Genomic DNA, 57,671 nt, shown 5'->3' on the forward strand with positions numbered 1-57,671 from the left:
AGGCGTTCGTCACCGCGCTGGCGGCGGACCGGACCCCGGCCGGGCCGGCCGGGACCCGGGAAGGAGCGGCACGATGACGTCCTTCGGACGGTTCGTGGCCGCCGCCCGCAGCCGGGGCGCCCTCGTGGTGCAGCCCCGCATGGGCTTCTCGCAGCCCGCCCGGATGCGGGCCGGGCTGCTCGCCACCAAGCACGCGGCGGACGCGGTCGCCGGCACCCTCACCATCGACAGCTACACCCGCGTCGGCGACGAACCGGCCGCCGTACGGGCCCTCGACGCGGACGTACCGCTCAACGGCTACCCCATCACCTCCTACAGCCCGGGCACCTCCCACTGGGTCCTGGACGGCATCCCCGGCCCGGCCTTCCCCGTCCAGGTCCGGCACGGCTCGGCGAGCCCGCAGCGGATCGTCGCCGCGCTCGCCCGGCTCGGCCTGACCGCCACCGAGGGCGGCCCGGTCTCCTACTGCCTGCCCTACGGCCGCACCCCGTTGGTCGACTCGGTCCGCAACTGGCGGGAAGCCTGCGAACAGTTGGCCGCGCTCCGCGCCGACGGTGCCGAACCGCACCTGGAGAGCTTCGGCGGCTGCATGCTCGGCCAACTCTGCCCGCCCGGACTGCTGGTCGCGATCAGCGCCCTCGAAGGCGTCTTCTTCCACCAGGCCGGACTGCGCTCCATCTCCCTCAGCTACACCCAGCAGACCAGCCCCGCACAGGACCGGCAGGCGGTGCGCGCGCTGCGCCGCCTCGCGGCCGAACTCCTCCCCGACACCGACTGGCACGTCGTCGTCTACACCTACATGGGCGTCTACCCCCGCTCCCCGCACGGCGCCCGCGCCCTGCTGGAGCGCTCCGCCGAACTCGCCGTCCGCGCCGGCGCCGACCGGCTCATCGTGAAGACCGCCGCCGAGGCCCACCGCATCCCGACCGTCACCGAGAACGTCGAGGCCCTGCGCGTCGCCGCCCACGCCGCCGCCCGCACCACGGCAGCGGCCACCGCGGACGCCCTCGACACCGCCGACAACCCCGTCTACGCCGAGGCCCGCGCCCTCGTGGAAGCCGTACTCGACCTGGACGCCGACCTCGGCAGCGCGCTGCTCAAGGCGTTCGAGCGCGGCTACCTCGACGTCCCCTTCTGCCTGCACCCCGACAACGCCGGCCGCACCCGCAGCCACATCGACGCGGCCGGCCGGCTCACCTGGTCGGACATCGGGGCGCTGCCCATCGGCCGGGTCACCGCACAGCGCGGCGCCCGGCTCACCGCCGCCGGACTGTACGACGCCCTCACCTACGTTCAGCGCCGCTACGACGAGGCCCCCGACCCCCGCACAGCTCCCGGCCCGCGGCACACCGCCGCCGCCGACGAGCACGCCCACGACCTCCTGGAGGTATGACCATGACCGTGACCACCCCCGAGGCCGTGGACGAGGCACCGGCACCGTTCCCGGCCTCGCCCGACGCCCACCTCACCGACCCCCGCACCCGGGCCACCCTGCGCGTGCAGAGCCGGATGCTCGCCGCCACCCGCGCCTTCCTGACCGCGCACGGCTTCCAGGAACTGCTGCCGCCGCTCATCGGCCCGGTGACCGATCCCGGCATCCGCGGCTCCAAGCAGGTCGACGTCGACTTCTACGGCCACAAGTACAAGCTGATGACGAGCGCGATCCTCTACAAGCAGGCTTCGCTGCTCGCCTTCGACAAGATCTTCTACATCGCGCCCAACGTCCGCCTGGAGCCCGTTGAGACGGCCGTCACCCACCGCCACCTCGCCGAGTTCCACCAGATCGACGTGGAGATACGCGACGCACGGCGCGAGGACGCGATGCACCTCGCCGAGCAGCTCGTCACCCACGTCGTCACCGACGTCGTCGCCGCGATGCCCGCCGAACTCGACGTGCTCGGCCGCGACACCGACACCCTGCGCCAGGCCGTCACCGACGCCTTCGGCCGCGTCGGCCACGCCCAGGCCACCGCCGACCTGATCGCCGCCGGGCACCCGCAGGACCCGGCCGCCGAGATCGACTGGCAGGGCGAGGAGATCGTCTCCGCCGGCGCCAACCGCCCCTTCTTCATCACCGACTACCCCAAGGGCTCGCGCGGCTTCTACGACAAGGAGAACCCCGAACAGCCCGGCGTCCTGCGCAACTTCGACCTCATCGCCCCCGAGGGCTACGGCGAACTCGCCAGCGGCAGCGAGCGCGAGCACGACTACGCCACCCTCGTCACCCGGATGCGCGAGACAGGCGAGAACCCCGCCAAGTACGGCTGGTACCTGGACCTGGCCCGCCGCGGCATCCCCGGCAGCTCCGGCTTCGGCATCGGCCTGGAGCGCTTCACCCGGTACGTCACCGGACGGCAGGCCGCCTGGCAGGCCAGCGCCTACCCGAAGCTCCCCGGGGTGGTGTCGGCGTGAGCACCGCACTCGTCGCGCACGGCTTCCCCGAGGACCAGGTCCGCTCCCGCGCCCGGCACGGCGCCGCCGCCGTCTTCCCCGCCGAGTCCGGCTACGGCAGCGGACTGCTCGGCGCCGGCCCGGCACCGTACACCCCGGACCCCGACGACGACCTGGAGCGCGTCCGGATCGCCCCGCCGGTCTTCATGCCCGAGCGCCTGAAGAAACTCATCGACCTCGGCCGCGAACCCCTCTACAGCGACGTCGAACTCGAAACGGTCATCGGCGGGTTCACCAGCCGGCTGCCGCTGTACGTCTCCGCGTTCGGCTCCACACAGGTCGCCAGCCACGACCTCGGCGAGGCCGCCGGCCGGCAGGCAGCCCAGCTCGGCGTCCCCCTGGTCATCGGCGAGAACGTGGTCCCCGTCAACGGCTACCGCAGCGCCGACGACGCCGGGGTCACCCCGCTCCTCGGCCGGATCGCCGCCTACGCCGAGGCCGCCGACGAGGAGTACGGCGGTGTCGCCGTCCAGCAGTCCACCGAGGACGCCGACGCCGAGGTGTGGAACCTCGTCTACAGCGACCCCGTCAGCGAACCCCTGCTCGCCACCGGCCGGCTCGCCTTCGAGCTGAAGGTCGGCCAGGGCGCCAAGCCCGGTCTCGGCGGCCTCACCGTCCTCGGCCGGGACACCGCGGGCCGCGTCGCCGAACAGTACGCCACCGACGAGGTGTTCGGCGCCGACAGCGACCGGGTGCTGCGGGTCAGCAGCCCCGGCACCTTCACCGAGGAGATCCTGCGCCAGCAGATCCGGCTCATGCGCAACAACTTCCCCCGCGTGAAGGTATGGGTGAAACTGCACCCGGGCCGGGACGTCGCCCTCGCCGCGGCCACCGCCTGGGCGGCCGGCGCCGACGCCGTCACCGTCGACGGAGCCGAGGGCGGCACCGCCTGGGCGCCCACCGGCTTCCTCTCCCACGTCGGACTGCCACTCGCCGACTGCCTGCGCCGCGTCGGCCGCACGGACCGCTGCCTCCTCGCCAGCGGCCGCATGTGGGAGGGCACCCGGGCCGTCAAGGCCCTCGCCCTCGGCGCCCGCGCCGTCGGCCTCGGCCGCGCCGCACTGCTCGCCGTCGACGAGGACCGCGAGTCCGGCCTGCGCCGCCTCGCCGAGGCCTTCGCCCTGGAGACCCGGATGCTCACCAGCGCGGTCGGCAAGTACCACGTCAACGCCCTCGACCCCGAGGACCTGCTCCTCCCTGCCGGCTGGCCCACCCGGCCGACGGCACCCGGCGCCGCCTGACCGGCGCCCGCGCCTTTTCCACACCGCACACGCGCTTCCTCAGTCGTGGCCGCACCGGTTTCCGGCACGCCGCGAGACCCGTGCAGACCCCGAACTTTCGAGAATGGTGTCGAGAAGATGTCTCACCAGCACCCCGCCCAGGCCACCGATCCCGTCGACCTCGACGCCTACAACGACACCGCCGTACGGCTGCCGGAGGGCGCGCTGCACGTGCTGTTCGCCGCCCAGGCCGCGCGCACCCCGGACGCGGTGGCGCTGGTGTGCGGGGAACGCGAGCTGTCGTACCGCGCGCTCGACCGCGCTTCCGACGCCTTCGCCCGTCGTCTGGCCGGCGTCGGCGTCCTTCCCGGCACCGCTGTGGGCCTCTTCCTGGACCGGTCACCGGAGTATGTGGTCGCTGTCCTCGGGGTTCTCAAGGCGGGTGGCGCCTATGTACCGCTGGACGCCCGTCAGCCTCGTGAGCGGCTGGCGTTCATCCTGGCCGACACCAAAGCCACCCTTCTCGTCACCGACCGGGACGCCCCCGCCGAGGGCCTGACCGTGCTGGCCCCGCCGGACGTCCCGGCGTTGCTTGCCGAGGCCGATGCCGAACCCCTCCAAGTCGTCGTGTATCCGGACCAGTTGGCGTACGTGATGTACACGTCCGGGTCGAGTGGGACGCCGAAGGGTGTGGCCAACACGCACCGTAATGTCGTGGAGCTGGCGTTGGACCCGTGGTGGGGTGTGGGGGAGCGGCACCGGCGGGTGCTGGCGTACTCGCCGCTGGCGTTCGACTCCTCCACGTACGAGCTGTGGGTACCCCTGCTCAGCGGCGGCACCGCGATCGTGCTGCGCGCCCCGAAGCTGGACATCGCCGAACTGGCCGACGCGATCACCGAACACCGGGCAACCGCCGTGTACTTCACGACGGCGCTGTTCGACGCGATGGCGTCGGAGGCGGTGGGGGCGCTGGCCGGTCTGGAGGAGATCTGGACCGGTGGTGATGTGCTGTCGGCGCCGGCGTTGCAGCGGGTGTTGGACGAGTGCCCGGACACGACGGTGGTGCACGCGTACGGGCCGACCGAGTCCACGGTGTTCTGTAGTTATCAGGTGTTCGGGTCCGGTGAGCGGGTGGTGGAGCGGCTGCACCTGGGTGTGCCGATGGCGAACACGCGGATGTATGTGCTGGACGAGGGGCTGCGTCCGGTGGTGCCGGGTGTGGTGGGTGAGCTGTACGTGGCGGGCAGTCACCTGGCGTGGGGCTACATCGGGCGGCCGGGCCTTTCCTCGGAACGGTTCGTCGCGGACCCCTTCGGTCCCGTCGGTGAGCGGATGTACCGCACGGGTGACCTGGCGCGCTGGAACGAGTTCGGTGAGGTCGTCTTCGAGGGCCGCGCCGATCAGCAGGTGAAGCTGCGCGGCTTCCGGATCGAACTCGGCGAGATCGAGACCGTGTTGGTGGCGCACGAGTCGGTGTCGCAGGCCGCGGTGATCGTCCGCGAGGACCGCCCCGGCGACAAGCGCCTCGTCGCCTACGTCGTCGGGGAGGCCGACGCCGACACCCTGCACGGACACTGCGCGGACCGCCTCGCCGAGTACCTGGTGCCCTCCGCCTTCGTCACCGTCCCCGAGCTGCCGCTGACCGCCAACGGCAAGCTGGACCGGCGTGCCCTGCCCGCACCGCAGGCGGCCGGCGCCACGGGCCGGGCCCCGCGCACACCCGCCGAAGAGGTGCTGTGCGGACTGTTCGCCGACATCCTCGGCGTGCCCGCGGTCTCCGTCGACGACGACTTCTTCCGCCTCGGCGGCCACTCCCTGCTCGCCACCCGGCTGGTCGGCCGCGTGCGCAGCGCCCTCGCGACCGAGCTGTCCCTGCGGGACTTCTTCCGGTACCCGACCGTCGCCCGCCTCGCCGAGCACATCGCCGGCGGCGCCGGCACGGCCCCGCGCCCCCGGCTCGCCGTCGCCGCACGCCAGGACGATCACCTACCGCTGTCCGCCGCGCAACGGCGGCTGTGGTTCCTGGACCAGATGGAGGGTCCCTCCGCCACCTACAACATCCCGCTCGCCGTCACCCTCACCGGCGCCGTCGATCCCGAGCTGCTGCGGCAGGCCCTCGGTGACGTGCTCGCCCGCCACGAGGTGCTGCGCACCAGCTACCCCGTGCACGACGGCGAGCCCCGGCAGCACATCACCCACCCCGACGAGGTGACCGCCCCGCTGACCGTAGCCGACGTCACCGAGACCGAACTGCCCGACCGGATCAGCGAGGAGTCAGCGCACCTCTTCGACCTCGCGACCGAACTGCCTCTGCACGCGGCCCTGTTGACGGTCTCCCCGGCCCGGAGCGTCCTCGTGCTGGTCGTGCACCACATCGCCTCCGACGGCTGGTCCACCACCCCGCTGATGCGGGACCTCGGCACCGCCTACACGGCCCGCGCCGAGGGCTCGGCACCGAGCTGGGAGCCACTGCCGGTGCAGTACGCGGACTACGCGCTGTGGCAGCGGGACCTGCTCGCCGAGCACGAGGAGACGCAGCTCGACCACTGGCGCATGGCGCTCGCCGGACTGCCCGCCGAGTCGACCCTGCCCGCCGACCGGCCCCGCCCCGCCGTCGCCTCCTACCGGGGCGCCACGCACACCGTGCACTGCCCGGCCGAGACCCACCAGGCGCTCACCGCGCTCGCCCGGGAGTCCGGCGCCACGCTCTTCATGGTGGCGCAGGCCGCCACGACCGCCCTGCTCGCCCGCTCCGGTGCCGGCGCGGACATCCCGGTCGGCTCCCTGGTCGCGGGACGCACCGACGAGGCGCTGGAGGACCTGGTCGGCTTCTTCGTCAACACGCTGGTCCTGCGCGCCGACGCGGGCGGCGACCCCACCTTCCGGGAACTCCTCGACCGGGTACGGGAGACCGACCTCGCCGCCTGGGCGCACCAGGACCTCCCCTTCGACCGGCTCGTGGAGGCCCTCAACCCGGAGCGCTCCGCCGCCCGGCACCCGCTCTTCCAGGTCATGCTCACCCTGGCCGAGGCCGCCGAACCCGCCCCCGCACTGCCCGGCGTCCGCGCCGAGACCGGCCAACCCGGCATGGGCACAGCCAAGTTCGACCTCACCGTCAACTTCTACGAGCACCGCGACCGGACAGGCCGCCCGAACGGCCTGGACATCGTCCTGGAGTACGCCACCGACCTGTACGACCCCGCCACGATCGCGACCGCCGCCGACCGGCTGGCCCGGGTCCTGGACGCCGTCATCACCGACCCCGACGTCCGCGTGGCCGACATCGAGCTGCTCACCCGCGACCAGCGCCGGGCCCTGCTCACCGACTACAACGACACCGCCGTACGGCTGCCGGAGGACGCGCTGCACGAGCTGTTCGCCGCCCAGGCCGCGCGCACCCCGGACGCGGTGGCGCTGGTGTGCGAGGAACGCGAGCTGTCGTACCGCGCGCTCGACCGCGCTTCCGACGCCTTCGCCCGTCGTCTGGCCGGCGTCGGCGTCCTCCCCGGCACCGCTGTGGGCCTCTTCCTGGACCGGTCACCGGAGTACGTGGTCGCTGTCCTCGGGGTTCTCAAGGCGGGTGGCGCCTATGTACCGCTGGACGCCCGTCAGCCTCGTGAGCGGCTGGCGTTCATCCTGGCCGACACCAAAGCCACCCTCCTCGTCACCGACCGGGACGCCCCCGCCGAGGGCCTGACCCTACTGGCCCCGCCGGACGTCCCGGCCCTGCTAGCCGAGGCCGACACCACGCCCGCCCAAACCGTCGTTCACCCGGACCAGTTGGCGTACGTGATGTACACCTCGGGGTCGAGCGGGACGCCGAAGGGCGTGGCCAACACGCACCGCAATGTCGTGGAGCTGGCGTTGGACCCGTGGTGGGGTGCGGGGGAGCGGCACCGGCGGGTGCTGGCGTACTCGCCGCTGGCGTTCGACTCCTCGACATACGAACTGTGGGTACCCCTGCTCAGCGGCGGCACCGCCGTGATCCTGCCGGTGACCCAGGTCGACGTGGCCGAACTCGGAGACGCCCTGACCCGGCACGACATCACCGCCGCGTACTTCACGACGGCGCTGTTCGACGCGATGGCGTCGGAGGCGGTGGGGGCGCTGGCCGGTCTGGAGGAGATCTGGACCGGTGGTGATGTGCTGTCGGCGCCGGCGTTGCAGCGGGTGTTGGACGAGTGCCCGGACACGACGGTGGTGCACGCGTACGGGCCCACGGAGTCGACGGTGTTCTGTAGTTACCAGGTGTTCGGGTCCGGTGAGCGGGTGGTGGAGCGGCTGCACCTGGGTGTGCCGATGGCGAACACGCGGATGTATGTGCTGGACGAGGGGCTGCGTCCGGTGGTGCCGGGGGTGGTGGGTGAGCTGTACGTGGCGGGCAGTCACCTGGCGTGGGGCTACATCGGGCGGCCGGGCCTGTCCTCCGAGCGCTTCGTCGCGGACCCCTTCGGTCCCGCGGGTGAGCGGATGTACCGCACGGGTGACCTGGCGCGCTGGAACGAGTTCGGTGAGGTCGTCTTCGAGGGCCGTGCCGATCAGCAGGTGAAGCTGCGTGGCTTCCGGATCGAACTCGGCGAGATCGAGACCGTGTTGGTCGCGCACGAGCCGGTGTCGCAGGCCGCGGTGATCGTCCGTGAGGACCGCCCCGGCGACAAGCGCCTCGTCGCCTACGTCGTGGCCGCCGGGGACGGTCGCCTCGACACCGACGCCCTCCGCCGGCACGCCGCCGCCGCGCTGCCCGAGTACATGGTCCCGGCCGCCTTCGTGGAGCTGGACCTGCTGCCGCTGACCGCCAACGGCAAACTCGACCGGCGTGCGCTGCCCGAACCCCGGCTCGGCAGCGGGCCCGGTGGCCGGCAGGGCCGTACGCCCGTCGAAGAGGTGCTGTGCGGGCTGTTCGCGGACGCGCTGGGGCTGCCCGCCGTCTCCATCGACGACGACTTCTTCCGCCTCGGCGGGCACTCCCTGCTCGCCACCCGGCTGGTCAGCCGCATCCGGCGCACCCTGGGCGCGCGGGTGTCCGTCCGGGACCTGTTCCGGGAGCCCACCGCGGCCCGGCTCGCGGCGTTCATCGCCGAGGGCACGGACACGGAGCGGCGCCCGGCGCTGGTGGCGGGGGAGCGACCGGAGCGGGTGCCGCTGTCCGCGGCCCAGCGGCGGCTGTGGTTCCTGGACCAGATGGAGGGGCCCTCCGCCACCTACAACATCCCGCTCGCCGTACGGCTGACCGGCACGCTCGACGCCGACGCGCTGCACCTCGCCCTGGGCGACGTCGTGGCCCGGCACGAGGCGCTGCGGACCGTCTTCCCGGCCGAGCAGGGCACCCCGTACCAGCGGGTCCTGCCCGCCGAGGAGGCCCGGCCCGCGCTCGCGCTGATCCCGACGGCCAGGGAGGCGCTTCCGGCGGTGCTGCGCGACTTGTCCGCCACCACCTTCGACCTGGCCCGGGAACTGCCGTTGCGCGCGGACCTGTTGCAGGTCGAGGACGACGAGCACGTGCTGCTCCTCGTCGCCCACCACATCGCCTCCGACGGCTGGTCCACCACCCCGCTGATGCGGGACCTGGCCGCCGCCTACACCGCCCGGGTCGACGGCACGGCGCCCGGCTGGCAGCCGCTGCCGGTGCAGTACGCCGACTACGCGCTGTGGCAGCAGGCGCTGCTCGCGGCGGACGAGGAACGGCAACTCGACCACTGGCGGCGGGTGCTGGAAGGGCTGCCGGAGGAGGTGACACTGCCCGCTGACCGGGCCCGGCCCGCCACCGCCTCGTACCGGGGCGCCTCGCTGACCGTGCGCTGCCCCGCCGGACTGCACGCCTCGCTCACCCGGCTGGCCCGGGAGAGCGGCACCACCCTGTTCATGGTCGCGCAGGCGGCCACGGCGGCCCTGCTGGCACGCTCCGGCGCCGGCAGTGACATCCCGATCGGTTCCCCGGTCGCGGGCCGGGGCGAGGAGGCGCTGGAGGACCTGGTCGGGTTCTTCGTCAACACGCTCGTGCTGCGCACCGACGTCAGCGGCGACCCGACCTTCCGCGAACTCCTCGACCGGGTGCGGACGACCGACCTCGCGGCCTGGGCGCACCAGGACGTGCCGTTCGACCGGCTGGTGGAGGCGCTCAACCCGGAGCGGTCCGCCGCCCGGCACCCGCTGTTCCAGGTCATGCTGTCGGTCACGGACGCGGCCAACCCCGTGCCCCGACTGCCGGACCTGCACGGCGAGTCCGAGTTCACCACCCTGGACATCGCCAAGTTCGACCTCACCTTCACCTTCCACGAGCACCGCGCCCCCGACGGCGGCCCGGCCGGACTCGGCATCACCGTCGAGTACGCCACCGACCTGTACGAGCCGGCGACCGTCTCCGCCGTCACCGCCCGCCTGGTGCGGCTCCTCCAGGCCGCCGCCGACACCCCGGACACCCGGATCGGAGCCCTCGATGTCCTGGCCCACGACGAGCGGGAGCGGCTGCTCGACACCTGGCACGGCACCCGGCGGGTCCGCCCCGCCGCCGCGCTGCCGGAGCTGTTCGCCGGGCAGGCCGCCCGCACACCCGACGCCATCGCCCTCTCGCACGGCGAACAGCAGCTGACCTACGCCGAGTTGGACCGGCACGCGAACCGGCTCGCCCACCGGCTGATCGCCGAGGGGGTGCGGCCCGGCGCCCGGGTGGCGCTCTTCCAGGAGCGCTCTGCGGAGGCGGTCGTCGCGATCCTCGCCGTCGTCAAGGCCGGCGCGGTGTACGTACCGCTGGACACCCGCTACCCGAAGGACCGCGTCGACCTCATCGTGCGCATGTCCGGCGCGGAGGTGTTCCTCACCGACCGCGAACTGGGCGGCTGCGACCTCCCGGAGGGCGCCCGTGCCCTGCCGGCGACCGATCCCGGCTCGTACCCGGACACGGCCCCCGAGGTCACCGTCCACCCCGACCAGCTCGCCTACGTCATGTTCACCTCGGGCTCGACGGGCGTGCCGAAGGGCGTCGCCGTCACCCACCGCAACGTCACCGAGCTGGCCGCCGACGACCGCTTCACCGGCGGCGCCCACCGCCGGGTGCTGCTGCACTCGCCGCTCGCCTTCGACGCGACGACGTATGAGCTGTGGGTGCCGCTGCTGTCCGGCGGAACCCTGGTGGTGGCCCTGCCCGGCCTGCTGGACACCGCCGCCCTCACCCGTATTCTCACCGCGGAGTCCATCACCGGGCTGTGGCTGACGGTCGGTCTGTTCCGGCTGGTCGCCGAGGAGGACCCGGCCGCCTTCGCCGGGCTGCGCGAGGTGTGGACCGGCGGTGACGTGGTGCCTCCGGAGGCGGTACGGCGGGTCATGGACGCCTGCCCGGACCTCCAGGTCGTCAACGGCTACGGCCCCACCGAGACCACCACCTTCGCCACCTCCCACCTCCTGCACCGCCCCTTCGACTACCCGGGCGCCCTGCCCATCGGCCGCCCCCTCGACAACACCCGGCTCTACGTCCTCGACGAGCACCTGGAACTGGTCGCCCCCGGCGTCCCCGGCGAGCTGTACATCGCCGGCACCGGACTCGCCCAGGGCTATCTGGACCGGCCCGGCCTCACCGCCGACCGGTTCGTGGCCGACCTGTACGGGCCGCCGGGCGCGCGCATGTACCGCACCGGAGACCTGGCCCGCTGGACCCGGGACGGCGAGATCGAGTACCTGGGCCGCGCCGACCAGCAGGTCAAACTCCGCGGCTTCCGCATCGAGCCCGGCGAGATCGAGTCGGCCCTCACCGCCCACCCGTCGGTCGCCCAGGCCGCGGTGGTCGTCCGCGAGGACCGCCCCGGCGACAAGCGCCTCGTCGCCTACGTCGTCGGGGAGGCCGTCGACCTCGACGCCCTGCGCACCCACGCCGATGAGGCGTTGCCCGACTACATGGTCCCGGCCGCCTTCATGGCCCTGGACGCCCTGCCGCTGACCGCCAACGGCAAGATCGACAAGCGCGCGCTGCCCCAGCCCCCGGTCTCGGCCGGCAGCGGCGGCCGGGCACCGCGCAACCCCCGCGAGGAAGTCCTGTGCGGCCTGTTCGCCGAGGTCCTGGGCCTGCCGTCCGTCTCCGTGGACGACGACTTCTTCCGCCTCGGCGGACACTCGCTGCTCGCCACCCGGCTGGTCAGCCGGATCCGCACCGTCCTCGGGGCCGAACTCCCGGTCCCCGCCCTCTTCGAGAACCCGAACGTGGCCAGGCTGGCCGAGCGGCTCGACCGCGCCGAGAGCGCGCGCCCCAAGCTGCGGCCGATGCGCCGGATGGGAGCCTCCCAGTGATCCCCTTGTCGTACGCCCAGCAGCGCCTGTGGTTCCTCGCCCAACTGGAGGGCCCCTCGGCGACCTACAACATCCCGCTCGCCCTGCGCCTTTCCGGCGACCTCGACACCGGGGCGCTCACCCTGGCCCTCGCGGACGTCGTCGCCCGGCACGAGAGCCTGCGCACCGTCTACCCCGAGCACGAGGGCACCCCGTACCAGCACATCCTGCCCGCCGAGGACGCCCGGCCCGCCCTGCCCGTCCTGGCGGCCGGCGAGGACACCCTCGCGGACGTCCTCGCCGCCGAGTCCGCGCACGTCTTCGACCTCGCCGCCGACCTGCCCCTCCAGGCCCGCCTGATCCGGCTCGGCGACCGGGAGCACGTCCTGCTCGTCGTCATGCACCACATCGCCTCCGACGGCTGGTCCATCGCCCCGCTGCTGCGCGATCTCGCCCACGCCTACCGGGCCCGCGCGGCAGGGCACGCGCCCGAGCGGGAGCCGCTGGAGATCCAGTACGCCGACTACACCCTCTGGCAGCAGGAGGTGCTCGGCGAACCGGACGCCGAGGACAGCCTCATGAACCGCCAACTCGCCTACTGGCAAGAGCGGTTGTCCGGTCTCCCGGAGGAGGCGACACTGCCCGCCGACCGGCCGCGCCCGGCCGTCGCCTCCTACCGCGGCGACACCGTCACCGTGCACTGCCCGCCCCAGACGCACACCGCGCTCGCCGACCTGGCCCGCGAGGGCGGTGCCACCCTCTTCATGGCCGCGCAGGCCGCCCTCGCCACCGTGCTCGCCGCCTCCGGCGCCGGCCCCGACGTCCCGATCGGCTCCCCGGTCGCCGGCCGCACCGACGAAGCGCTGGACGACCTCGTCGGCTTCTTCGTCAACACCCTCGTCCTGCGCACCGACGTCGCCGGCGACCCGACCTTCCGGCAACTGCTGGAGCGGGTACGGGCGACCGACCTCGCCGCCTGGGCGCACCAGGACCTCCCCTTCGACCGGCTCGTGGAAGCCCTCAACCCCGAGCGCAGCGGCGCCCGCCACCCCCTCTTCCAGGTCATGCTCACCCTGGTCAAGGCCGGCTCCACCGACCCCGGCACCGACATCCCCGGACTGCGGGCCCGCGCCGAGTACTCGGCCACCCGCACCGCCAAGTTCGACCTCACCATCGGCTTCGACGAGCACCTCACCGCCGCCGGCCGCCCCGCCGGCCTCGACATCACCGCCGAGTACGCCACCGACCTCTACGACCCCGAGACCGTCCAAGCCCTGCTCGGCCGGCTGCTGCGGCTGCTCGGCGAGGCGTCCGCCCACCCCGACACCCCGCTCTCCGGCCTCGACCTCCTCGACCCCGCCGACCGCGCCCTCCTGCTCGACACCTGGACCGGCCGCGCCACCCCCGTACCGGACGCCTCCCTCGCCACCCACTTCGCCGAGCAGGCCGCCCGTACCCCCGACGCGGTCGCCCTCACCCACGCCGGCCGCTCCTGGACGTACGCCGAGGCCGACGCCGTCTCCAGCAGGTTCGCGCACCGCCTCGCCGGTCTCGGCGTCGGCCCGGAGACCGTCGTCGCCGTCCTGATGGAACGCTCCGCCGACCTGGTCCTCGCCCTGCTGGCCATCGTCAAGGCGGGCGGCGTCTACGCCCCCCTCAACGCCGTCGACCCAGCCTCCCGGCTCACCCGCATCCTCGCCGACACGGCCGCCCCCCTCCTCCTGGTCGACCCGCACCTCGCCGACCACGAGATCGTCACCGAGGCCGGCGACACCCGGGTCCTCCTGGTCGACGACCTGACCGCCGACCCGGAGACCGCCGCGTACCCGGCGACCGCCCCCGAGGTCCCCGCGCACCCCGACCAGTGGCTGTACGTCATGTTCACCTCGGGCTCGACGGGCGTGCCGAAGGGCGTCGCCGTCACCCACCGCAACGTGGCCGAACTCGCCCTGGATCACCGCTGGAGGCGCCCCGCGCACCGCCGCGTCCTCTTCCACTCCCCGCACACCTTCGACGCCTCCACCTTCGAACTGTGGGTGCCCTGGCTGACCGGCGGCACCGTCGCCGTCGCACCGGCCGGCGTCCTCGACACCGCCGCCCTGGCCGCCGTACTCGCCGAGGAGTCCGTCACCGGGCTGTGGCTGACCGCCGGACTGTTCCGGCTGGTCGCCGAGGAGGACCCGGCCGCCTTCACCGGCCTGGGCGAGGTGTGGACCGGCGGCGACGTGGTCCCGCCCGAGGCGGTACGACGCGTCATGGACGCCTGCCCGGACCTCCAGGTCGTCAACGGCTACGGCCCCACGGAGACCACCACCTTCGCCACCTCCCACCCGGTCCGCCGCCCCTACGACTACCCGGCCGCCCTGCCCATCGGCCGCCCCCTGGACAACACCCGCCTCTACGTCCTCGACGACCACCTCGGCCTGGTCGCCCCCGGTGTCCCGGGCGAGCTGTACATCGCGGGCGCCGGACTGGCCCGCGGCTACCTGCGCCGCCCCGCCCAGACCGCCGAACGTTTCGTCGCCGACCCGCACGGCCCGGCCGGCGCGCGCATGTACCGCACCGGCGACCTGGTGCGCTGGTCCCGGGACGGCGAGGTCGAGTACCTGGGCCGCGCCGACCAGCAGGTCAAACTGCGGGGCTTCCGCATCGAGCCCGGCGAGATCGAGTCGGCCCTCGTGGCGCACGCGTCCGTCGCCCAGGCCGCGGTGGTCGTCCGCGAGGACCGCCCCGGCGACAAGCGCCTCGTCGCCTACGTCGTCGGCGACGCCGTCGACACCGCCGCCCTGCGCCGCCACGCGAGCGAGGCCCTGCCCGACTACATGGTCCCGGCCGCCTTCGTCCCCCTCGACACCCTGCCCCTGACCGGCAACGGCAAGCTCGACCGGCGCGCCCTGCCCGCACCCGACCTCGGCGCCGACAGCACCGGCCGCGCCCCCCGCGACCCCGCCGAAGAGGTGCTGTGCGGCCTGTTCGCCGACGTCCTCGGCCGCCCCTCCGTCACCATCGACGACCACTTCCTGCGCCTCGGCGGCCACTCCCTGCTCGCCACCCGCCTCGTCAGCCGCATCCGCACCGCCTTCGGGGTCCGGATCACCGTCCGCGACATGTTCCAGCACCCCACCGTCGCCCAGCTCGCCGACCTGATCCAGACGAGCAACGGCGACCAGCCCCGCCCGGCACTCATCGCGGGCGAACGCCCCGAACGCCTCCCTCTGTCCTCCGCCCAGCAACGGCTTTGGTTCCTCGACCAGTTGGAGGGACCCTCACCGACGTACAACATCCCCCTGGCCCTCCGCCTCACCGGCACCCTCGACACCACGGCCCTGCGCGACGCCCTCACCGACGTCGTCGGGCGGCACGAGGCACTGCGTACCGTCTTCCGGGTCGCGGACGGCGAGGCGTACCAACTCGTCCTGCCGGCCGCCGAGATCGCCGTACCCCTGCCGGTCGTCCCGGCCGACGAGGACACCCTGCCCGCGCTGCTCGCCGAGGAGAGCGCCAAGATCTTCGACCTGACGGCCGGACTCCCGTTGCGCGCGGCCCTGTTGCGGCTGACCGACCAGGACCACGTGCTGGTCGTCGTCACCCACCACATCGCCTCCGACGGCTGGTCGAACGCCCCCTTCTTCACCGACCTCGACCGCGCCTACACGGCCCGCACGCGGGGCGCGGCCCCCGAGTGGGCACCGCTGCCGGTCCAGTACGCCGACTACACCCTCTGGCAGCAGAAGCTGCTGGCGGACGAGCAGTCTCCCCAACTTGACTTCTGGAGCCAGGCGTTGGCGAACCTGCCGGAGGAGGTGACGCTGCCGGCCGACCGGCTGCGTCCCGCCGTCGCCTCGTACCAGGGCGCGACCCTGACCCTGTCCTGCCCGGCCGCCACGCACGCCGCGCTGACCGGGCTGGCGCGGGAGACCGGAACCACCCTGTTCATGGTCGCCCAGGCGGCTGTGGCGACCGTGCTGGCGCGGTGTGGTGGCGGGGTGGATGTCCCGATCGGTTCGCCGGTCGCGGGCCGTACGGACGAGGCTCTCGATGATCTCGTGGGTTTCTTCGTCAACACGTTGGTCCTGCGTACGGATGTGGGTGGTGATCCCACCTTCCGTGAGCTGTTGGCCCGGGTGCGGGAAACGGATCTTGCCGCGTGGGCTCATCAGGATCTTCCGTTCGACCGGCTCGTCGAGGTGCTCAACCCCGAGCGTTCGGCGTCCCGGCATCCGCTGTTCCAGGTCATGCTCACCGTCGGCGACACGACGGTGAGCCAACCTGAACTCGGGGGCCTGACCGCGCGGTTCGTCACCCCCGAGATCCGTGTCGCCAAGTTCGACCTCACCTTCGCGTTCGGTGAGCGGCGGGCGGCCGACGGCAGCCCGGACGGGCTCGACATCACCGTCGAGTACGCCACCGACCTCTACGACCCCGCCACCGCCGAGTCCGTCGCCGGCCGCCTGGTGCGCCTCCTCACCGCTGCCGTCGCCACACCCGACCAGCCGGTCTCCAGCCTGCCCCTCCTCACCGACGACGAGCACGCCCGCCTCGCCCACTGGTCCGGCCCCGCCACTCAGGCACCCCGACTCGGCCTGGACGGCCTGTTCACCGGCCAGGCGGCCCGCTCACCGGAGGCCCTGGCGCTGGTCTTCGAGGACCAGGAGGTGACCTACGGCGAGCTGGAGGTGTGGTCGAACCGCCTGGCCCGGTACCTGACGGGCAAGGGGGTGCGGCCGGGTGATCTGGTCGCCGTGCATGTGGAACGTTCGCCGCACATGGTGGCGTCGATTCTCGCGGTGCTGAAGGCGGGCGCGGGCTACACGATGCTGGACCCGCAGTTCCCGGAGGAGCGGCTGAACGGTGTGCTGGAGCAGGTGCGTCCGGCCGTGCTCGTCACGCAGTCCCACCTTCCGGTGCTGCGGACGGAGGCGGCACCGGTCGATCTGACGCGTGAGGTGGCGGAGATCAGTGCCGTCTCGGGTGCGGGGGTGGATACGGGCGGTTACCCGGAGTCGGTGGCGTGTGTGATGTTCACGTCCGGTTCGACGGGTGTGCCGAAGGGGGTGGCGGCGTCGCACCGGGCGCTGGCGGCGACTTTCGTGGGCCCGGATTATCTGGCCTTCGGTCCGCAGCAGACGTTCTTGCAGTGTTCGCCGGTGTCGTGGGACGCGTTCGCGCTGGAGGTGTTCGGCCCGCTCCTGCACGGGGGTGTCTGTGTCCTTCAGCCGGGTCAGCACACCGATCCGCATCAGATCGTGGAGTTGGTGGAGCGGCACGGGGTGACCACGCTCCAGATGTCGGCGAGCCTGTTCAACCACATGCTGGACGAGCACCCCGCCGTCTTCGGACAGCTCCGTGAAGCCATGACCGCGGGCGAGGCGGCCTCACCGGCGCACGTCGCCCGCGCCCTGGAAGCGCATCCGCACCTGCGGCTGCTGAACGGGTACGGTCCGGCGGAGAGCATGGGCTTCACGACCACGTTCACGATCGAGCCGGGGACGGCGGAGGGTGCGGCGACTATCCCGGTGGGCGGTCCGCTGTCCGGGAAGCACGCCTATGTGCTCGACGGCAGCCTGGAGTTGGTGCCGCCGGGGACTCCGGGTGAGCTGTATGTCGCCGGGCATGGGCTGGCTCACGGTTACATCGGGCAGCCGGGGTTGTCCGCCGACCGTTTCGTGGCCAACCCTTACGGTCCGGCTGGTTCCCGGATGTATCGCACGGGTGACCTGGCCCGGTGGAACAAGCAGGGCGCGTTGGAGTACCTGGGCCGGGGCGATCAGCAGATCAAGCTGCGCGGCTTCCGGATCGAACCGGGTGAGATCGAGGCCGCGTTGACCTCGTACCCGCGGGTGCGGCAGGCGGCGGTGGTGGTCAGGGAGGACCGGCCCGGTGACAGGCGCCTCGTCGCCTACGTCGTCGGTGACGTCACCGACACGGCGGCCCTGTTGCGGCATACGGCCGCCCGCCTGCCCGAGTACATGGTCCCGGCGGCGATCGTGGTCCTGGACGGACTGCCGCGCACGGTCAACGGCAAGCTCGACCGCCGCGCCCTGCCCGCCCCCGACCTCACCGCCGTCTCCGACGGCCGTGCCCCGCGCAACCCGGCCGAGGAGATCCTGTGCGGCCTCTTCGCCGACACCCTCGGGCTGCCCTCCGTCACCATCGACGACCACTTCTTCCACCGCGGCGGACACTCCCTGCTCGCCACCCGGCTCACCTCGAAGATCCGGCAGGCCTTCGGGGTACGGCTCGGGGTGCGCGACATCTTCCAGCACCCCACGGTCGTACGGCTGGCCGAACTGATCGCGGCCGGCGCCGGAGCGGACGAGCGGCCGGCACTGGTGGCGGGGGAGCGGCCCGAGCGGCCGCCACTCTCCTTTGCCCAGCAACGGCTCTGGTTCCTCGACCAGTTGGAGGGCCCGTCACCGACGTACAACATTCCGCTGGCCGTCCGGCTCACCGGCACGCTCGACGCCGAGGCGCTGCGCCGCGCCCTGCTCGACGTGATCGGCCGGCACGAAGCCCTGCGGACCACGTTCCCCTCCGAGAACGGCACGCCCCACCAGGCCGTCCGTTCCCTCGCGGAGACCGACCTCGCGCTCCCGGTGACCCCGGTGACGGAGGAGTCCCTGCACCAGGCGCTGGCCCGGCTGGCCGGCGTCACCTTCGACCTCGCCGCCGATCTGCCCATCCGCGCGGATCTGCTGGCGCTGTCCCCCGAGGAGCACGTACTCCTGGTGGTGATGCACCACATCGCCTCCGACGGCTGGTCGAACGGCCCGCTGCTGCGGGACCTCACCATGGCGTACGCGGCACGCTCGCGGGGCGCGGCCCCCGAGTGGGCGCCGCTGCCGGTCCAGTACGCCGACTACAGCCTGTGGCAGCGCAGTCTCCTCACCACCGAAGAGGAGCGACAACTCGACTTCTGGCGAGCTGAGTTGGCCGAACTGCCGGAGGAGGCGACGCTGCCGGCCGACCGGCCGCGCCCCGCCGTCGCCTCCTATCGCGGGGCCACCCACAAGGTGACCGCCCCCGCCGCCACGCACGCCGCCCTGACCGGGCTGACGCGCGAGACCGGAACCACCCTGTTCATGGTCGCCCAGGCCGCCGTCGCCACCGTGCTCTCGCGGTGCGGCGCCGGTACGGATGTCCCGATCGGCTCGCCGGTCGCGGGCCGTACGGACGAGGCTCTCGACGATCTCGTGGGTTTCTTCGTCAACACGTTGGTCCTGCGTACGGATGTGGGTGGTGATCCCACCTTCCGTGAGCTGTTGGCCCGGGTGCGGGAAACGGATCTTGCCGCGTGGGCTCATCAGGACCTGCCGTTCGACCGGCTCGTCGAGGTGCTCAACCCCGAGCGTTCGGCGTCCCGGCATCCGCTGTTCCAGGTCATGCTCACCGTCGGCGACACCGCCGCCGGCGCCCCGGATCTGGCGGGCCTCGAAGCGGCCTTCCTCGACCCGGAGCTGAGCATCGCGAAGTTCGACCTGACCTTCGCGTTCGGTGAGCGGCGGGCGGCCGACGGCAGCCCGGACGGGCTCGACATCACCGTCGAGTACGCCACCGACCTGTACGAGCCGAGGACGGTCGGACTCCTGCTGGAGCGCACCCTGCTCCTGCTGGAGTCGGCCGCGGCCGATCCCGACACCGCCGTCGGCTCTGTCCCGCTGCTCGCCCCGGAGGAGCGGCAGCTACTGGACGCCTGGGCCGGGCCCGGAACCCAGGCTCCCGAACTCGGCCTCGACGGGCTCTTCACGCGGCAGGCTACGCGCTCACCGCAGTCGACGGCCCTGATCTACGAGGACCAGGAGGTGACCTACGGCGAGTTGGAGGTGTGGTCGAACCGCCTGGCCCGGTACCTGACGGGCAAGGGTGTACGCCCCGGTGACCTCGTGGCCGTACACCTGGAGCGTTCGCCGCACATGGTGGCCGCCATCCTGGCAGTGCTGAAGGCCGGTGCCGGCTACACCATGCTCGACCCGCAGTTTCCGCAAGAGCGGCTGAACGGTGTGCTGGAGCAGGTGCGTCCCACAGCGCTCGTCACGCAGTCCCACCTTCCGGTGCTGCGGTCGGAGGCGGCACCGGTCGACCTGACGCGTGAGGTGGCGGAGATCAGTGCCGTCTCGGGTGCGGGGGTGGATACGGGCGGTTGCCCGGAGTCGGTGGCGTGTGTGATGTTCACGTCCGGTTCGACGGGTGTGCCGAAGGGGGTGGCGGCGTCGCACCGGGCGCTGGCGGCGACTTTCGTGGGCCCGGATTATCTGGCCTTCGGCCCGCAGCAGACGTTCTTGCAGTGCTCACCGGTGTCGTGGGACGCGTTCGCGCTGGAGGTCTTCGGCCCGCTCCTGCACGGGGGTGTCTGTGTCCTTCAGCCGGGTCAGCACACCGATCCGCATCAGATCGTGGAGCTGGTGGAGCGGCACGGGGTGACCACGCTCCAGATGTCGGCGAGCCTGTTCAACCACATGCTGGACGAACACCCCGCCGTCTTCGGACAGCTCCGCGAGGCCATGACCGCCGGCGAGGCCGCGTCCCCGTCCCACGTGGCGAAGGTTCTCGCCCACTTCCCCCACCTGCGGCTGCTGAACGGGTACGGCCCGGCGGAGAGCATGGGCTTCACGACCACGTTCACGATCGAGCCGGGGACGGCCGAGGGCGCCGCCAGTATCCCGGTGGGCGGTCCGCTGTCCGGGAAGCACGCCTATGTACTCGACGGCAGCCTGGAGTTGGTGCCGCCGGGGACTCCGGGTGAGTTGTATGTCGCCGGGCATGGGCTGGCTCATGGTTACATCGGGCAGCCGGGGTTGTCCGCCGACCGTTTCGTGGCGAACCCTTACGGTCCGGCTGGTTCCCGGATGTATCGCACGGGTGACCTGGCCCGGTGGAACAAGCAGGGCGCGTTGGAGTACCTGGGCCGGGGTGATCAGCAGATCAAGCTGCGCGGGTTCCGGATCGAACCGGGTGAGATCGAGGCCGCGTTGACCTCGTACCCGCGGGTGCGGCAGGCGGCGGTGGTGGTCAGGGAGGACCGGCCCGGTGACAGGCGCCTCGTCGCCTACGTCGTCGGTGACGTCACCGATACGGCGGCCCTGTTGCGGCATACGGCCGCCCGCCTGCCCGAGTACATGGTCCCGGCGGCGATCGTGGTCCTGGACGGACTGCCGCGCACGGTCAACGGCAAGCTCGACCGCCGCGCCCTGCCCGCGCCCGACCTCACCGCCGTGTCCGACGGCAGGGCCCCGCGTAACCCGGCCGAGGAGATCCTGTGCGGTCTGTTCGCCGACACCCTCGGGCTGCCCTCCGTCACCATCGACGACCACTTCTTCCACCGCGGCGGTCACTCCCTGCTCGCCACCCGGCTGATCAGCCGTATCCGCACGGTCTGGGACACCCGCGTCACCATCCGCGACCTGTTCCAGAGCCCCACCCCGGCGCTGCTGGCCGAGCACATCGCGGCGGGCAGCGGCGGCAACCCGCTGGACACCGTGCTGCCCATCAGGGCGGCGGGCCGGGACGCGGACGCGGCACCCCTGTTCTGCGTGCACGCCGTCTCCGGGGTGAGCTGGGGGTACGCCGGGCTGCTGCCGCATCTCGGTGCCGACCGGCCGCTCATCGCCCTCCAGGCGCGGCGGCTCGGCGGTACCGAGGGCGCGCCGGCCTCCATCGAGGACATGGCGGACGACTACCTCGCCGAGATCCGCGAGGTCCAGCCGCACGGCCCGTACCACCTGCTCGGCTGGTCCTTCGGCGGGCTGGTCGCGCACGCGATCGCCGCCCGGCTCGAAGCGGCCGGCGAGGAGGTGTCCCTGCTGGCACTCCTCGACTCCTATCCGCTGCCCGACGGGTTTGACGCACCCGAGATCGACGGCAGGCACGTGCTGACCGCCCTGCTCGGCGGCCGGGGCGAGTCGGTGCCGGTACGGTGTGCGGACACCGTCCCGGACATCGCCGAACTCGCCGAGGCGTTGCGGCAGTCGGACCCGGTGCTCGCCGGTCTGGAGCACGCGCAGGCGGCGGCCGTGGTGGCGGCGACCCTCGACAACCTGCGGATGCGCTACCGGTACGTGCCGGACGTCCGGTTCGGCGGTGACGCGCTGTTCTTCGACGCCACGGGCACCCCGGCGGCGCGGTCGGGGGCGGCGGCCTGGGCGCCGTACATCGCGGGCCGGGTCGAGGAATTCGCGGTCGACTGCGAGCACGCGGCGATGACCGAGGCGGAGCCGCTGCGGGCGATCGGGGAGGTGCTCGCGCGCCGGCTGCGGCCGGCTCGTATCTGACCCAGGGCATGCCACCGGGGCCCGTACGGCAGACTCGACGCCGTGCGGGCCCCGATGGCACCCCCATCGACCTGTCGCGTGCCCGGCCGCGAACTGCCCGCATACTGCCGCTTCGGCAGCCGGATCCGGCCGCCGGTCCTGCCTAGCGTGGAGGGGTCCGCATGATCGGCCAGGCCCCGTGAGCGGTCCGGTCCGGCCCCCAGAGGAAGTCAAGGACATGGTGGATCATTCCGGTTGGCGCGTCGGCGTCGCTTCCGCGCCGATACATCACGGCGAAATTCTCCAGGGCGTCTTTCCGCACCAGGGTCAGCTCACCCGGGGGCTGGTCACGATGCCCTGTACCGTCCACACCACCCAGGCGTCCTTCATCCCCGCCCGGGGCGAGGAGCTGACCGTCTCGCCGCCCTGGAAGACCAAGGCGCGGCGCGCGGCGCAGCTCGCCGTCGAGGCCTGTGCCGGGCCGGGGGAGGGTCCGGTCGGCGGGCATCTCGAACTGACCGGTGACGTCCCACTGTGCCGGGGCTTCGGTTCCTCGACCAGTGACGTGCTGGCGGCGATCTGGGCCGTACAGGACGCCCTGGTGCGTCCGTTGCCGCCCGAGGCCGTCGCCCGGATCGCGGTGTGTGCCGAGACCGCCTCCGACTCCCTGATGTTCAAGGAGAGTTCGGTGCTGTTCGCGCAGCGCGAGGGCAAGGTCATCGAGGACTTCGGCTACCGGATGCCGGCCGTGCGGGTCCTCGGCTTCGGCTCCCGGCCCGAGAACGACGGCAAGGGCGTCGACACCCTGGCCTTCCCGCCGGCCCGCTACGACAGCACTGAGGCCGGGGTCTTCGCCGAGCTGCACGCGATGCTCCGCGAGGCCATCCACACCAAGGACGTGGCCCTGGTCGGCGCGGTGGCCTCGGCCAGCACCGAGATCAACCAGCGGCACCTGCCCATCCCGCGCCTCGACGGCCTGCGCGCCATCGAACGGGAGACCGGAGCCCTCGGCATCCAGGCCGCGCACAGCGGGGACATCGCCGGACTCCTCTACGACCGCGACGACCCCGAGGTCGACGCCCGCACCGAGCACGGCCGGCGACTGCTGCACAACATCGGCATCCACGAGCAGTGGATCTTCACGACGGGTGACTGACATGACCACTTCCACGATCGCGGGCGCCGCGCGGCTGCACGACTCCGTGGTGGACGCCACCGAGCTGCCCCGCATCATCCAGGTGACCGAGAACCTCTACGCCGCCGCGTTCAGCCTGATGAAGCTGCTGCCCGCGCGGTTCATCATCGACCGGGCGGAGGCCGCCGGGCAGCTGCGGCCCGGCACCCGGATCATCGAGACCTCCTCCGGCACCTTCGCGCTCGGCCTCGCGATGGTGTGCCGGCTGCGCGGCTACGACCTGACCATCGTCGGCGACTGCGCGATAGACCGGGACCTGCGCACCCGGCTGGAGATGCTGGGCGCCACCGTCGAGATCGTCGAGTACGCCGGCCAGCCCGGCGGCATCCAGGGCGCCCGGCTGGCCCGCGTCGAGGAACTGCGCCGGCTGCACCCGGACAGCTTCGTCCCGGGGCAGTACGACAACCCGGACAACCCGGGCGCCTACGCGGTGGTGGCCGGACTCATCGGGGAGACCGTCGGCTCGGTGGACTGCCTGGTCGGACCGGTCGGTTCCGGCGGCTCCACCGGAGGCCTGGCCGCCGCCCTGCGCCCCGTGGACCCCGCCCTGCACCTGGTCGGCGTGGACACGCACGGCTCGATCATCTTCGGCACCCCCGACGGACCGCGCACCCTGCGCGGCCTCGGCAGCAGCATCCACCCGGGCAACGTACGCCACGCCGCCTACGACGAGGTGCACTGGGTCACCGCGGCCGAGGCCTTCCACGCCACCCACGAACTGTTCCGCACCCACGGCCTGTTCATGGGCCCGACCAGCGGCGCCTCCTTCCAGGTCGCCTCCTGGTGGGCCGCGCGCAACCCCGACAGCAAGGTCGTCATGGTGCTGCCCGACGAGGGCTACCGCTACCAGTCGACCGTCTACAACACCGACTGGCTGCGCGAGCAGGGCATCGAACCGGCGCCCACCCCGGGCGGCCCGGTGACCGTCGCGCACCCCCTCGACGCCCCGGCCGCCTGGTCCCGCCTGGTCTGGGCGCGGCGCGGCTTCGACGACGTGATGATGCCGGAGGCGGACGCGTGAACACCCCGCTGCTGTTGTTCGTCGAGTCCAACACCACTGGTACGGGACGCCAGTTCGCGCAGCGGGCCCGTGCGCTCGGTGCCGAGCCGGTGCTGCTCGGCGCCGACCCCGGGCGCTACCCGTACGCGGCAGAGGACGAGGTGCGCGCGGTCGTCGTGGACACCGCGGACGGCGACGCGCTGTGGGCCGCCGTACAGCGGCTCGCCGCCGGAACGCGCGTCGCCGGGGTGCTGTCCAGCTCCGAGTACTACGTCGCCACCGCCGCCGAGCTGGCGGCACGGCTCGGACTGCCCGGGCCGTCCGCCGACGCGGTGCGCGCCTGCCGGGACAAGTCCGTGCAGCGCCGCACCCTGGCCGAGGCGGGCGTGCCCGTCCCCTGGTTCTCGGTGGCCGGCGAGGTCGCCGAGGCGGTCGCCGCCGCGCAGTGGCAGGGCGCCCCGGTGGTGGTCAAACCGGTGCAGGGCTCCGGCAGCCTGGGCGTACGCCTGTGCCGGGACACCGGTGAAGTCGTGTCGCACGCGAAGGAGTTGCTGGGCGTGACGGCCAACGAACGCGGGCTGAGCACGCCCGCCCGGGTCCTCGTGGAGCAGTACCTCACCGGGCCCGAGTTCTCCGTCGAGGTGTTCGGCGAGGACGCCGTGGTGACCGTCGCCAAGCACGTCGGCGCACCGCCCGTCTTCGTGGAGACCGGCCATGACGTGCCGGCCGTACTACCCGCGTCCGAGGCCGCCGCGCTGGTCGACAGCGCCGTGCACGCGGTCAAGGCACTCGGCCTCGGCTGGGGCGCCGCCCACGTCGAACTCCGGCTGGACGGCGGCGTGGCCCGCGTCATCGAGGTCAACCCGCGCCTGGCCGGCGGGATGATCCCGGAACTGGTGCGCCGCGCCCGGGGCGTCGACCTGGTCGGCGCCCAGGTACGCGCCGGACTCGGCCTGCCCGTCGACCTCACCGACACGAGCGACGCCGCCGGCGCGGCCGCCATCCGGTTCCTCACCGCCGACACCGACACCGTCCTCGGGGACACCGACGCGGCCGAGGCCGCCGCGCTCGCCGTACCCGGAGTCGTGGACGCCGCCCTCTACCGCCCGCCCGGCACCCGGGTCGGACCGGCCGAGGACTTCCGCGGCCGGCTCGGCCACGTCATCGCCGTCGCGGCCGGCCCCGGGGAGGCGGGGCGGGCGGCCGACACCGCCCGCACGCTCGGCCTGGCCACCGCCCTCGAACCCGCCTCGGCGAAGGAGACGATGCCGGTATGACGACCGCACCGCGCTCTGCCGACGCCGGGGGAGTGGACACCGGGCGGCTGCGCACCGCCCTCGACGCCCGCGCCCATCGCATCGTCTACGACCAGTACCGTACCGGCGCCGACGACCCGGTCGGGCAGGAACTGCGGCTGATCAGCGAGGTGGACCGGGCGCACCTGGTTATGCTCGTCGAGCGCGGCATCGTGGACGCCGCCCGCGCCGGAGCCCTCCTCGACGCCATCGACGCCTTGCGCGCCGACGACTTCGCGCCGGTCCGGGACCGTCCCATGCCGCGCGGACTGTATCTGGCGTACGAGGGCCGGCTGGTGGACCGCCTCGGCCAGGAGACCGGCGGGGTGCTGCACACCGGCCGTTCCCGCAACGACCTCAGCGCCACCACCGTACGGCTGCGGGTGCGCGCCCCTTATGCCCGACTGCTTTCCGAGGTAGTGGAGTTGGCCGAGGTCCTGCTCGACCGGGCCGAGCGGTACCGGGGCGTCACCATGCCCGCCTACACGCACGGCCAGCCCGCGGTGCCGATCAGCTACGGCCACTACCTGTGCGCAGTCGCCGGCGCCGTGCTGCGCTCGGCCGGGGCGCTGCTGGACGCGGGGCGGGAGATCGACGTCAACCCGCTCGGCGCCGGAGCCGTCGGCGGCACCTCCGTGCCCGTCGATCCGGGCCGCACCGGTGAGCTCCTCGGCTTCACGGAAGCGGCGCCGAACTCGGTCGACGCCGTGGCCTCCCGCGACTTCGCGCTGCGCATGCTGTCGGCCGCCGCCGTGCTCGGGGTCCTCATGGCCCGCGTCGCCCGGGACCTGACCTGGTGGACGACCGAGGAGTTCGGGCTGCTGCGGATGGCCGACGACCTGGTCGGCTCCAGCTCGATGATGCCGCAGAAGCGCAACCCCTTCCTGCTGGAGCACATCCAGGGCCGCTCCAGCGCCGCCCTGGCCGGCTTCACCGGCGCCGCCACCGCCATGTCCACCGCCGGCTACACCAACGCCATCGCCGTCGGCACCGAGGCCGTACGCCACCTGTGGCCCGGCCTGGCCGGCACCGAGGAGGCGGCGACCCTGCTGCGGCTCGTCGTCGCCGGCGCCGAACCCGACCGCGAGCGCATGCGGGCCCGTGCCCGGGACGGCTTCACCTCGGCGACCTACCTCGCCGAACGCCTCGTCGTGGACGGCATGCCCTTCCGTACCGCCCACCACCTCGTCGGCGAGACCGTCCTCGCCGCCCTGGACGGCGGCCTCCCGCTGTCCGAGGCGGCCCGCGCACAGCCCGCCGTGGCCGCCGCCGGCGCCGGATACCCCGCCGACTGGCTGGACCCGGAGACCGTCGCCGCCGCCTGCGCCCACGGCGGGGGACCCGGCGGCACCGCACCCGACGCCGCCCTGACCCGCGCACGTGCTGAACTGGCATCCGCGAAAACGGAGTTCGAGGCGCGCCGAGCACGCTGGGCCGCTGCCGCCGACCGACTGACCGACGAGGTGACCAAGGTGATGACGTACCGATGAGCACCGCCGGACCGACGAGCACCACCACCGTCCCCGCGCCACGGCCGCGCGGCGGACTGCTGCGCCGCCGCGACTTCCGGCTGCTGTGGGCCGGCGAGACGACGAGCCGGTTCGGCAGCAACATCACCGGCGTCGCCATGCCGCTGGTCGCCGTCGTCAGCCTCGACGCGAGCACCTTCTGGGTGAGCGCCCTGGCCGCCGCCGCCTGGCTGCCCTGGCTGCTGGTCGGCCTGCCCGCCGGAGCCTGGGTGGACCGGCTGCCGCGCCGCCCGCTGATGCTGGTGTGCAACCTGGGCTCGCTGGTGCTGCTGGCCAGCGTGCCGCTCGCGGCCTGGCTCGACGCCCTGACCATGACCCACCTCATGGTCGTCGCGCTGCTCACCGGCCTGGCGAACGTCTTCTTCTCCATCGCCTACCGGGTCTACCTGCCCTCCGTCGTCCCCCGCGAGGACCTCGCCGAGGCCAACGCCAAACTCCAGGGCAGCGAGTCCGCCGCCCAGCTGGCCGGGCTCGGCGGCGGCGGCATGCTGGCCGGGCTGTTCGGAGCGGTCAGCGGCCTCCTCGTCGACGCCGCGACCTTCCTGGCCTCCACCCTGTGCCTGCTCGGCATCCGCAGCACCGAACCCCGCCCCGAGGCCCCGCCCGCGCCCCGGGCCCTGCGCCAGGACATACGCGACGGCCTGCGTCACACCATGGGCGACCCGTACCTGCGGGTCCTCACCGCGTACGGCACCGTCACCAACCTGCTGCTCACCGGCTACCAGGCCCTGCTCACCGTCTTCCTGGTCCGCGACCTGGGCGTCGGCGAGGCCGCGGTGGGCTGGCTGCTGGCCGGCGCCAGCGTCGGCGGGCTGCTCGGCGCCGTCGTCGCGGGTGGACTCGCCCGCCGGTTCGGCTCCGCGCGCGGCATGCTGCTGTGCAAGTTCGCGACCGCGCCGTTCGGCCTGCTCGTCCCGCTGGCCGAACCGGGATGGCGGGTCGGCCTGCTCGCCCTCGGCGGTGCGATCCTCGCCCTCGGCGTGGTCTCCGCCAACGTCATCCAGGGCACCTTCCGCCAGCAGTACTGCCCGCCGGGGCTGCTGGGCCGGATTACGGCGAGCATGTCCGTGGCCAACTTCGGCGCGATTCCCGTCGGTTCGCTGCTCGGCGGCGTCCTCGGCAGCGCGCTCGGCGTACGCCCCGCGCTGTGGCTGCTCACCGGCGGCCTCGCGGTCAGCTCCGCGCTGCTCCTGGCCGGCCCGCTGCGCGCTCACCGCGACCTGCCCAGCGAACCGCCCGCAGAACGCGGGGAGTTGGTCACCTCCGGCGCGCGTGCCCCCGACCGGCATGCGACCGACGGCGGCTCGCGCGTCCCCGTCGACCAGGAAGGGGCCGGTGAGTGATCCCATGAGCGGTTCCCCGCCCTCCGCGAGTGCCACCCTGCCCCACGCGGTGCCGCCACCGGGACGCCTGCTGCCCCGGCCCGGCTCCCTCGACCTCTACCTGCTCAGGGTCCCCGACGTCCGCGGCACCGCCCTCGACACGGCCGTACTGGACTCCACCGAACGCCGGCGCGCCGCCGAACTCGCCCACGTCGGCGACCGGATCCGCTTCACCGCGGCCCACCTGGCGCTGCGCCGGCTGCTGGGCACCTACCTCGGCACCAGCCCCCAGGACATCCGCTACGGCCGTGAGACCTGCCCGTGCTGCGGCGGACCGCACGGCCGCCCGACCGTCCTGGGGGCCGCCCGCGAACTGCACTTCTCGCTCTCCCACCGGGGTGACCTCGTCCTCATGGGGACGGCGGTGGCCCCTATCGGTGTGGACGTGGACCTGATCGCCGACCCGGGGAGCGCCGCCGAACTCGCCGCGATGCTGCACCCGGCCGAACAGGCGGAGATCGAGGCCCTGCCACCCGTCCGCCGGCCCCGCGCGCTGGCCCGGTTGTGGACCCGGAAGGAGGCCTACCTCAAGGGGCTCGGCACCGGCCTCGGCCGCGACCCGGCGGCCGACTACGTGGGCTCGGGAGGTCCGAACGGGCCGTATCCGCCCACCGGTTGGACGCTGCTCGACATCCCGGTGGACCGCGGCTACGCGGCGGCGGTGGCCGTCCACGGAGCACTGGCGACCCCCTTGCCCCGGGTGAACCGGCTCACGGACCACGACATCCGCGACGGCCCGCCGCCCCGGCCTCCCGGAGAGCATCAGGCAGCTCCCGGATGGCACAAGGCACCTCCCGGATAACCTCAGGCATGCGCCCGGACGACTGGCAACTCACCGAAGACGTCGAGGACTTCCACGCCCGAGCGGGAGACTTCCTGCGCTCCCGCCCCGCCCTGCACAACACACCGCTGACGACCCTCCGGAGGCTGCGTGACCGGAAGGCGAACGCCGCCGTCACCGAGGTCACCGTCTTCGGCCGCCTCCAGTCGGGAGGCGAGGTCCGCGCCGCCTTCTACCGCACCCCACGCGGCGGCCTGACCCTCACCCCGCTCTCCGCCGGGCAGGCCGCCGCCCTCGCCGCCCACCTGGCGGCCCTCGGCCACTCCCTGGCCAGTGTCGTCGCCGACCACGACACCGCCACCGCCTTCGCCGAGGCGTGGCAACGGCACACCGGCGCGGCACCGGCCGTGTTCTGGCGCACCCACCTGTACCGGCTCGTCCCGCCCGAGCCGCACCCGCCGGGCCGGAGCCGGATCGCGGGCACGCCCGATCACGAGCAGGTCGTGCGCTGGTGCCGCGCGTTCTGCGTCGACGTCGCGGAGGAGGCCACCATCGCCGCCATCGACGCCGGCCACTGGGCCGACACCCGCTTCGCGGACAAGCACGTCACCTTCTGGCGGACCCCGGACGGCACTCCCGTCTCCCTGGCGGGTTCGACGACGATGCTCGCCGGCATGGTCCGGGTGGACCCCGTCTACACCCCGGCCTCCCTCCGCGGCCGCGGCTACGCGGGCGCCGTGACGGCCGAGGTGAGCGGCGCCGCGCTGGCCGCCGGCGCGACGGACGTCGTCCTGTTCGCGGACCCCGGCAACCCGACCAGCAACGCGCTCTACCAGCGCCTCGGCTACGTCCGCGTCGCGGACTTCACCGGGTACAGGTTCACCCCGGTTCCGACCGGGGACGGCATGGCGCGCTCAGACAGTTGACGAACGCCTTTACGGAACCCGAGAGTTCCTCGGCCCGGCTGACGGAGACGACGTCGGGCCCGTCCGCGCCGAGCAGGGGCCGGTAGACGAGGTCGGGCAGCGCGATGCGCTCCGTGACGGCGGGGACGACGGCCACGCCCGCGCCGGCCGCGGCGAGGGCCAGGACGCCGAGCGTGCCGCTGACGACCTGGACGCGGGCGCGGTGGCCGGTGGCGGCCGGCCCGAGCCGGGCCAGGACGGTCTCGTCCTCCTCACGCGCCGCGAAGACGATGAGGTCGCGCTCCGCCAACCGGCTCGTCGTGACCGCGCCCGCCGTGGCCAGCTCGTGGTCGTGGCGCAGGGCGACCGACAGCGTCGTACGCGCGCGCAGGGTCATCTCCAGGTCGTCCCCGGGCCGGAGACCGAGGTCGGGGCAGTAGCCGATGTCGAGTGTGCCGTCGCGGAGGGCCTGGAGCTGGGCGGTCGGGGGGAGTTCGGCCACGGTGACCTCCACCCGGGGGTGGGCCGCGCGGAACCGGTGCAGGTCGGCGGCCAGTACCCCGTGCAGCACGGCGACGCCGGAGAACCCGATGCGGACGGTGCCGATCTCGCCGGTGACGGACTGCCGGGCGACGTGCAGCGCCCGCCCGGCCTGCGCCAGGACCCGGCGGGCCTCGGGCAGCAGCAGCTCTCCGGCCTCGGTCAGCTCGACCCGCCGGCTCGTCCGGGCGAACAGGGGACCGCCCACCTCCCGCTCCAGGCCCTGCACCTGGGCACTGAGCGTCGACTGCGTGACGTGCAGCCGGGCCGCCGCCCGGCCGAAGTGACGCTCCTCGGCCACGGCCACGAAGTACCGCAGATGCCGTAGCTCCATACGCCCTCCATCGTCCAAATCGATTGATCGATGGTATCAACCCGTTTGACCGATTGCCGGTGCCATCGGATGCTGAAGGCATGGCACCGACCACCTTGCTGGACAAGCAGGACATCGCCGATCTCATGACCGGGTGGATCCACCGGGACCTCGGCGCATGGGACCGGCTGCGGGAGTTGTTCCACCCGGACGGGCGGATCGAGGTGACCTGGTTCGAGGGCCTGGCGTACGACTTCGTCGACGCGTCCGAGCGGATGGGCGCCTCCGACTTCCGCGCCAAGCACCTGATCACGTCACCCGTCGTGAGCTTCTCGGCGGACGGAACGCGCGCGGTCGCCGAGACCAACGCCGTCATCATCGGCGAGAGTGTCCGGTTGGGGCTCGGCTGCAACGGCCACAACCGGTTCATCGACCGCCTGGAGAAGCGGGACGGCACCTGGCGCATCCTCGACCGCAAGAGCGTCTACGACTTCGGCACCTTCACCTTCCCCGCCGGCGTCGTGGACGTCGACCGCGAGGCCGTCGCCCGCCACCCGCGCGAATACGCCGCCCTGGCCTACCTGCTGGAGGCGAGCGGGTTCCCCGTACGCCGTGTCTTCGCGACCAAGGGCAGCGGCCTGGAACGGGACATCAAGGAATCCGCCCTCGCCTGGCTGCACGGGAAGGCGGCGGCATGACCCGCACGACGATCACCGACGTCACGGTGTTCGACGGGGCCGGCATCCTCGACGGCACCCGGGACGTCTCCTTCGAGCAGGGCGTCATCACCGAGATCCGGTCGGCCGGCACCGCACCGGCCGCCGGCCCCACCGTCGACGGCACGGGTGCGACCCTGCTGCCAGGACTGATCGACGCACACGTGCACTTCCTGCGCCCGGACGAACTCTCCACCCTCGCCCGGTACGGCGTGACCACCGCACTCGACATGGGCACCTGGCCCCCGCCCTTCGTGTCGGCACTGCGCGCGGCCGGCACCGGCGCGGACATCCGCAGCTCCGGCGCCCCGATCGCCGGAACCGGCGGACCGCACGCCCGCATCCCGGGCTTCCCCGCCGACAGCCTGGTGACGAGCCCGGAGGAGGCCCGCCGCCGCGTGGCGGCCCGCGTCGGCGAACGCGTGGACTACATCAAGCTGATCATGGAACGCCCCGGAGCGGGCGGACCCGACCTGGACACCGCCACGGCGGCTGTCGAGGCGGCGCACGCGGCCGGACTACGGGTGGTGGCACACGCCAGTCACACCGCCGCCGTCGCGCTCGCCGTGCGGGCCGGCGCCGACGTCCTCACCCACGCCCCGCTCGACGCCGGCCTCGATGCCGGCCTGCTGCGGGCGCTCAGCGACGGCGGGCACGTCGTCGTACCGACCCTGACCATGATGCGCGGCACCGCGCGCAACCTCGGCGACCCGGCCCTCTCCTACGACCACGCACGCGACGCGGTCATCGCCCTGCACCGGGCCGGTGCCACCGTCGTCGCCGGAACCGACGCCAACGACGCCCACGGAGTCCCCGCCGCGGTGCCGCACGGCAGCAGCCTGCACGACGAGCTGGCCCTGCTCGTCGAGGCCGGACTGAGCCCCACCGAGGCGCTGCGGTCCGCGACCGGCGTGGCCGCGAGCGCCTTCGCCCTGCACGACCGCGGCGGAATCCGTCCCGGCCTGCGTGCCGACCTCCTCCTGGTCTCCGGCGCGCCGGCCCTCGACATCACCGCGACCCGCCGGATCCGAGGCGTCTGGACCACCGGCCGCCCCGTGGACCTGGGGTAACGGGACGACCGAGGGAACCGTAAGCTCAGCGGGAGTGCCGCAGCCCATGCCCGTGCGAAGGGGCCGGCCGCCGCTCAGGTGTTCGCCTGTCCGCGCATTTCGCCCGGCGGACCGGGAACCCGGGACAGAAGGACCGGGGAGGTATCCGTAGTGGGTGAGGGTTTGGGACTGGACGAAGTACTGCGGGCGGCGGAGGACGCCTCACCAAGTGAGTCCGTCGACGTGGTCGCCAGGAACCTGGAGAAGCGGTTCTCGGCGACCGAGGTGTCGTTCTGGCTCGCCGACACGCTCGGCTGGGCGGCCGTACGGCTGCCCAGGGCCGGTACGGCCGGTCAGGCGCGCGGCAAGGCCGAGACGATCGAACTGGCGGGCAGCGTGTACGACCGGGTGCTGCGCTCTCAGCGCCTCGTCCAGGAGGACGACCCGGAGGGCGGCTGCCGGATGGTCGCGCCCGTGACGAACCGCGGCGACTGCCTCGGCGTCCTGGACCTGGTGCTCCCCTACGCGGACGGCACGGTCCGCGACGCGGTGACGCAGGCGGCGCACGCGCTGGCGTACATCGTGGTGACCGACCGCCGCTTCACCGACCTCTACCACTGGGGCAGACGCACCACACCGATGAGCCTCGCCTCGGAGATCCAGCACCAGCTCCTCCCTTCCGCGCCCTGCTGCGAGGCCGCTCAGTTCACCCTGGCCGGCGGTCTGGTCCCGGCCGACGACATCGGCGGCGACACCTACGACTACGCCCTGGACCAGGACTTCCTCCACCTGTCGATCACGGACGCGATGGGGCACGACACGGCCTCCGCGCTGCTGGCCACGCTGACCGTCAACGCCCTGCGCGGCGCCCGTCGCGCCGGGCTCGGCGTCGTCGACCAGGCGTACGCCGCCCACCGGGCGATCATCGGACACGGGCGCGGTATGACCACCGGCCAGCTGCTGCGCGTCCAGCTGGACACCGGTGTCTATGAACTGGTCAACGCCGGTCACCCCTGGCCCCTGCGGCTGCGTGACGGCCGCGTGGAGGAGCCGACCCTCAAGATCAACATGCCGTTCGGGGTGCCCGCCCCGGTCCGCTACGAGGCGCAGCGGCTTCACTTGGAACCGGGCGACCGCCTGGTGCTGATCACCGACGGTATGCGCGAACGCGCCGCCGCGACCGTCGACCTGCCGGCCCTCATCCATGAGACCCGCGACGAACATCCCCGCGAAGTCGTCCGGACCTTGACGGCGGCGGTCCACTCCGCGTGCCGGGGGGTGCTGCCGGACGATGCCACGACCCTCGTACTCGACTGGCACGGCAGCCTTTCCGGGCAGCGTCGCACGAACGGCGGCTCCAACACGTGAGCCGTGCCCACCGGCGGCGGTGCCTCACAAACCGCCCTTCTCACACACCTGCCGGGCGACTTCCCGCAGTTTGACGTTGTTCTCCTGCGAGTAGCGGCGCAGCACGTCGAAGGCCTGCTCCTCGGTGAGGTGATGGCCGCCCATGAGGATGCCCATGGCCTCGCCGATCATGTGGCGGGTGGCGACGGCCTGCTCCAGCTGGGCGTGGGTACGGGCACTGGCGAAGGCGACCGCGGCGTGCGAGGCCAGCAGCCATCCGGCCGTCTCGCTGACATCGTCGAACGCTCCGGGCCGGCACGAGTAGAAGTTCAGCGCGCCGAGATCCTCGTTGTCCGTGAAGAGCAGGAAGCCCATCATGCTGCCCACGCCCAGTTCCCGGGCCCGGGGCGCGTAGGCGGGCCAGCGGGGCTCCTCCCCGGTGAGGTCGGCGATCCGGTACATCCGCTCTCCGTGCCGGGTGCGGGCCGCGTCGAAGCAGGGCCCCTCGCTCAGCCGCCCCTGCAAGTGATCACTGTCGACAGCCAGGGGGCCGGTCGGGGCCAGTGTCCGCACCTGCCCGCCCTGGATGATCAGGATGCCGGCCGCGTCACACCCCGCCACCAGCTCCGTCGCCGACGACGTGACACACGTCAGCGTGTCCTCGACCGAACCCTGTGCCAGCAGCCTGCGCGCCATGGACGCCATCTGCTGCCCGAACTCACGCCAGTCCATCAGCCACTCCGTCTCACTCCGCCTGGCTTCCGCCCCTGCCCACCCTCCCACTTCCCGGGCACGCCGTGCTTGCTGACCGGCGGACGACGATGCCGCGTCGGGGGTCTCCGGCGGCCCCATGTGCGGCAGCAGCCCGGTGCCGTCATCGGGAGGCGGAAGTCGAAGGCCGGGGAGCACCGCTGCTCCGCCGCCGGCCCGGCGATGCGCACCTTGAGAGCTGGGGTTGCCTTCGGTGAGCCGGGGCAGTCGCTCCACACCGTCGCGTCTGTCACGCGCAACGTGTCAGAGATCCGGAACGTTCCGGCGTGGCCCGGTGCAGGATGGCCCGCAGAGCCGAAGCCGGGGAAGCAGCAGGAGAAGAGGACACATGACCCGCAAGCGAGCGGACGCCCGCACCCGGCACCCCCGGCACGAACGCAGAGGGGAGGCCAGGCTGCCCGCGGTGCTCGCGACGCTCGCGGCCATCGTCCTCTACCTCGCCCTGCCGCAGCGGCTTCTGCTCGCCCCGCGGTACGTGCTGCCGGCGCTGGAGTTCCTCCTCCTCGTACCCCTCGTGGCGATCAACCCCAAGCGGCTGACCCGCCAGACGAAGACGTTCCGCGCGCTGTCCCTGACCCTGGTCGCCGTCATCGCGGCGAGCAATCTCGTCGCGCTCGGCCTGCTGATCCACGAACTCGTCTACGCGGGCGTGAAGGACGGCCGCGGGCTGCTCGTCGCGGCGTTGCAGGTCTGGCTCACCAACATCATCGTCTTCGGGCTGGCCTACTGGGAACTGGACCGGGGCGGACCGGTCAGCCGCACCCAGGTACCCCGCGGCGAACTGCCCCTGGCCGACTTCCGCTTCTCGCAGGACGAGAACGACGACGCCGTCGAGGAGGTCGCCGACGGCGCCAGCCGCTCCTCGGACTGGGTGCCCACCCTGACGGACTACCTGTACGTGTCCGTCACCAACTCCACGGCCTTCAGCCCGACCGACACCATGCCGCTGTCCACCCGCGCCAAGCTCATGATGAGCGTCCAGAGCGTCTCCGCGCTGCTCACCTCCCTCCTGGTCATCGCCCGGGCCGTCAGCATCCTCCACTGACCGCCACCGCCCGGGCGGTGAGGCCGGCCCTCGTTGGCCCGACATCCCAACCCCGGCCCCTCCTTTCGGACGAGGCCACCACCTGCCGGCCCGACGCCCGCGTCAGGATCGGGGGAGTGACCCGTACCGAGCGGAAGGCCGAGAACCGTGGGTGAGTCGCACCGACACCGTCGCCCGATGCTGGGGGTGCTGGGCGGTATGGGGCCGCTGGCCACAGCCGACTTCTACCGCAGGCTGGTGGAACGCACCCCGGCCGAGGACGACCAGGCGCATCTGCCCGTCCTCATGTGGGCCGATCCCGCGGTCCCCGACCGCACCGCGGCGCTGCTCGGGCACGGGCCCTCCCCGTTGCCGTCCCTGGTGGAGGGGGCGCGCCGGCTGCGGCGGGCCGGGGCCACGTGTCTCGCCGTACCGTGCAACACCGCGCACGCCTACCTCGGGCAGGTGTCCAGGGTGACCGGTATCGAGGTGCTCGACATGGTCGACGCGGCGCTGCGGGCCGCCGTACGCGCCGCACCCGGTGTGCGGCGGGTGGGAGTCCTCGCCACCCGGGGGACCCGCCGGGCCGGGCTGTACGAGCGGGCCGCCGCACGGCTCGGGGTGGAGGTGGTCCATGTTCCGGAGCGGGTGCAGGAGGAGTGTGTGGACGCCGCCGTCCGGGCGGTCAAGGGAGGCTCGGACCGGCGGCGGGCCGAGGCGTGGGTCGGTACGGCCGCCGAGGCGCTCGGCGGACTCGGCGCGCAGGTGGCCGTCGCCGCGTGCACCGAGATCCCCCTGGTCGCCGGGGTGGCCGCGCGGGTGCTTCCGCTGGTCGACTCGACCGACGCCCTCGCCGACGCGGCCGTGGCCCGGCTGTGGCGGCCGCCGGCGCGTGAGGTTCGTCCCCCGGGACGAGAACGGGCGCGTACGCTCGTACCGACGGACGGACGCGCGGGGCCGCACCAGCCCTAACCTGCGGAGATGATCAGGCATATGTCGACGCACCCCGCCCGGAGCCTGAGCCGGGTGCTCGACGATCTCGGACCGACCCTTCTCGACCTGCTCCACGGCGACCCGGAGCGGGCGGGCGAGCTGGGCGGCGTCGGCATCCACGACCCGTACGACGAACAGCACTACCCGCAACACGCCGTCGTGCTCGGGGTCGGCGTGCACGGAGGCGAGCAGATCGCCGCGCTGCTGCGGAACCTCGCCGGTCACGGAGCCGCCGCCCTCGTGGTGCGCGACCCCGCCGACGAGGGCGCCGACCTGGAAGCGGTCGTGGCCGAGACCGGCGTCGCCCTGCTCGCGCTGACCCGGGGAGCGTCCTGGGCGCAGCTCGCGGCGATGCTGCGCACCCTGCTCGCCGAGGGCGACGTCGGCGAACAGCGGGACCAGACGCTCGGCGGGGTGCCGTCCGGTGATCTCTTCGCCCTGGCCAACGCGATCGCGACCCTGCTGGACGCCCCGGTCACCATCGAGGACCGCCGCTACCGCATCCTGGCCTTCTCCGGCCGCCAGGACGAGGCGGACGCCGCGCGGGTGGCGAGCATCCTCGCCCGCCGCGTCCCCGAACGCTATCTGCGCATCCACGAGGAGCACGGCGTCCTGAAGGAGCTGTACCGCACCGACGGGCCCGTGCACATTCCGCCGCCGGCCCTGGGAGACGAGGTGGCGCTGCCCCGGGCGGCCATCGCGGTGCGCGCCGGCGACGAGATCCTCGGCTCCGTCTGGGCCGCGCTGCGCAAGCCGCTGACTCCCGAGCGGGAACGGGCGTTCCGGGAGGCGGCGAAACTCGTGGCCCTGCACATGCTGCGCTTCCGGGCCGGCTCGGACGCCGAGAACCGGCTGCGGGCGGACCTCGTGACCACCGCGCTGGAGGGCGGGGCCGGCGCGGTCGAGGCGCTGGCCCGGCTGGGCCTGGAGCGGGACCCCCTGCTGGTCATGGCGATGGGGCTCACCCCCGCCCGCGACGCCGAGCACATGGATCACGCGGACCACGCGGACGTCACCGCGGAGCGGCAACGACTGGCGAGCGCGCTGGCGGTGCACCTCACCGCCGTCCGGCCGCGCAGCGCGGTGGCGCTGGTGGGCGACGTGACGTACGCCCTCTTCCCGGTCCCGGAGGACTCCGGCCCCGCGCGCGAGCGAGCGGTGAAGGTGGCGGCCAACTTCCTGGAGCGCACCGGCGACAGGACCCGTGCCGTGATCGGCATCGGCTCGGTGGCGGCGGAGCCGGCGGGACTCGCACGGTCGCGGGTCAACGCCGACCGGGCCCTGCGGGTGGTGTTCAGCGGCCGTACCGGCCGGCGGGTGGCCCCGATCGCCGACGTCCACGTCGACGCCCTGCTGATGGAGATGCGGGACCTCGCGGTGGCCCGCCGGGACGAGGTGTCGGGGCCGATCGCCCGGCTGGTGGCCTACGACGCCCGGCACAACGCCCATCTCGTGGAGACGCTGCGGGCGTGGCTGGACGCGTTCGGGGACGTCATCGCCGCCTCGGCAAGCCTGTTCGTCCACCCCAACACCTTCCGTTACCGGATCCGCCGGGTGGCCGAGGTGGGCGAACTGGACCTGCGGGACCCGTCCGCCCGGTTCGGGGCGATGCTGCAACTGCGCCTGATGGGCCTGTACGACGAAGACGGCAGCGGTGGCGGTGGCGGTGGCGGTCGTGAGGCCCACTCGCGCCAGGGGCCCGCCGGGGGGCCGGACCGCTGACCGCACGTCGACCGAGCGGTCAGAGACGCACGCCGGGCGGCACGGCGAGGTCGGCGTGGGTGTCGTGGAAGGCGTTCGCCTCCTCGATCGTCCGCACCCAGTCGTAGAACAACTCCTTGGCGGACAGCGTCTCGATGCCCTCGCCGGCCAGCCGCCGCAGCCCGCGCTCATGGGCCGGGCCGGGGGAGTAGACGGCGTCGTCCACGACGGCGACGCGCCGGCCGGACTGGTGCAGCCGGATCGCCGAGTGGGCGACGCAGATGTCCGTCTCGATGCCGGTGAGCACCATCGTGGACCGGTCCGTCGCCTCGATCGCGGCGGCGATGCCGGGGTTGTCCCACACGGCGAAGGCGTTCTTCGGCAGGGTGACCGCCGTGGCCGGCAGCGCGTCCCGGATCTCGGGCACGGTGTGGCCGCTGCCCGCCGGGTCCTCCTCCGTCACCACCACCGGTATGCCCAGCCGGTCGGCCAGCGCGGTGATCCAGACGATGCGCCGCACCATGTCGTGGAACCGCTGCCGGTCCACGTCGAGCCGGCCGGGCGGATAGAAGTCGCTCTGCACGTCGATGATCACCAAAGCGCAGTCGTCGCGGTCGATCAGGGGCACGGTCGTCTCCTCGTCCGTCAGGGTGCGGCCACCCTAGGAAGGCGGCGGACCACCGCGGTCGTCCCACCGGCCAAGCCCGGACCGGGTTCTTCGTACGCCCGCACCAAGCTGTCCGGCGCCCTCCATGCCACGCTGGCGACGCGCTGTCCGATGCGCGCATCCCGACGGCCCCACCCGCGCCGACCCGAACCCACCGGAGGACCCCGTGCAGGTCGACACCGGCCACTGGCACCAGCGCCTGACCGAGCTGGCGTCCGACTGCGGCGTACCCGGCGCGAGCCTGGCCTTCTGGTACGACGGCGAGGTGCACGCCTGCGCGACCGGTGTGCTCAACACGGCCACCGGCGCCCCGGTACGGACCGACTCGCTGTTCCAGATCGGCTCGGTCACCAAGGTGTGGACGGCCACCCAGCTCATGCTCCTGGTGGAACGGGGGAGCCTCACCCTCGACACCCCCGTCGCCGGCCTGCTGCCCGGCTTCCAAGTCGGGGACGAGCGGGCGACGGCGACGATCACCCCGCGCCACCTGCTCACCCACACGTCCGGCATCGACGGCGACCTCTTCCTCGACACCGGCCGCGGCGACGACTGCCTCGGCCGGTACGTCGAGGCGTGCGCCGGCCTCGAACAGACCTTCCCGGTGGGGGACTCCCACTCCTACTGCAACTCCGGCTTCGTCATCGCGGGCCGGCTGGTCGAGCACCTCACCGGGGAGGTCTGGGACCGCGCCCTGCGCGAGCAGATCTGCGAGCCGCTGGGGCTCACCCACACCTGGACGCTGCCCGAGGACGTGCTCAGGTTCGGCGCCGCCATGGGACACGTCGAGCACGGCGCGCCGGCACCCGCCTGGGGGCTGCCGCGGTCCGTCGGCCCGGCCGGGCTCATCTGCTCGACCGCCGCCGACGTCGTCGCCTTCGGCCGTGCCCTTCTGACGCCCGGTGTCCTGCTCGCCGACCCCGCGCTCATGCGGCAGGCACAGGTCGACCTGCCCAACCCCCATACGGGCGGGCGTCAGTGGGGCATCGGCTGGAGCCTGGACGAGTGGGACGGCCGGCAGGTGATCTCGCACACCGGGGACACCATCGGCCAGCACGCCGCCCTGTGGGCGCTGCCCGGCACCGGCACCGTCATCGCCGTCCTGGTCAACGGCGGACACGCCCCCGACTTCCAGCACCGGCTGGTGAGCGAACTCCTCGGCGCCCTGCACGAGGTGCGGGTGCCCGCACCACTCGCGCCACCGGCCCACCCCGTCCAGGTGGATACCGAGCCCTGCACCGGTGTCTACGAACGGGCCGGCAGCCGTATCCACGTCACCGCCGAGAACGGCCGGCTGCGGATGCGCACCGAACCCACCGGCATCCTCGTCGGCCTCGCCCGGCCCCGGAGCCTCGACCTGGTCCCCCTCGACCCGCACACCTTCGTCGGCCGCGAGGACGGCGACCCCACCTGGGACGCCGTGGTGTTCGAGCACCGGCCGGGCGGCCCCTCCTACCTGCACTACAGCGGACGCGCCACCCCCAGGACCGGCTGACCCCCGCCGCACACGACACGAACCTCACGAGCGCCACGACCCTCCGACCGTCCGACCGTCACGAACGGAGCCCCCGATGACACCTGCCCGCGCCGTCGACGAGGCGGCCGCCGCTCTCCGGGCGGTCTTCGACGCCGCCGGGGTGGCGGGCTTCCTGCACGCCCGGGACATCGACACGGGGCGCGAGGTCGGCTTCCGGCCCGACGAGCCGGTGATCGTCGCGTCGATCCGCAAGCTCCCCGTGGCCGTCGCCTACGCCCGGCAGGCGGCGAGCGGCGCCCTGGACCGGGCGGCGCGGCACACCGTCACCGCCGCGAACCGCGAGGGCGGCGGCATCGGCACCGACAGCTTCCTGCACGACGTCACCCTGAGCACCCGCGACCTGGCGTTCTTCATGCTCTCCCTGAGCGACAACGCCGCCACCGACAAGCTCATGGAGATCCTCGGCACCGACCTGGTGCGCACCGTGGCGCGGGAACTCGGCTGCCCGCGCGTCCCCGTGGGCCGCTACCGCGACCTGTGGGACCCCGTCTGGGAGGAACTCGGCCTGGACCTGGACGGGGACCTGGACGCCCAACTCGACGCCGTCGACGAGGACCGCATCCGGAACCTCGCCATGCTCGACCCGGCCCGCTCCGCCTCCAGCACCCCACGCGAGATCACCACCGCGCTCACCGCGATCTGGCAGGACCGCGCCGGGCCCGCCGAAGCGTGTGCCGAGGTACGTGACTTGATGGGGCATCAGCTGTCCCAGCACCGCCTGGTGAGCGGCTTCGGCGACGAGGTGCGCGTCGCGGCGAAGAACGGCGCCCTGTGGGGAGTCCGCAACGAGGCCGCCGTGGTCGAGTATCCCGACGGAGGGCGCTACGCGGTCGCCGTCTTCCTGCGCACCCGCACCCTCACCGGCCGTGACCCGGCCGCCGACGACGCGATCGGCCGCGCGGCCCGCACCGCCGTCGACCGGTTGCGCCGCGTCCCGGTCCAGCCCGCCGCAGCACGCCAGGAGACCTCCGCATGACCCTCGACACGACCGACGGTGTCCGCGCCGCCCTCTCGTCCCAGTTCGCCGAGGCCCGCGTCGAGGGCTTCGTGCACGCCCGGGACCTCGACTCCGGGGCGGAGTTCGGGTACGGCGCCGACGAACGCGTGGTGCTGGCCTCCGTGTTCAAGATCCCGATCGCGCTCGCCTACGCCCGGCAGGCGGCGGCCGGACACCTCGATCCGGCCGGGCGCTACACGGTGACGGCCGCGTACCGCTCGGGTGGCAGCGCCACCGCCGGATGCCTGGACGACGTCGAGATCAGCGCCCGCGACCTCGCCTTCCTGATGATGACGATCAGCGACAACGCCGCCACCGACCTGCTGCTGCACGTCGTCGGCCTCGACCGGGTCCGCGCCACCCTGGACGAACTCGGCCTCCGGGACTTCGGTGTCTCCTCCTGCGCCGCGCTGGACGACGACATCCGCCGCGAACTCGGCCTCGCCGCCGACCGGCCCCTTGACGACCAGCTCGCCGGCATCGCCCCCGAACGCCTGATGGCGCTGAGCGTCAACGACCCGGAACGCAGCCCGTCGAGCACACCCCGCGACGTGACCCGGCTGCTCGCCGCCGTCTGGCGTGACGAGGCCGACTCCGCGCGGGCGTGCGCCGAGGTCCGTGCCCTCATGCGGCAGCAGGTGTGGCAGCACCGGCTCGTCTCCGGTTTCCCGGAGGACGGCGTGCGCGTCGCCGGGAAGACGGGCACGGACTTCGCCGTCCGCAACGAGGCGGGGGTGGTCGAGTACCCCGACGGCGGGCGGTACGCCGTCGGTGTCTTCCTGCGCACCGGCTCCCCGGACACCCGGCAGCCACTCGCCGACCGCGCGATCGGCCGGGCCGCCCGCACCGCCGTGGACCACCTGCGCGCCCGCCTCTGACCCGTCCCCTCTTTCGACGCCCCGGCCCGCGAGCGCGGTCCGGGGCGAACCCGTTTCCGACTTGCGAGTGCGGTCCGGGGCGCACTCGTCTCCGACTTGCGAGCGGGGGGCCGCGCTCACCCGTCTCCGCCCCGCCATCGCCCGCCGCTTGGGGCGACGGACCAAAACCCCCCGGCGTCTTTGTCGCCCCGGCTGAATCAATTCCGGCCAGGAATGGCGAAGGTGAGGCCATCCATCGAGGTGAGGCCACCCATCCGCCCCAAGGAGCCCCTATGAAGAGAGCCAAAGCAGCCGGCGTCTGTCTCGCGGTGTCGCTGCTGGCGGCCGGCTGCGGCACCGGCCAGGCCGGATCGGTGGGCGGCGACGCCTTCAGCTTCGCGATCAGGAGCGACCCCGGGCTGCTGGACCCCGCCCAGGTGCAGAACACCACGACCTACACGGCGCTGTCGCTGGCCTACGACACGCTGGTCGGCATCGCCGCCGACGGCGAGGTCACCCCCGGTCTCGCCGAGAAGTGGGCCGTCGGTCCATCCTCTGTCACCTTCACCCTGCGCCGGGGCGTCACCTGCTCCGACGGCACCCCGGTCACGCCGAGCACGATCGCGGCCAACGTCGCCCACCTCACCGATCCGGCCACCAAGTCGCCCGCCTACGGCGTCGTCGTACCGCAGGGCCTCAAGGCGAGGGCCGACGACACGGCCGGCACCGTCACGCTCTCCACCCCCGAGCCGTTCGCGTTCATTCTCCAGAGCACCCGCTACCTGTTCATCGTGTGCGGCGCCGGGCTCAAGGACCGCTCCCTGCTCCGGCACGCCACCTCCGGATCCGGACCCTTCCGGCTCACCTCCGCCACCCCGAACCAGAGCTACACCTTCGCCCGCCGCGAGGACCACACCGGGGGCCCCGAGGGGACGCGCGGCGACGCCGACCTGCCCGGCGAGGTGGTGCTGAAGGTCGTCGGCAGCGAGGCGACCGCGGCCAACCTGCTGCTGTCCCACGAACTCAACGGCGCCCAGTTCGCGGGCCCCGACCGGGCCCGGGTCACCCACGTCCCGGGCATCGCCACCACCGTCGCCGCGAACGGCACCCACGAGTTCTTCTTCCACCACGGCGCCGGACACCCCGGACAGGACCCCGCCGTACGCGAGGCCCTGCTGCGCGCCGTCGACCTCAAGGACCTCGGCGCCATCGCGACCGGCGGAACCGGCCGGACCCCCACGGGCCTGGTGATGCGACCGCGCCCCTGCCCGCAGGACACCGTCACCGGCCACCTGCCCGCGTTCGACGCCGGCGCGGCCGGAGCGGCACTGGACGCGGCCGGCTGGCACCGGGCCGCCGACGGCATCCGCCGCAAGGACGGCCGGAAGCTCACCCTCCGGATGATCTACCCCACCTCCGGCGGCGAGACCGTGGCAGCCGCCGCCGAGTACCTCGCCCAGGCGTGGCACGAGGCCGGCGCCGACGTGCGGCTGCGGGCCCTGTCCGACGCGGCCTACGGCGAGACCGAAGCCGTCACCCAGGACTGGGACGTGGACTGGGCACCCCTCGGCGTCACCCTGCCCACCCAACTGCTCGGCACGCTCTCCGGGCCCTTCACCCCGGACGGCGGCAACTTCGCCCACCTGGCCAACCGCGCCTACGAGCGGCTGACGGCCGCCGCGAGCAAGCTCCCCGGCTCCAAGGGCTGCACGCTGTGGGCCCGTGCGGAATCCGCGCTGATCGACAGCGGCGATCTCGTGCCGGTGGTCGACAAGACCCTCGTCACCGCCGCGCACGACGCCACCTTCCGCATCACCGCCGGACTGTTCGATCCGACGTCGATCCGGATGACGGGAGGAACCGAGTGACCCCGCCCGCGGACACCGCGCCCGAGACCACCGTCCCCCGACGGCTGAGCCTCCGCTTCCTCCTCCGGCAACTGCTGCGCCTGGCCCTCTCGTTGGCCGCGCTCGTCACCGCGTCGTTCGCGATGATCCACCTGATCCCCGGAGACCCGCTGCGCCAGATGCTCGGCCCGACCGCCCCGAAGGCCCTGGTCGACCAACGGCGCGCCGAACTCGGCCTGGACGACTCCCTGCCCGCCCAATTCGGCCACTATCTGGCGCAGTTGGCCCACGGCGACCTCGGCACCTCGTTCTTCTCGTCCCAGCCGGTGAGCGACATCATCGCGCAGGGGCTGCCGAACACCCTCTCCCTCGCGGTGCTCGCCACCCTCACCGCCCTCGCCGTGGCGATCCCGCTGGGCATGTGGGCTGCGGTGCGCACCCACGGCGGCCGGGGCCGTCGTACGGAGGCCGCCTTCACCACCCTCACCGGCGCGGCCGTCGCCATCCCCGAGTACCTGTACGGCCTCGCGCTGCTCCTCGTCTTCGCGCTGGGCCTCGGCCTGCTGCCGCCGGCCGGCCTGACCGGCCCCGCCTCCTACGTCCTGCCCGTCGCCGCGCTCACCCTGGCCCCCGCGGCGCTGATCGCCCGCCTCGCCCGCGTGGAGACCCTGCGCGAACTGGACACCGACTACATGCGCCTGGCCCACGCCAAGCGCCTGCCCGCCCGGCGGCTGTACGCCGTCCACCTGCTACCTAACACCCTCACCGCCACCCTCACCATGGGCGGTCTGCTGCTCGGCGGGCTCATCACCGGCAGCGTGCTCGTGGAGAACGTCTTCGCCTGGCCGGGACTCGGGCAGCGGACCGTCGAGGCCATCACCCAGAAGGACTATCCCGTCGCGCAGGCCATGATCCTCGTCTACGGCGCCCTCGTCCTCGTCGTCAACTTCCTCGTGGACATCGCCCTCGGCGTCCTCGACCCCCAGTCCGCCCTGTCCGCCCCCGCCCGCCAGGAGGGCTGATGCGCCGCCTGCTGAGAAACCCCCTCGGCCTCGCCGCCGCCGTACTGATCGCGGTCCTGGTCCTGCTCGCACTCGTCGGCCCGCCGCTGTTCGGGGACCAGGCCGCCGCCATCCACCCGGACCGCATCAACCAGGGCGCGAGCGCGACGGACCCGCTCGGCACCGACGCCCTCGGCCGCGACCTGCTCGCCCGCACCGTCGTCGCCACCCGGCTCACCCTCGGCCTGGCCTTCCTGGCCACGCTGATCGGCACGGTCGGGGGCGTCCTGCTCGGCGCGCTGCCCGCCGTGCTGCCCCGGCGGGCCGGCCGGCTCGTCGTCGCCACCGTCGACATCCTGGTGGCGTTCCCCGCCCTGCTGCTCGCGATGTTCACCGCCGTCGTCACCGGCCTCGGCGCCCGGGGCGCCGTCCTCGGCATCGGCGTGGCGCTCGCCCCCGCCTTCGCCCGCCTCACCCACACCCTCACGGCCTCGGTCGCCGGCGCCGACTACATCGCCGCCGCCCGCATGCTGGGGGTGCCGAGGCGGCGCATCCTCACCCGGCACATCCTGCCCAACATCGCCGAACCCCTCATCCTCAACACCGCCCAGTCCATGGGCGCCGCCCTGCTGGGCCTGTCCGCGATGTCGTTCCTCGGCATGGGAGTCCAGGCACCGTCCTACGACTGGGGCCGGCTGCTGAACGAGGCCTTCGGGCACGTCTACGTCACCCCGGCCGTGGTCGTCGCCCCCGCACTCGCCGTGGCGCTGGCCGGACTCGGGTTCATGCTGCTCGGCGACACCTTCGCCAAGGCCGCCGCCGGCTCCGCCGAGCCCCTCGGGCCCACCCGCGCGCCCACCGTGCCGCCCGCCCGGGAGGCTCCCGACCCGGACGCCGTACTCGAAGTCCGTGATCTCACCGTGGCGTTCCCCGGCGGGGTCACCCCGGTGCGCCAGGTGTCCCTGACCGTGCGGGCGGGCGAGATCGTCGGACTGGTCGGCGAGTCCGGCAGCGGCAAGAGCATGACGGCCGCCGCGATCGGCCGGATCGTGCCCCACCCGGGGCTCGTCGCGAGCGCCCGCAGCACCCTCTGCGGCACCGACCTGGACGCCCTGAAGCCCCCGGAACGCCGGGCACTGCTCGGCTCCTCGCTGGCCATGGTGTTCCAGGACCCCACCGCCTCCCTCAACCCGGCCCTCCGGGTCGGCGGCCAGCTCGCCGAGGTGGCGACCCAGCACGACGGCGCGACCCGCGCCGAGGCCCGCAGCCGCGCGGTACGGCGCCTGTCCCGGGTCCACATCCGCCGGCCCGAGCAGGTCGCACGGCAGTACCCGCACGAGCTGTCCGGCGGCATGCGCCAGCGGGCCGTCATCGCCATGGGCCTGATGGGCACCCCCCGCCTGATCATCGCCGACGAACCGACCACCGCGCTCGACGTCACCGTCCAGCGAGAAGTGCTCCGGGTGCTGCGCGAGGCCGTCGACGACACCCGGGCCGGCGCCCTGTTCATCTCCCACGACATCGCCGTGGTCGGCGAACTGTGCGACCGCGTCTCCGTGATGTACGCCGGCCGCGTCGTCGAGGAACTGCCCGCCGACGCCCTGCACCGCGCCCGCCACCCCTACACCCGGGCCCTGATCGGCTCGCTGCCCGGCATGGACACCGACCGCTCCCGGCCGCTGGCCACCATCCCCGGCCGGCAGCCCTCGCCCGCCGACGTCCACGACGGCTGCCCGTTCGCCGACCGGTGCGCCTCGGCCGGCGCGCGCTGCTCGACCCGCCCCGCACTCACCACTCGCGGCACCGGACACACGGTCGCCTGCTGGGAGGCATGATGCTGATCAGTGAACTCACCGTGCGCTTCGGCCGGTTCACCGCCGTGGACGGCGTCGGCCTGGACATCCCGCCGGGCACGGTCACCGGCCTGGTGGGGGAGTCCGGCTCGGGCAAGTCCACCCTGGCCCGCGCCGTCGCCGGGCTCACCCCCTACAGCGGAACCATCGAGGGCGTCGAACGCGGGCGCGTCCAGATGGTCTTCCAGGACCCCTACTCCTCGCTCGACCCCCGGATGCGCGTCGGCGACGCCATCGCCGAAGGCTGCCGGGTGCCGCGCGACCGGCGGGCGGCCGAGGTCGCCCGCCTCCTCGAACTCGTCTGCCTCCCCGCCTCGTACGCCCGCCGCCACCCCCGGGAACTCTCCGGCGGACAGCGCCAGCGCGTGGCCATCGCCCGCGCCCTGGCCGCCGGACCGGACCTGCTCATCGCCGACGAGGTCACCTCCGCCCTCGACGTCTCGGTGCAGGGCGCCGTCCTCAACCTCATCCGCGACCTGCGGGCCGAACTGGGCCTCACGATGCTGTTCATCTCCCACAACCTCGCCGTGGTCCGCTACGTCTGCGACACCATCGCCGTCATGCGCCACGGCCGGCTCGTCGAGACCGGGCCCGTCGAGGACGTGATCGCCGCGCCCCGGGACCCGTACACCCGCGCGCTGCTGGCCGCCGTGCCCTCGCCGGCCCGCGCCTGACCGTGCCGTCCGACACCACACGCCCCCGCACCCGAAAGGCCCCGCCGTGCCCCAGCCGCTGCATCACCGCGCCGTCGTCGCCGACGCGCACAACGACCTGCTCATGGCCGTCGCCGCCCGCCCGCCCCGGCGCTGGGGGAGCTTCTTCCGGGAACGCTGGCTGCCCCAGTTGCGCGAGGGCGGCATCGACCTCCAGGTGCTGCCGGTGTTCATCGACGACCAGTACCGCCCCGAGGGAGCGCTCCGCCAGACCCTGCGCATGATCGAGTGCGCCCACGTCCTCGCCGAGGCCAACGCCGACCAGGTCGCCCTGTGCCGCGACGGCGACGACATCGACGCGGCCCTCGCCGACGGCAGGATCGCCCTCGTCCTCGCCCTGGAGAGCGCACCCGGCATCGACGCCTCCGTGGAACTCCTCGCCACCATGGCCCGGCTCGGCGTGCGCATCGCGTCCGTCGCCCACTGGGGCCGCACCCCGCTCGCCGACGGCAGCCGCGAGGACGCCACCGGCAGCCGCCTCACCGCGCCCGGCGTCGCGGCCCTCCGGGAGATGGAACGCCTGCGCATGCTCTTCGACATCTCCCACCTCGGCGCCGCCGGCGTCGCCCACGTCCTGGAACTCGCCACCCGCCCCCTGCTCGCCACGCACTCCTGCGCCCGCGCCCTGCGCGACCACCACCGCAACCTCACCGACGAGCAGATCCGCGGCGTGGCCGGCACCGGCGGGGTGGTCTGCGTGAACTTCGTGCCGGACTTCCTCACCGACACCCAGGAGAAGGTGGGCGTCGAGCTGATCGTCGACCACATCGAGCACATCGTCTCGGTCGCCGGAATCGACCACGTCGGACTCGGCTCGGACTTCGTCCAGGAGATCATGGCCGACCTCACGCCGCCCTGCTGCGAGACCCTGGACGACGAGGACCCGCTCTTCACCTTCCCCGGCCTGGCGGGACCGGCCGGCCTGCCCCTGGTCACCGACGCGCTCCTCGACCGAGGGCTGCCCGAGACCGACATCCTCAAGATCCTCGGCGGCAACCTCAGGCGACTGCTGAGCCGTTCCATGGGCTGACCCGCCCAGCTCCGGGCCTCCGTCTGGTACCCCGGCACCAAGCCGCCCCCGAGCCCGGTACCGCGCGCACCAACTCCACTCGCCCCCCACTGCCTAACGTGGCAGCCATCCCACCCTGGAGGACTCCACCCGTGCAGGCCCACCACACCACCCACCCCGCACCATCGCCCCTCGACGCCATGCTCACCGACCTCGAAGAACTGGTGACCTGCGAGTCGTACTCCGCCGACCACGCCGCCGTCGCCCGCAGCGCCCGGGTCGTCGCCGAACAGGGCGGCCGACTGCTCGACGCCCGGCCCGAGACGCTCGTCATCGACGGCGTGACCCACCTGCACTGGACCTTCGGCACCCCGCGCGTCCTGCTCCTCGGGCACCACGACACCGTCTGGCCCATCGGCTCACTGAAAACCCACCCCTGGCGCGTCGAGGACGGCATCGCCCGCGGCCCCGGGGTCTTCGACATGAAGGCCGGACTGGTCCAGCTCTTCCACGCCCTCACCCTGCTGCCCTCGCTCGACGGCGTCACGGTCCTGGTCACCGGGGACGAGGAGGTCGGCTCGGCCACCTCCCGGGCGCTGATCGAGGACACGGCACGGCAGTGCGCGGCCACCTTCGTCCTGGAGGCCTCGGCGGCCGGCGGGGCACTGAAGACCAGTCGCAAGGGCGTCTCCGCCTACGACATCACCGTCCACGGACGCGCCGCCCACTCCGGCCTCGAACCCGAGAAGGGCGTCAACGCGGCCACGGAACTGGCCCACCAACTGCTTGCCCTCCAGCACGTCGCGGACACCGTCACGGCCCGCACCGGCCCCGGTACGACCGTCACGCCCACCGTGATGTCGGCGGGCACCGCCACCAACACCGTCCCGGCCCGCGCCGACCTGAGCGTCGACGTCCGCGTGCCCACACCGGCGGCACAGGCGGAGACCGACGCACTCCTGCGCGCCCTGGAGCCGCGCACCCCCGGCGCCCGCCTGGAGATCACCGGCGGCCCCAACCGGCCGCCCCTGGACACCGGTTCCTCCCAGCGTCTGTTCACGCTGGCCGCCGAACTGGCCGTACGGCTGGGCATGGACCCCCTGGAGCAGGCGGCCGTCGGCGGAGCGTCCGACGGCAACTACACGGCGGGAGCCGGCTGTCCCACCCTCGACGGCCTCGGCGCCGTGGGCGACGGCGCCCACGCCGACCACGAGCACGTCGTCACCGCCGCGTTGCCGGTCCGGGCCCGGCTGCTGGCCGAACTGGTCGGAGCGGTGCGGTGAACCGCCCCGCCATCCGTGAACTCCACACCATGGCGGAGTTCGAGAGCGTCTGCCTGCTCTTCGCCCGCATCTGGGGCACCGAGCCGGACACCGCGCCGGTCTCCGCCGAGATCATGCGGGCGCTGTCCCACGCCGGCAACTACATCGCCGGAGCCCACGAGGACGGCCACCTCGTCGGAGCCTCCGTCGGCTTCTTCGGCGAACCCACCGGCATCACCCTGCACTCCCACATCACCGGCACCGCCATGGGCCGCGGCATCGGCCTGGCCCTCAAACTGCACCAGCGGCAGTGGGCCCTGGACCGCGGTCTGAAACGCATCACCTGGACCTACGACCCGCTGATCCGCCGCAACGCCCACTTCAACCTCACGAAGCTCGGCGCGCGCCCCGAGGAGTACCTGCCGTCCTTCTACGGCGCCATGGACGACGCCATCAACGGCGGCGACGAGTCCGACCGCGTCCTGACGGCCTGGGACCTCACGACCCCTCTCGACACCCACGCACGCGACAGCGCCGCCGCCACCCTTCCCGCCGGAGCCGTCCAGGGCATCCGCAACCGCGACGGCCGCCCCGAACTCGGAACTCTCGATGAGGAGTTCATCCTCATCGACCTGCCCGACGACATCGAGGCCCTGCGCCGCACCGACCCGGCGGCGGCCCGGAGCTGGCGGCTCGCCGTCCGCCACGTCCTCGGTGACCTGCTCGCCGAAGGAGCACGCGTGACCGGATTCCACGACCGGCGCCGTTACGTCGTCCACCGCACCCCCGCCGGGGGCCTGCCCCCTCTCTCCACCAGGAGCCACCAGTGACCAAGACGAAGATCACCGGCGTCGAACTGCGCCGGATCGCGATGCCGCTCGTCGCACCGTTCCGCACCTCGTTCGGCACCGAGACCAGCCGCGACGTCCTCCTGGTACGGGTGGTCACCCCGGAGGGCGAGGGCTGGGCCGAGTGCGCGGCGATGTCCGAGCCCCGGTACTGCTCCGAGTACGTCGACGGCGCCCAGGACGTCCTGCGCCGGTTCCTCATCCCCGCACTGCCGAAGAGCGGCGTCGCCGCCGCCGCCGTCGGACGGGCCCTGGCCCCCTTCACCGGCCACCAGATGGCCAAGTCCGCGCTGGAGTCGGCGGTCCTGGACGCCCAACTCCGCGCGTCCGGCGACTCCTTCGCCTCCCACCTCGGCGCCGCCCACGACCGCGTGCCCTGCGGCGTCTCGGTGGGCATCATGGACTCGATCCCCCAACTCCTCGACGCCGTAGAGCAGTACGTCGCCGAGGGCTACCTCCGGATCAAGCTGAAGATCGAACCCGGCTGGGACGTCGAGCCCGTCCGCGCGGTCCGGGAACGCTTCGGCGACGACCTCCTCCTCCAGGTGGACGCCAACGCCGCCTACACCCTGGTCGACGCCCAGCACCTCGCCCGGCTCGACGCGTTCGGCCTCCTGCTGATCGAACAGCCCCTGGCCAACGACGACATGGTGCAGCACGCCCAGCTCGCCAAGCTGCTGCGCACACCCATCTGCCTGGACGAGTCGATCGAGTCCGCCGCCCACGCCGCGGCGGCCATCTCCCTCGGCGCCTGCTCCGTCATCAACATCAAACCGGCCCGGGTGGGCGGCTATCTGGAGGCCCGCCGCATCCACGACCTCGCCCGCGCCCACGGGGTCCCGGTCTGGTGCGGAGGCATGCTGGAGACCGGCATCGGCCGCGCCGCCAACGTCGCCCTCGCCGCACTCCCCGGCTTCACCCTCCCCGGCGACACCTCCGGCTCCCACCGCTACTTCGCCACCGACATCACCGAGCCCTTCGTCCTCACCGACGGCCACCTGACCGTCCCCACCGGCCCGGGACTGGGCGTCGACCCGCTGCCCGACGTCCTCAAGGAGGTCACGACCTCGACGGAGTGGACGGCACTCTAGCCGGAGCCTCGCCGGAAGCCGGCGAACAGCGGCAGGACACCTGTCACCGGCCCTCCCGGTCGAGCCCCGTTCTCAGGGCCCGCTCGATCTCGGTCACCGGAAACCGGGTGTGCTTGTCGTGGGTGAGCAGGCGGTGGTGGAAGTCGTCCAGGACGACGGCGTGCGGGGCGTGCCGGTCGATGACCGCGCCGATGTCGGGTGGGACCCGGTCGGAGCGACGCCCGCCGACCCAGTCACGCAGGAAGGTCCCGGGGTCGACGCCGCCGCGTATCTCGTCGGGCAGGTGATGGCGGAGCAGGTGGGTGGGCGCGTAGGAGCGGTCGTACAGGAGGTGGTCGGTGAGGAACGCCTCCTCCTGTGCCGAGAGGGCGAAGTCGCGGCTCAGCGCGAGCCCGAAGTCCGCGAAGTAGACCTGCCGGCCGTCGGTGAGCAGGTTGGCGAAGTGCGTGTCGAAGTGGACCAGCCCACGCCCGCTCATGAAGCGCGTCCCCCGGAGCAGTTGGTCCTCCACCCACCGATAGGCCGACGCGCCTCCCGGCTCCGGCGAGGGCGCGTCGCGTCGGGCGCAGAGCCACTCGGCCAGCGTCTGGGGCACGTGCTCCAGGAAAAGGACCAGGCTCCACGCGGACCGTCCGATGGCCTCCAGCCGCCGCCGCACGGCCGGTGACCCGTCCCAGTGCGCGACGGCCCCTTCCACGCCACCGAACCCGTCGACGAAGCCGGCCGGCGGGCTGTCGGGCAGCACCCGCCAGTGGTGGAGCAGCGGGAAACCCGCGTAGGCGTCTTTCAGCACCCACCCGGTGGTCATGAGGTGCACGGCCAGCTCACGCCAGGCCCCGAAGCCCGCCGACCCGATTCCGTACTGGTAGCAGAGCGGAAGGCCGAAGAGGTTGGCGGTCGACCGCACATGCTCCGGCCGCAGTTCCAGGTCTGCCAGCGGCACCCGCTTGACGAAGACGCGTACCCCCGCGACCTCCAGCTCCGCGGACCTGCCGCCGATGCCGGAACCGAGGGTGGGCGCTGCGGCCACCGCCTCCTTGAGCCGGCGGTCGCTCAGCAGGGACAGCCGCGTCCCGACGTCCGCGTAGGCGGCGACTCGCGCGGCATGTCCCGACTCGGTCAGGTCCGACATCCGAGGTGCCCTCAGGATCGCGTGGCCGTCGCACACCCGGCGCCTGCCGTCCGGCCGCCCTGTCCGACCGGTGTGCTGCGGTCGTAGGGATCGACCTCCGTGCCGGCGTCCGTCGACTGCTCGGTGCCGAAAGGCGGAGTCAGATAGCCGGTGGGAGCGCCGCACCCGCCGTTCGTCGCGTCGTACTTGTACGACACGATGGAGAACGTCCCCGGTTCGGTGATCACCTTGCCGGGATCGTCCCAGCTCAGCACCAGCTCACGCCGGAGAATCGTACGGATGACCTCGTCGTCACCGCCTCCGTCGGCGCGGGTCACCGGGTAGACGAAGGTGACGTCGGCGGTCACCTGGAGCGCGCCGCGCTCGCCCTCCCGGTAGGTGAGCCGGCCGCGGGTCCGTATGTCGTCGCCGACCAGACGCGTGCGTGACGGCTGGAAGCGGCTGAAGAGCAGGAGGGGGTCGCTGTCCACGCCCGGTGTCCGGAACGCCGTCCTCAGCAAGGCCTTGACGTCCTTCTGGTGCGGGTTGACCAGTGCGATCGCCTTTTCAGGGCGCTCGCCCCGCAGGACCTCGCGGTCCAGGTTGGCCGCCACGAGGAAGTCCCGGCTGCGGGCGAGGGCTCGTTCGACCTCGGCCGCGCTCATCCATCCGACCGCCTTGGCTCGCGGCACGGTGATCCCCGCTGCGCCGCTCGCCCAGCGCGCCGCCGGCGAACCACGGTACGGCTCGTCGAGCGTGGGCTGCCGGTCGGAGACCGTGGGAGGTGCCCCGTCCGGGCGGCTGGTCTCGGCCGCCGCCGGCCGGGAGCCGGAATCGTCGTCGCCGAACAGGCCGGTGATCCTCCCCGGGACGAGCGCCGCGGCCAGCAGCACCAGCGAGGCCAGCAGCCCGATCACGTACCAGCGCGTGCGCCGCCTGGGCCGACCGGGGGTGTGACTGCGCCGGCCCTCCGGGTGGCCGGGTGCGTCGTGCAGCCGGTTCGCCACCTCGCGGGCCCGCGCCGACGGTTCCCTGGGCGCGTCGGCGACCCCCGCCACCGACTCGCGCAGGAACCGCTCCCACTCCTCGTCCGACCTGGACGAGCCGCTCGGCTCCGCACTGGCACCCATGTTCCCCCCGCGATCCGCTGTCGCTCGCCGCCCACCCCCGAGGCCGCATTCGCATGATCGCACAGCGCACTGACAGCGAGGACGGCGGTGCGCAGGCCGGGGTGGTCCGGCCGATGGGGGAGAGTGCCGCCGCCCGCCAGGGAACGCGGTCCCTACGCCGGGTGCGCCGCCGCGTCCCTGGACAACCGGACGGCCGCCAGCAGGCTCAGGCCGGGCTCCGCCTCCCGCAGGGCCTTGACGGCGGCCACCGAGTCCGCGGGGCCCGCGTACCCGGACGCGGCGAGGCGCTGGTGCACCCAGCGGGCGCGCAGGACCGCGTCGGGGGTGGTGGCCGCCTCCGCGACCAAGGCGGCGGCGCGCTCCAGACCGGGACGCTGTGCGTCGGTCGCCTCGGCGAGGGCGTCGCGCAGGGCCGCGGCGACGGCGTCCGCGTCCCGCAGGACGAGGACATGGAGTTCCGGTGTGCGTCGTAGTCCGAACATGATCCCATCGTCGGTGCCCACGGACCTGGGGCTCAAGGGACTTGAGAGGCTTCTGAGGAACGCGGTGCGCCGAGGCCCCGCGGAACGCCGCGATCAGGCCGGCCCCTGCCGTCAGACCTGTCAGACCTGTCAGGTCCGTCAGACCAGCCGCTTGCGGTAGTGGAGGCGGTCGTAGGGGCCGTCCACACGGCGCTCCACCACCTCGTAGCCGAACCTGGGGTAGATCCGCTGGTTCTCCCACATGAGGGCGTTCGTGTAGAGCCTGACCTCGGGCAGGCCGAGCGCTCGCGCGTGCGAGTCCACGAATACCAGCAGGCGCCGGCCCGCCCCCGTGCCGTGCGCGTCGGGGTGGACGGCGATGCTGTCGAGGAACAGGTGGTCCTCGCGCGGCTCGACGACGACGAGCCCCGTCACGGGTTCGCCGAGGACGAACACCCTGCCCGCCGCCACGTTCGCCGCGTGGTCCGCCTCCATGGGCTGCGGCACCACCCCGATGCGCTCGATGTAAGGGTGGTAGGCCGCGTCGGTCACCGTCCGCACGCGCGCTGTGTCGACGGCCCGCGCGAGCCGGATCACCTCGTTGCCCATGCCGCGCAGACTATCCGCCCCCGGGACGCCCACGGAGCCGCGGACCACCCTGCTCACCGGGCCGGCGGCCCCCACTCTCCGGCCCGTCCCACGAGGCGCAGCCATCCTTCGCCGCCACACGCGCCCCGCCGTTTCGCGACGATGCCGGATATCCGCGCCGTACCGGGGTACAACGTGTGGTGGCGCCCGCTGTCGCGGGAGCTGTAGCGATGCCCGGCGACGGTTGTTCCGGGCATGGATGAAGGAAAAGAACAAGTATGGCCAGCGGCACCGTGAAGTGGTTCAACTCCGAGAAGGGCTTCGGTTTCATCGCCCAGGACGGCGGCGGTCCGGACGTCTTCGCGCACTACTCCGAGATCCAGGGCAACGGCTACCGGGAGCTGACCGAGGGCGAGCACGTCACCTTCGACATCGGTCAGGGACAGAAGGGCCCCCAGGCCCAGAACATCGTCCGGGGCTGACCCGACAGGACTTCGTCAGCGAGTGAGGCGGTTGCCGGCGGGCAGCCGCCTCACTCGTTCCGCACCGCCGCGAGCCGCCGTGTGCGCCGCCGCGAGTCGGCTACCGCCCCCGGCCGCCCTCCTCCCGCGCCCGCTGGAAGGCGTCCGAGATCGTCTCCGCGGCACCGGAGAGAACACCCTTGGCCACGCCGCTCCCGCCGGACTCCCGGAGCTGACCGGGAAGCTCCGCCAGCCCGGCCGGCTTCCGCGGCCCCGACTCCAGGTCGAGGCGGTTGCAGGCCTCGGCGAAGCGCAGGTAGGTGTCGACGCTGGCGACCACGATCCGGATGTCGATCTTGAGTATCTCGATACCGACGAGAGACACCCGGACGAACGCGTCGATCACCAGCCCGCGGTCGAGAATCAGCTCCAGAACGTCGTAGAGGCCACTGGAACCGCCTCCGCCACCACGCTGTGCCGCGACAGTCATCACGACCGACCCCTTGTCATCAGATCCGGAAGGTCCCGCCGACGCTGCGCCTGGCCGCGACGAAGGTTGCCTGGTACGTCTGACCCGACCCCGCGCGACCAAACACGCGTACGAGTCGGCGCCGCTCACCCACTCGCGCTGGTCCGGCGACGACCGGCGACGCATGGAATCGGCCGTCGGAAGCATGTGAGAGGCATGGAATGCGTCATCTACCAAGAGCAGACCGGAGAGAGCGAGCGGATCGACTGCGGGGAGGCGGACGACGGATGCCAGGCCACCCTGGACCGACTGACCGTGCTGAAGCAGGACGAGTTCGCCTGGATCCGCGTGGACGAACCCGGCCAGGAGGAGTTGCGGCGGCTGGGCGAGCACCTGAACCTGCACCCGCTGGCCGTCGAGGACGCGGTCAACGCCCACCAGCGGCCGAAACAGGAGCGCTACGGCGACGTGCTGGCGGTCGCCGTGAAGACGCTGTGGTTCGTGGAACGGACCGCGGACGTGGAGACCGGCGAGGTGATGATCTTCCTGGGCCCGTCGTTCGCGCTGACCGTACGGCACGGGACGGACGATCCCACGGTGGAGGCCGCTCGTCGGCTGGCGCGGCAGCCGGAGATGGCACGGCTCGGGCCGGTCAGTGTCCTGCACGCGGTGACCGACGTGATCATCGACGCCTACGCGGAGGCCGCCGGCCAGGTCCGGACGGATCTGACGGAACTGGAGCGGTGCGTGTTCTCACCCGCCCGCGAGGACCTGACCGAGCGGATCTACTCCCTCAAGCGTGAGGTGGTGGAGTTCCGCGACGCCATCCAGCCGCTCGTCCCGGTGATGCGGCCCTTCGCCACGGAACGGGAGGACTGGCCGAAGCAGGTCGTGCCGTACTTCCGCGACGTCACCGACCACCTCACCCGTACCGACACCGAGATCCGCGCCCTGGACGACCTGCTCGCCTCCGTCCTGGACGCCCATCTGGCGAAGGTGGGCACCTGGCAGAACGACGACATGCGCCGCATCAGTGCCTGGGCCGCCATCTTCGCCG

General features: G+C 73.1%; 40 protein-coding genes (2 of these 40 cut by a window edge). 32 read left to right on the plus strand and 8 right to left on the minus strand.

The window, feature by feature from the left end; genetic code table 11:
- From NX794_RS19750 to NX794_RS19810, 13 genes are all read left to right on the plus strand, one after another.
- Positions 1–77: the end of a cobalamin B12-binding domain-containing protein gene (locus NX794_RS19750; RefSeq protein WP_258779908.1), read on the plus strand. The gene continues 421 nt to the left of window position 1, outside the view; the window shows 77 of its 498 coding nt (coding positions 422–498); its start codon lies off the left edge, out of view; the stop codon is at positions 75–77.
- Positions 74–1,393 (plus strand): methylaspartate mutase, encoded by a 1,320-nt coding sequence (locus NX794_RS19755; protein ID WP_258779909.1) that lies wholly within the window; start codon positions 74–76, stop codon positions 1,391–1,393. The genes NX794_RS19750 and NX794_RS19755 overlap by 4 nt, the downstream gene beginning before the upstream one ends.
- A gap of 2 nt (positions 1,394–1,395) precedes the next feature.
- Positions 1,396–2,412, plus strand: coding sequence for an asparagine synthetase A (locus tag NX794_RS19760; RefSeq protein ID WP_309506006.1), 1,017 nt, complete (start codon positions 1,396–1,398; stop codon positions 2,410–2,412).
- Positions 2,409–3,692, plus strand: coding sequence for a glutamate synthase-related protein (locus NX794_RS19765; protein WP_258779911.1), 1,284 nt, complete (start codon positions 2,409–2,411; stop codon positions 3,690–3,692). Before NX794_RS19760 ends, NX794_RS19765 begins: the two co-directional genes overlap by 4 nt.
- A 117-nt stretch (positions 3,693–3,809) precedes the next feature.
- Positions 3,810–11,948, plus strand: coding sequence for a non-ribosomal peptide synthetase (locus tag NX794_RS19770; protein ID WP_258779912.1), 8,139 nt, complete (start codon positions 3,810–3,812; stop codon positions 11,946–11,948).
- Positions 11,945–22,195: a non-ribosomal peptide synthetase gene (locus NX794_RS19775; RefSeq protein WP_258779913.1), complete on the plus strand. Its 10,251-nt coding sequence runs from the start codon at positions 11,945–11,947 to the stop codon at positions 22,193–22,195. The genes NX794_RS19770 and NX794_RS19775 overlap by 4 nt, the downstream gene beginning before the upstream one ends.
- A 331-nt stretch (positions 22,196–22,526) precedes the next feature.
- Complete coding sequence (locus NX794_RS19780; protein ID WP_258779914.1) at positions 22,527–23,330, plus strand: GHMP family kinase ATP-binding protein; 804 nt, start codon at positions 22,527–22,529, stop codon at positions 23,328–23,330.
- Position 23,331: 1 nt separating this feature from the next.
- Positions 23,332–24,390, plus strand: coding sequence for a PLP-dependent cysteine synthase family protein (locus NX794_RS19785; RefSeq protein WP_258779915.1), 1,059 nt, complete (start codon positions 23,332–23,334; stop codon positions 24,388–24,390).
- Complete coding sequence (locus tag NX794_RS19790; RefSeq protein ID WP_258779916.1) at positions 24,387–25,646, plus strand: ATP-grasp domain-containing protein; 1,260 nt, start codon at positions 24,387–24,389, stop codon at positions 25,644–25,646. Before NX794_RS19785 ends, NX794_RS19790 begins: the two co-directional genes overlap by 4 nt.
- Entirely contained in the window at positions 25,643–27,154 is a 1,512-nt protein-coding gene (gene argH, locus NX794_RS19795; RefSeq protein ID WP_258779917.1) for an argininosuccinate lyase, read from the plus strand. Before NX794_RS19790 ends, argH begins: the two co-directional genes overlap by 4 nt.
- A complete protein-coding gene (locus NX794_RS19800) occupies positions 27,151–28,536 on the plus strand; it encodes an MFS transporter (protein ID WP_258779918.1) in 1,386 nt (461 codons plus the stop codon). The genes argH and NX794_RS19800 overlap by 4 nt, the downstream gene beginning before the upstream one ends.
- On the plus strand, positions 28,529–29,377 hold the full coding sequence (locus tag NX794_RS19805) for a 4'-phosphopantetheinyl transferase family protein (RefSeq protein WP_258779919.1): 849 nt from the start codon (positions 28,529–28,531) through the stop codon (positions 29,375–29,377). The genes NX794_RS19800 and NX794_RS19805 overlap by 8 nt, the downstream gene beginning before the upstream one ends.
- Before the next feature lie 8 nt (positions 29,378–29,385).
- Positions 29,386–30,282, plus strand: a complete 897-nt coding sequence (locus NX794_RS19810; protein WP_258779920.1) for a GNAT family N-acetyltransferase — start codon at positions 29,386–29,388, stop codon at positions 30,280–30,282.
- Here the strand turns inward: NX794_RS19810 and NX794_RS19815 are convergent.
- Complete coding sequence (locus NX794_RS19815) at positions 30,236–31,135, minus strand: LysR family transcriptional regulator (RefSeq protein WP_309506007.1); 900 nt, start codon at positions 31,133–31,135, stop codon at positions 30,236–30,238. The two genes, NX794_RS19810 and NX794_RS19815, sit on opposite strands and share 47 nt — an antisense overlap.
- 80 nt (positions 31,136–31,215) lie before the next feature.
- Here NX794_RS19815 and NX794_RS19825 point away from each other — a divergent pair, with 80 nt between their 5' ends.
- The 3 genes from NX794_RS19825 to NX794_RS19835 all read left to right on the plus strand — a co-directional run bounded on the left by NX794_RS19825 (position 31,216) and on the right by NX794_RS19835 (position 34,247).
- On the plus strand, positions 31,216–31,812 hold the full coding sequence (locus tag NX794_RS19825; RefSeq protein ID WP_258779921.1) for a nuclear transport factor 2 family protein: 597 nt from the start codon (positions 31,216–31,218) through the stop codon (positions 31,810–31,812).
- Positions 31,809–32,900 (plus strand): amidohydrolase family protein, encoded by a 1,092-nt coding sequence (locus tag NX794_RS19830; RefSeq protein WP_258779922.1) that lies wholly within the window; start codon positions 31,809–31,811, stop codon positions 32,898–32,900. Before NX794_RS19825 ends, NX794_RS19830 begins: the two co-directional genes overlap by 4 nt.
- Positions 32,901–33,062: 162 nt before the next feature.
- Positions 33,063–34,247, plus strand: a complete 1,185-nt coding sequence (locus tag NX794_RS19835) for a PP2C family protein-serine/threonine phosphatase (RefSeq protein WP_258779923.1) — start codon at positions 33,063–33,065, stop codon at positions 34,245–34,247.
- Positions 34,248–34,271: 24 nt separating this feature from the next.
- Here NX794_RS19835 and NX794_RS19840 read toward each other — a convergent pair whose 3' ends face one another.
- Positions 34,272–34,958 (minus strand): GAF and ANTAR domain-containing protein, encoded by a 687-nt coding sequence (locus NX794_RS19840; RefSeq protein WP_258779924.1) that lies wholly within the window; start codon positions 34,956–34,958, stop codon positions 34,272–34,274.
- A 367-nt stretch (positions 34,959–35,325) separates the two neighbouring features.
- Between NX794_RS19840 and NX794_RS19845 the strand changes: the two genes are divergently transcribed.
- The 3 genes from NX794_RS19845 (at position 35,326) to NX794_RS19855 (ending at position 38,736) form a co-directional block, all read left to right on the plus strand.
- Entirely contained in the window at positions 35,326–36,042 is a 717-nt protein-coding gene (locus NX794_RS19845) for a hypothetical protein (RefSeq protein ID WP_258779925.1), read from the plus strand.
- A gap of 177 nt (positions 36,043–36,219) precedes the next feature.
- Positions 36,220–36,993, plus strand: a complete 774-nt coding sequence (cuyB, locus tag NX794_RS19850; RefSeq protein ID WP_258779926.1) for a cysteate racemase — start codon at positions 36,220–36,222, stop codon at positions 36,991–36,993.
- 21 nt (positions 36,994–37,014) lie between these two features.
- Positions 37,015–38,736, plus strand: coding sequence for a PucR family transcriptional regulator (locus NX794_RS19855; RefSeq protein WP_258779927.1), 1,722 nt, complete (start codon positions 37,015–37,017; stop codon positions 38,734–38,736).
- A gap of 19 nt (positions 38,737–38,755) precedes the next feature.
- Here the strand turns inward: NX794_RS19855 and NX794_RS19860 are convergent, their stop codons facing one another.
- Complete coding sequence (locus NX794_RS19860; protein WP_258779928.1) at positions 38,756–39,343, minus strand: isochorismatase family protein; 588 nt, start codon at positions 39,341–39,343, stop codon at positions 38,756–38,758.
- 205 nt (positions 39,344–39,548) lie between these two features.
- On the opposite strand from NX794_RS19860, the gene NX794_RS19865 reads away from it, so the two are divergent.
- The 11 genes from NX794_RS19865 to menC all read left to right on the plus strand — a co-directional run bounded on the left by NX794_RS19865 (position 39,549) and on the right by menC (position 52,394).
- A complete protein-coding gene (locus NX794_RS19865) occupies positions 39,549–40,874 on the plus strand; it encodes a serine hydrolase domain-containing protein (protein WP_258779929.1) in 1,326 nt (441 codons plus the stop codon).
- A 76-nt stretch (positions 40,875–40,950) separates the two neighbouring features.
- Positions 40,951–41,892, plus strand: coding sequence for a serine hydrolase (locus tag NX794_RS19870; protein ID WP_258779930.1), 942 nt, complete (start codon positions 40,951–40,953; stop codon positions 41,890–41,892).
- Positions 41,889–42,791, plus strand: coding sequence for a serine hydrolase (locus tag NX794_RS19875; RefSeq protein ID WP_258779931.1), 903 nt, complete (start codon positions 41,889–41,891; stop codon positions 42,789–42,791). The genes NX794_RS19870 and NX794_RS19875 overlap by 4 nt, the downstream gene beginning before the upstream one ends.
- A gap of 272 nt (positions 42,792–43,063) precedes the next feature.
- Positions 43,064–44,638, plus strand: a complete 1,575-nt coding sequence (locus NX794_RS19880) for an ABC transporter substrate-binding protein (RefSeq protein WP_258779932.1) — start codon at positions 43,064–43,066, stop codon at positions 44,636–44,638.
- Positions 44,635–45,639 (plus strand): ABC transporter permease, encoded by a 1,005-nt coding sequence (locus NX794_RS19885; RefSeq protein ID WP_258779933.1) that lies wholly within the window; start codon positions 44,635–44,637, stop codon positions 45,637–45,639. The genes NX794_RS19880 and NX794_RS19885 overlap by 4 nt, the downstream gene beginning before the upstream one ends.
- On the plus strand, positions 45,639–47,453 hold the full coding sequence (locus NX794_RS19890; RefSeq protein WP_258779934.1) for a dipeptide/oligopeptide/nickel ABC transporter permease/ATP-binding protein: 1,815 nt from the start codon (positions 45,639–45,641) through the stop codon (positions 47,451–47,453). The genes NX794_RS19885 and NX794_RS19890 overlap by 1 nt, the downstream gene beginning before the upstream one ends.
- Complete coding sequence (locus tag NX794_RS19895) at positions 47,450–48,145, plus strand: ABC transporter ATP-binding protein (protein ID WP_258779935.1); 696 nt, start codon at positions 47,450–47,452, stop codon at positions 48,143–48,145. Before NX794_RS19890 ends, NX794_RS19895 begins: the two co-directional genes overlap by 4 nt.
- Positions 48,146–48,191: 46 nt before the next feature.
- On the plus strand, positions 48,192–49,214 hold the full coding sequence (locus NX794_RS19900; RefSeq protein ID WP_258779936.1) for a dipeptidase: 1,023 nt from the start codon (positions 48,192–48,194) through the stop codon (positions 49,212–49,214).
- A 179-nt stretch (positions 49,215–49,393) separates the two neighbouring features.
- Complete coding sequence (locus tag NX794_RS19905) at positions 49,394–50,476, plus strand: M20 family metallopeptidase (RefSeq protein ID WP_258779970.1); 1,083 nt, start codon at positions 49,394–49,396, stop codon at positions 50,474–50,476.
- Positions 50,473–51,285 carry a GNAT family N-acetyltransferase gene (locus NX794_RS19910; RefSeq protein WP_258779937.1) on the plus strand — a complete coding sequence of 271 codons (813 nt, stop codon included), beginning with the start codon at positions 50,473–50,475 and terminating at the stop codon, positions 51,283–51,285. The genes NX794_RS19905 and NX794_RS19910 overlap by 4 nt, the downstream gene beginning before the upstream one ends.
- Positions 51,286–51,326: 41 nt before the next feature.
- On the plus strand, positions 51,327–52,394 hold the full coding sequence (gene menC, locus NX794_RS19915; protein WP_258779971.1) for an o-succinylbenzoate synthase: 1,068 nt from the start codon (positions 51,327–51,329) through the stop codon (positions 52,392–52,394).
- 43 nt (positions 52,395–52,437) lie between these two features.
- Here menC and NX794_RS19920 read toward each other — a convergent pair whose 3' ends face one another.
- From NX794_RS19920 to NX794_RS19935, 4 genes are all read right to left on the minus strand, one after another.
- Positions 52,438–53,526, minus strand: a complete 1,089-nt coding sequence (locus NX794_RS19920) for a protein kinase family protein (protein WP_258779938.1) — start codon at positions 53,524–53,526, stop codon at positions 52,438–52,440.
- Between the two features lie 11 nt (positions 53,527–53,537).
- A complete protein-coding gene (locus NX794_RS19925) occupies positions 53,538–54,635 on the minus strand; it encodes a hypothetical protein (RefSeq protein WP_258779939.1) in 1,098 nt (365 codons plus the stop codon).
- Positions 54,636–54,787: 152 nt separating this feature from the next.
- A complete protein-coding gene (locus NX794_RS19930) occupies positions 54,788–55,117 on the minus strand; it encodes a hypothetical protein (RefSeq protein ID WP_258779940.1) in 330 nt (109 codons plus the stop codon).
- A 138-nt stretch (positions 55,118–55,255) separates the two neighbouring features.
- Positions 55,256–55,705, minus strand: a complete 450-nt coding sequence (locus tag NX794_RS19935) for a GNAT family N-acetyltransferase (RefSeq protein ID WP_258779941.1) — start codon at positions 55,703–55,705, stop codon at positions 55,256–55,258.
- 257 nt (positions 55,706–55,962) lie between these two features.
- Between NX794_RS19935 and NX794_RS19940 the strand changes: the two genes are divergently transcribed.
- Positions 55,963–56,166, plus strand: coding sequence for a cold-shock protein (locus NX794_RS19940; RefSeq protein ID WP_107458844.1), 204 nt, complete (start codon positions 55,963–55,965; stop codon positions 56,164–56,166).
- Positions 56,167–56,266: 100 nt separating this feature from the next.
- Here the strand turns inward: NX794_RS19940 and gvpJ are convergent, their stop codons facing one another.
- The gene (gene gvpJ, locus NX794_RS19945) at positions 56,267–56,635 is read right to left on the minus strand and encodes a gas vesicle protein GvpJ (protein ID WP_258779942.1); all 369 of its coding nucleotides are present in this window, start codon (positions 56,633–56,635) and stop codon (positions 56,267–56,269) included.
- Between the two features lie 195 nt (positions 56,636–56,830).
- Between gvpJ and NX794_RS19950 the strand changes: the two genes are divergently transcribed.
- Positions 56,831–57,671: the 5' portion of a magnesium and cobalt transport protein CorA gene (locus tag NX794_RS19950; RefSeq protein ID WP_258779943.1), read on the plus strand. 149 nt of this gene lie beyond the right edge of the window; only the first 841 of its 990 coding nucleotides appear in the window; it begins with the start codon at positions 56,831–56,833; its stop codon lies off the right edge, out of view.

Origin of the sequence: Streptomyces pyxinicus (assembly GCF_024753135.1) — a bacterium.
Lineage (GTDB): Bacteria > Actinomycetota > Actinomycetes > Streptomycetales > Streptomycetaceae > Streptomyces > Streptomyces pyxinicus.

Coding starts and splice junctions, on each gene's coding strand:
- NX794_RS19780 (WP_258779914.1), top strand. CDS start 22,527: ATGCCCTGTACCGTCCACACCACCCAGGCGTCCTTCATCCCCGCCCGG.
- NX794_RS19755 (WP_258779909.1), top strand. CDS start 74: ATGACGTCCTTCGGACGGTTCGTGGCCGCCGCCCGCAGCCGGGGCGCC.
- cuyB (WP_258779926.1), top strand. CDS start 36,220: ATGCTGGGGGTGCTGGGCGGTATGGGGCCGCTGGCCACAGCCGACTTC.
- NX794_RS19800 (WP_258779918.1), top strand. CDS start 27,151: ATGAGCACCGCCGGACCGACGAGCACCACCACCGTCCCCGCGCCACGG.
- menC (WP_258779971.1), top strand. CDS start 51,327: ATGCCGCTCGTCGCACCGTTCCGCACCTCGTTCGGCACCGAGACCAGC.
- NX794_RS19760 (WP_309506006.1), top strand. CDS start 1,396: ATGACCGTGACCACCCCCGAGGCCGTGGACGAGGCACCGGCACCGTTC.
- NX794_RS19940 (WP_107458844.1), top strand. CDS start 55,963: ATGGCCAGCGGCACCGTGAAGTGGTTCAACTCCGAGAAGGGCTTCGGT.
- NX794_RS19870 (WP_258779930.1), top strand. CDS start 40,951: ATGACACCTGCCCGCGCCGTCGACGAGGCGGCCGCCGCTCTCCGGGCG.
- NX794_RS19845 (WP_258779925.1), top strand. CDS start 35,326: ATGACCCGCAAGCGAGCGGACGCCCGCACCCGGCACCCCCGGCACGAA.
- NX794_RS19840 (WP_258779924.1), bottom strand. CDS start 34,958: ATGGACTGGCGTGAGTTCGGGCAGCAGATGGCGTCCATGGCGCGCAGG.
- NX794_RS19770 (WP_258779912.1), top strand. CDS start 3,810: ATGTCTCACCAGCACCCCGCCCAGGCCACCGATCCCGTCGACCTCGAC.
- gvpJ (WP_258779942.1), bottom strand. CDS start 56,635: ATGACTGTCGCGGCACAGCGTGGTGGCGGAGGCGGTTCCAGTGGCCTC.
- NX794_RS19830 (WP_258779922.1), top strand. CDS start 31,809: ATGACCCGCACGACGATCACCGACGTCACGGTGTTCGACGGGGCCGGC.
- NX794_RS19930 (WP_258779940.1), bottom strand. CDS start 55,117: ATGTTCGGACTACGACGCACACCGGAACTCCATGTCCTCGTCCTGCGG.
- NX794_RS19935 (WP_258779941.1), bottom strand. CDS start 55,705: ATGGGCAACGAGGTGATCCGGCTCGCGCGGGCCGTCGACACAGCGCGC.
- NX794_RS19890 (WP_258779934.1), top strand. CDS start 45,639: ATGCGCCGCCTGCTGAGAAACCCCCTCGGCCTCGCCGCCGCCGTACTG.
- NX794_RS19925 (WP_258779939.1), bottom strand. CDS start 54,635: ATGGGTGCCAGTGCGGAGCCGAGCGGCTCGTCCAGGTCGGACGAGGAG.
- NX794_RS19905 (WP_258779970.1), top strand. CDS start 49,394: ATGCTCACCGACCTCGAAGAACTGGTGACCTGCGAGTCGTACTCCGCC.
- NX794_RS19855 (WP_258779927.1), top strand. CDS start 37,015: ATGTCGACGCACCCCGCCCGGAGCCTGAGCCGGGTGCTCGACGATCTC.
- NX794_RS19825 (WP_258779921.1), top strand. CDS start 31,216: ATGGCACCGACCACCTTGCTGGACAAGCAGGACATCGCCGATCTCATG.
- NX794_RS19875 (WP_258779931.1), top strand. CDS start 41,889: ATGACCCTCGACACGACCGACGGTGTCCGCGCCGCCCTCTCGTCCCAG.
- NX794_RS19895 (WP_258779935.1), top strand. CDS start 47,450: ATGATGCTGATCAGTGAACTCACCGTGCGCTTCGGCCGGTTCACCGCC.
- NX794_RS19920 (WP_258779938.1), bottom strand. CDS start 53,526: ATGTCGGACCTGACCGAGTCGGGACATGCCGCGCGAGTCGCCGCCTAC.
- NX794_RS19785 (WP_258779915.1), top strand. CDS start 23,332: ATGACCACTTCCACGATCGCGGGCGCCGCGCGGCTGCACGACTCCGTG.
- argH (WP_258779917.1), top strand. CDS start 25,643: ATGACGACCGCACCGCGCTCTGCCGACGCCGGGGGAGTGGACACCGGG.
- NX794_RS19880 (WP_258779932.1), top strand. CDS start 43,064: ATGAAGAGAGCCAAAGCAGCCGGCGTCTGTCTCGCGGTGTCGCTGCTG.
- NX794_RS19815 (WP_309506007.1), bottom strand. CDS start 31,135: ATGGAGCTACGGCATCTGCGGTACTTCGTGGCCGTGGCCGAGGAGCGT.
- NX794_RS19810 (WP_258779920.1), top strand. CDS start 29,386: ATGCGCCCGGACGACTGGCAACTCACCGAAGACGTCGAGGACTTCCAC.